Origin of the sequence: Nocardia sp. NPDC005825 (genome assembly GCF_040630175.1) — a bacterium.
Classification (GTDB): domain Bacteria; phylum Actinomycetota; class Actinomycetes; order Mycobacteriales; family Mycobacteriaceae; genus Nocardia.
Genome location: NZ_JBEXXC010000006.1, coordinates 1 through 56127 on the forward strand (window position 1 = coordinate 1; position 56127 = coordinate 56127).

A 56127-nucleotide genomic window follows, 5' to 3' on the forward strand; every position below is an offset into this window, starting at 1 on the left:
CACGGCCCCGGACCCCCGCTCTCGCTCGGGGAGTAGCCCGCGCGGGCTACTCGTCGCCCTCGACCACCGGCGGGGTCTCGAAGAGGTCGAGGATCCACTCCTCGGTGGCGGATTCGGCATCCTCCTCGTCGGGGCGGATGCGGTTGCTCAGGCGCACGCCCAGACCCAGCAGCTGGGCGGCCTTGACCATCTCGAGGGCCTCTTCGGGACCGGCGTAGTGGGTGGCGATCAGACGGGGCTCGTCTTCGAAGTCCTCTTCGGACAGCACGAGTTCCAGACCTTCATCGGTAGTCGACATGGGTCAGCACAGTACGCCCAGAGTTCGCCGAAGCGGTACCGAAACTCGCTCAGCGAGTGAACAACCAGGCGACGACTACGAGAACAAGCAGTGCGATCAGGGCGAGCTGGACACGGGAGCGCGGCATATCAGGCGGCTTCCTTCCGGATGCGGCGCGGCTGCGCGGTGGTCACGGTGGCCTCGCGGGCGGCGATCCGATCGCGGCCGAGCACGTGCAGCACCAGGCGCAGGATCCGGTCGAGCAGGTAGGCGATGCCCAGGCAGACCGGCACCATGGCGGCCAGCACCACCGCGAACTGGGGAACGAAGGGCAGCCCGGCCACCCACAGTTCCACGCCGTCCCACCATCCTGCGATCGCATGCACGACCCCAGCCTAGGCCGCGAACGTCATGGTGGACGATTCGGGCTGTTCGGAACGATCATTGATGCTATGGAGTCGTACGACGAACCCGAGTCGCTCGAAACCCCGCGAGACCCGCTGGCCACGACGGACCCCTCTCCGTCCGACGCCTACCTGCCGTCGGCGGTGGGCGCCATGCACCACTCCGTGTTCCCGCCCATCGACGACTACGCCTTCCTGTCCGACTGCGAGACCAACTGCCTCATCGCCCGCAACGGCGCGGTGGAGTGGATGTGCGTGCCGCGCCCGGACTCCCCCAGCGTCTTCGGGGCCATGCTGGACCGCAGCGCCGGGCATTTCCGGATCGGCCCCTACGGCCGCAATGTGCCCGCCGCGCGCCGCTATCTGCCCGGCGGCCTGATCGTCGAGACCACCTGGCAGACCGAGACCGGCTGGCTCATCGTGCGCGACGCGCTGGTGCTGGGGCCGTGGCACAACAATCGGTCCCGCAGCCGCAGCCACCGCCGCACCCCCATGGACTGGGACGCCGAGCACATGCTGCTGCGCACCGTGAAATGCGTGAACGGCGTGGTGGAGCTGGAGATGAGCTGCGAGCCCGCCTTCGACTACCATCGCGGCCCGGCCAATTGGGCCTACAGCGGCACGGTCTACGAGCAGGCGCAGGCCACCTGCGAGATCGAGGGCGCGCCCGGCCTCACCCTCACCACCGATCTGCGCCTGGGCCTGGAGGGCCGGGAGGCGCGCGCCCGCACCCGGATGAAGGAGGGCGACCAGGTCTACGTGGCGCTGTCCTGGTCGGATCTGCCGCCGCCGCAGAACTTCGCCGAGGCGGCGGAGAAGATGTGGCAGACCACCGAATGCTGGCGGCAGTGGATCACGTTGGGCCGCTTCCCCGATCACCCGTGGCGCGGCTACCTGCAGCGCAGCGCGCTGACCCTGAAGGGCCTCACCTACGCGCCCACCGGCGCGCTGCTGGCGGCGGCCACCACCTCGCTGCCGGAAACCCCGGGCGGGGAACGCAATTGGGACTACCGCTACACCTGGGTGCGCGACTCCACCTTCGCGCTGTGGGGCCTCTACACCATGGGCCTGGACCGCGAGGCCGACGACTTCTTCGCCTTCCTGCACGACGTCGCCACCGACGACAACGGGAAACCGGTGTCGCTGCAGGTGCTCTACGGCATCGGCGGGGAACGCCGGATCACCGAATCCGAACTCCCCCACCTGTCCGGCTACGACGGCGCGCGCCCGGTGCGCATCGGCAACGGCGCCTACAACCAGGAACAGCACGACATCTGGGGCACCATCCTGGATTCGGTGTACCTGCACGTGAAGTCACGCCAGCAGGTGCCGGAAACGTTGTGGCCCATGCTCGAACGGCAGGTGCAGGCCGCCATCGAGAGCTGGCGCGATCCGGACCGCGGCATCTGGGAGGTGCGGGGCGAACCGCAGCACTTCACCTCCTCCAAGATCATGTGCTGGGTGGCGCTGGACCGCGGCGCGAAACTGGCCGAGCTGCACGGGGAGATGGACTACGCCAAGAAGTGGCACGACATCGCCGAGGAGATCCGCGCCGACATCCTCGACAACGGCGTCAACGCCCAGGGCGTGTTCACCCAGAGCTACGGCAGCGACACCCTCGACGCCTCGCTGCTGCTGGTGGTGCTGGTCCGCTTCCTGCCGGCCGACGACCCCCGGGTGCGGGCCACCGTGCTCGCCATCGCCGACGACCTCACCGAGAACGGCCTGGTGCTGCGCTACCGCACCGAGACCACCGACGACGGGCTGGCCGGCGAGGAGGGCTCGTTCACCATCTGCTCGTTCTGGCTGGTATCGGCGCTGGTGGAAATCGGTGAGCTGCAACGGGCCCGGCAGCTGTGCGAGCGGCTGCTCGGCTACGCCAGCCCGCTCAAGCTGTACGCCGAGGAGATCGACTCGCGCACCGGGCGGCATCTGGGGAACTTCCCGCAGGCGTTCACCCACCTGGCGCTGATCAACGCCGTCATGCACGTGATCCGGGCCGAGGAGTCCCGGCACACCGGCCAGTTCCACCCGGCGCACCCGGGACGCTGAGAACGCTGCCACGACAACGAAATCGGCCGCTCTCGCGGCCGATTTCGCTCAGTACGAAGACCTTTCGCCGATCCCGTCGGCGGTCTCGCGAATGTCGCGCAGCCGCACCAGCGATCGCTCGATCTCGGTGAGCCGGGCCTCCCGGCCCGCGCCGGATCCCACCGTGGCGGCTTCCTCGGCGGCGCGCAGCGAGGCGTCCACCGAGCGCAGGGTCGAGGTGGCGATCTCGGTGAAATGGTCGCGCAGACTGCGCTGCACCGCGCGCAGCCGGTAACGGGACTCCTTGCTCACCTGGAAGATCACATCGTCCATGAGCCGGGCGACCGCCACCTTGGCCTCGGCCTGGCGGCGGGCGCGGCGGGCCTTGCGGTCGTCCCACAGGGCATTGATGCCCAGCAGGATGGCCGCGCCGCCGGAGTACCAGTTCACCAGCGACATGTGCAGCAGGCTGGTGATCAGACCGACCATGAGCAGGCCGCCGTAGGAGCCGCGCAACGCGGTCAGCACCTGGGCGGTGATGCCGAGTTTGGCGCTGTCCAGCTTGTCCAGCGCCGCAACGTGTTCCAGCACCGCGCCGACGTCGCCGGGGTTGTCCAGCTTGAGATCCGGGGTGGGGATGCCGCTCTCGGGGAACTTGGCGGCCACCTGCTCGGCCAGCTCCACCGAGCGGTAGTGGGCGATGACGAAGTTCTCCTCGACCGCCTCGCAGATCTTGGCGTCGAGATCCGCGCCGAAGTCGTTCCAGCCCCGGACCGGATCGCCCTTCATGATGTCGGCGTCGGCGTCGCGGATCAGGCTGCGCAGCCGGTGCCGCAGATCGTGTTCGGTGTCGGCCATCAGCTCGCCCGCGCCGTCGGCCAGGGTGACCTGCCAGTTGGCGGTGCGCTGGCGGAGCTGCTCGGCCTCCTCGCGGGTGCGGCGCAGCTGCTCGGTGATCACGGTCAGGCGGCGCGGGTCGCGCAGCGTCTCGGCCTCGCTGCGCAGCGCCAGCGACAGGTGGTCGGTGATGAGCCCGATATCGCGGACCGCGGCCGCCACGGCGACGGCGTCCGCGCGGCCCAGCACATGGGCGCGCAGATGGTCGAGCAGTTGCGGCACACCGGATTCCAGATCCAGCCGCTGGTCGCCGTTGGCGGTGGCGTGCGCGTGCAGCCGCGCCGAGGCGGGGGCGACCGCGAAGGCCAGCCCGGCGTCGTCGAGCAGCTGCCGGTCGTGCTGCTGCACCTGCGGCCACTGCGGATACTGGTCGATCTTGTTGAGCACGCAGACGACCGTCGGGCACACCTGCTGGATGCGCTCCAACTGCTCGATCTGCGCCGGAGTGAACGGGGCGCGCGCGTCGGCCACGTACAGCACCGCGTCGGCGGCCGCGATCAGCGACCAGGTGGCCGGGGAGTCCTCGGGCGAGCCGGGCGCGTCCAGCACCACGAAGCCCTCCGCGAGCAGCGGGCTCGGCTGGGTGAACTCGGCCCGGATGACCTCGCCCGACCCCAACTCGGCCAGCGCCGACTGCGGATCGACGGCGGTGCGCCGGGCGGCGCCGCCCGCACCCGCCGTCACCAGCGTGGCCGCGGCCTGCGGGCCGTACTCGGCGATCACCGGGACACTGGCCTGCCCGTCGGTGGCGCTCACCGCGGCCCCGACCAGACTGTTCACCAACGTGCTCATCCCGGACCGGGATTCGCCCACCACGACCAGCCGCACCCGCGGATCGGTCAGGCGGGCACGGGCGATGCCCAGCCGTCCGGTCAGATCGAGCCGGCCGGAGGCATGGGTGAGTTCGAGCAGCCGGTCGAGCAGCTCGACCAGCGGACCCAGCACATCGGGATTCTTCACCGCTACCTGATGACCCGGTGCGCTCACAGCAGCAGCATGTGATCGCCCGGACCCTGCGCCGAGAGGTCCGCGTACCCGGTGTCGCCGAGACCGGAGAACAGACCGGCGTCGTGCACCAGCAGACCCCCGTCGTGCACGGCCAGCACCGAATCATGCACGCCGAGCGGCGCGTCCTGAACCGGCAGGACCGAATCATGCACCGGGAGCACGGCGGAGACCGGCTGCGCGTGCACGACCGGCGTGTACTGGTCCGCGATCGGCTTCACCTGGGTCGGCGGGTCGATGTGCGGCGCGGTGGTGATCGGCGACGGCATCGTCGGCGCGGGCGCGACGGTCGGCACGGGGGCGACCGAAACACTGGGCTGCCCACCGTGATCCGGGACCGACGGCTGGGTCGGCACGGACGGCGCGGTCGGGCGCGGCGCGACGGTCACGGTCGGCTGATGCGGGGTCGGGTCGTCGGGCACGGTGACCGTCGGCACGGTGGGACGGGTCCCGGTGGTGTCGTCGGACGGCGAGTGCGGCTTGGTGGGGAGGTCGGTGTCGCCGGTGTTCACCGGCGGGGTCACCGGCTTGATGGTCGACGGCGTGTCCAGGCCCTTGGTCAGGTCGTCCAGGCCCGGGATCTTGGTCGGGATCGGCGGCACGGTGAGCGTGGGGCCGTGGTCGACCTTGGTCGGCGGGGTGGCGTGCGGCGCGGTCGGGGCCGGGGTGGCCGCGGGGACCGGCTTGGTCGCCAGGGTGGTCGGCTGGTGACCGGGCGCCGACGAGTCGCCACTGGCCAGAGTCGGCGTGCGGCCGTGGTCGAACAGGGCGGGCGCGACGGCCGCGGGCGCGGTCAGCGGCGACGGACCGCCGTGCGTGGACAGCAGATTCGCGATCGGCTGGTTGGCGACGTCGGGCTGGATGGTGGTCTGCAACGGCGTCACCGCGACCGGCTGCACCGTCACCGGCGCGACCGAGACGGGCGCGGCCGGCGAGGCGGCGACCGGCGGCACCGGGGCGGGCGCGGGCGGCATCGGCTGCACGGCCGGGGCGGGCGCGATCGTGGTGAGCGCGATCGGATTCGACGGCGCGGGGGCCACCGGCGCGGCGGGCGTCAGGCCCGGCGCGGGAGCCGTCGCGGCGGGCGCGGCCGGGGCCGCCAGCGGCGCACCGGCCGGCGAAGCCGAGCCCGGCACACCCGAGCCGGGGGCGCCGGCGGACGACGGCTCCGAGACACCGTGTGCCGGAACACCGTTCACGCCGGCGGCGGTCGTGGCGCCGGACTTGTCGGCGGGCTGCGCGGACTGCGGGGTGGACGCACCCGGGGTGGCGGGCGCGCCGTTGTTGGGCAAGGTGGTGTTCGCCGGAACGTGCGAAATCCCCTGTCCCAGTTGCTGGTTGTAGGCGTCGAGCTGGTTGCCGACCGCACCGACACCCAGGTCGGCCTTCAGGTTGGAGTGGAACCACACGCCGTCGAGGCCGATGTGGGCGTCGAAGGCCCAGTCGGTGCCCAGGAAGACGCCGCCGCCCTGACCGGCGCCCGCGCCGATGCCGTCGAACGCGCCGGAGTGGTCGGCCAGGCCGGGCTGGTGGTCGGGCACCATTCCGGTCGCGCCCATGCCGGGCAGGTGCATGCCGTCGGAGCCGGGCAGCCCGAATCCGGGCAGTCCGGACGGGAAGCCGGGCAGGCCCGGCAGGTGCGGCTGCTCGAGCGAAGGCAGTTGCGGATTCTCTTGCGCCGGTTGCGATTCCGTCGGCTGGTCGCTCTCCATGGGCAGACCCCAGCCCGGGCGCGGCCCGTAGGTCGGGAAAGCCGTCATGGACGCGCCGGTGTCGGTGTCGGGCAGACCCATGCCGTGGAAGCCGGCGTGCGAGGGCTCATTGGCCGGGATGGCGTCCAGCGAGGGGATCAGTCCGGCGTCGGTGCCGTGGAATTCACCGAGCGGCCCGAAGACGCCGTTGACGGGCGCGACCACGGGACCGTGGTGCTGCGGCATCGAGTCGGCGGTCAGGTCCGGGAAGGTGATGGTCGGGCTGGGCACGTTCGGCTGCGGGTCCTCGGCCTGCGACCAGCCGACGTTCTTGCTGTCGTGGTTGATCGCGGGCGATCCGCCCCGGCTGCCGCCGGCCGCGATGAGCGCGCCGCCGGTCACGTACGCACCGCCCCGAGCCACGCGCGCGACACCGTTGGCAATGCGGTAGGCGGCGTCACCGTCGTTCTCATCGGCGCCGGAAGCATCGTCGAAGGGCAGATCACGTGTCATGCTGGCTCCGCTCTCAGGGCTCCGGCGGCGCTGTACGCGGACCACCGGACCAAACTCGTTTCACACCCTATTTCCGGATAACCGGTCTGTCACATCCACCAGGTAGGGGATGGTGCGCTCAACGGTGTGCCACACAGCTTGTCACCCCGCTTATCCGGACGGAAGCCCCATTTTGGACCTGCATACCGAACCTTGCGCCTAACCGGCCGACCCCGTTTCACACCCTATCCCCCAACCCCCGCCAGTCGTGGCAATCCGCTCCACATAATGCTGTGCCCCGCCCGCGAAAGGCACGGGCCCGACCGTCAACCCACCCCATTCAGCACTGTGCCCCGCTCCCACAGGGAGCGGGGCACAGGAGCCCGGAGAGTCGCCTCTCCTACTTCTTCTTGTTGTCCGAGGCCGAGTCGGTCGACAGCGCCGCCACGAAGGCTTCCTGCGGCACCTCCACGCGACCGATGGTCTTCATGCGCTTCTTGCCTTCCTTCTGCTTCTCGAGCAGCTTGCGCTTACGGCTGATGTCACCGCCGTAGCACTTGGCGAGCACGTCCTTGCGGATCGCCCGGATGTTCTCGCGCGCAATGATCTTCGAGCCGATGGCCGCCTGGATCGGCACCTCGAACTGCTGACGCGGGATGAGCTCGCGCAGCTTGGTGGTCATCTTGTGCCCGTACGCCTGCGCGGCGTCGCGGTGCAGGATGGCCGAGAACGCGTCCACGGCCTCACCCTGCAGCAGGATGTCCACCTTGACCAGGTCGGACTGCTGTTCGCCGACCTCCTCGTAGTCGAGTGAGGCGTAGCCGCGGGTGCGCGACTTCAGCGAGTCGAAGAAGTCGAAGATGATCTCCGCCATGGGCAGCGTGTAGCGCAGTTCCACGCGGGTCTCGGACAGGTAGTCCATGCCGAGCAGTTCGCCGCGCCGCGCCTGGCACAGTTCCATGATGGTGCCGATGAACTCGCTGGGCGCGATCACGGTGCACTTGGTCATCGGCTCGTGGGTCTCGCGCAGCTTGCCCTCGGGCCAGACCGACGGGTTGGTGACGATCTGTTCGGAGCCGTCCTCCATGACCACGCGGTAGATGACGTTGGGCGCGGTGGAGATCAGGTCGAGCCCGAACTCGCGCTCGAGCCGCTCGCGGGTGATCTCCATGTGCAGCAGACCGAGGAAGCCGCAGCGGAAACCGAAGCCCAGCGCCACCGAGGTTTCCGGCGAGTAGGTGAGCGCGGCATCATTGAGCTGCAGTTTGTCGAGTGCGTCGCGCAGGACCGGGTAGTCGGAGCCGTCGACCGGGTACAGGCCGGAATACACCATCGGCCGCGGTTCCTGATATCCGGCCAGCGCCTCGGTCGCACCGTCGCGGGCGGTGGTGACGGTGTCACCGACCTTCGACTGCCGCACGTCCTTCACACCGGTGATCAGGTAGCCGACCTCGCCGACGCCCAGTCCCTGCGTGGGCTTGGGTTCCGGTGAGACGATGCCGATCTCGAGCAGTTCGTGCTGCGCGCCGGTGGACATCATCTTGATCTTCTGACGCGGGGTCAGCTTGCCATCGACCACACGCACATAGGTGACGACGCCACGGTAGGTGTCGTAGACCGAGTCGAAGATGAGAGCGCGGGCGGGCGCGTCCGGGTCGCCGACCGGTGCGGGGATCTCCGCGATCACCTTGTTCAGCAGTTCCGCCACGCCGACGCCGGTCTTGCCGGAGACCCGCAGCACGTCGTTGGGATCGCAACCCACGATGTGGGCGATCTCGGCGGCATAGCGGTCGGGGTCCGCGGCCGGAAGGTCGATCTTGTTCAGGACCGGAATGATGGTCAGGTCCTTCTCGAGCGCCAGGTACAGGTTGGCCAGCGTCTGCGCCTCGATGCCCTGTGCCGCGTCGACCAGCAGTACCGCGCCTTCACAGGCTTCCAGCGCACGTGACACCTCGTAGGTGAAGTCGACGTGGCCGGGGGTATCGATCAGGTGGATGACGTAGTCCTCGCCGTCGACCTTCCACGGCAGCCGCACGTTCTGCGCCTTGATCGTGATGCCGCGTTCGCGCTCGATATCCATGCGGTCCAGGTACTGGGCGCGCATGGCGCGCTCCTCGACCACACCGGTGAGTTGCAGCATCCGGTCGGCCAGGGTCGATTTCCCGTGGTCGATGTGCGCGATGATGCAGAAGTTCCTGATCCGGCTGGGATCGGTGAACGTCTTGTCGGCGAAGCTGCTAATCGGAGTCACTCCTCGGCATGGCGAAACAGCGGCATGTCAACCGGCAAGTCTACGGGGTTGGACCCGATGACCTCGCCCCGGTCTTCCCCGGACGTGAACGACCCGTCGCCGCAGGCGAATCCACTACGGATGAGAATCGGGGTGTCCGCCGTTAGGCTGCGGTGTCATGGCCGGCAGGTGGAACGCTCTGGGGAAGCAGTTGGGGATCGTGGCTAAGGAGCAGGGCACCCAGCTCGTCACGCAGCAGGCGCCGAAGTTGATCGGACGGGTGCGGCAGTCGACGGTCTGGGACCGTGCGTTGAAGGCGGTGGGGACGCCGCGCAAGGGTCCGGGGGTGAACGTGCGGCCGACCTCCTCGGCGGGGGTGCCGTCGCACGAACGCGCGCGGATGATCGTCTACAGCCCGCAACTGGACGGGCGCGCCGATCCGGGGGAGATCGTGTGGACCTGGGTGCCCTACGAGGAGGACCCGGACAACGGCAAGGACCGGCCGGTGCTGGTGGTGGGCCGCGAGGGCGGCACGCTGCTCGGGCTCATGCTGTCCTCCAATGCCGATCACGCGCACCACGACAACTGGGTCGGCATCGGCAACGGGCCATGGGATCACGAGGGCCGTGACAGCTGGGTGCGACTCGACCGGGTGCTCGATGTCCCCGAGATGGGCATTCGCCGGGAGGGCGCGATCGTGCCGCGCAAGACCTTCGACCAGGTCGCGCACCGGCTGTGCGCCGAATACCACTGGCACTAGCGCCTTCCCGGGAAACGACCGACCCCCGCTCCGGCACGGAACGGGGGTCGGGACACAGACTCCGCCGTGGTCGGCGGACCAGACTGCTCAGCTGGCCATATTGCGGGAGCGACCGAACATGAATCCGTACACCAGCGCGCCGAGCACACCGCCGACCAGCGGGAACACAATGAACACCCAGAGCTGGGCGGGCGCGCCATCCTGATAGAAGGCGACGGCCAGACTGCGAGCCGGGTTCACCGAGGTGTTGTCCACCGGAATCGAGATCAGGTGAATGACGGCCAGGGTGAAGCCGATCGACAGGCCCGCCAGCGGAACGTCGGACAGCTGATCGGTGGAGGCCAGCACCACGAAGACCAGCAGCGCGGTCAGCAGCACCTCGACCGTGATGGCCGCCGCCAGGCCGTAACCGTTGATGGTGACCTCACCGAGGGTCAACTTGGACGGGCTGTGCGCGCCCCAGCCGTTCGCTCCCAGGCCGTCCTTGGCGCGATCGTAGGCGGGCAGGTTCTTGGCGATGGCGTAGATGACCGCGCCCGCCACCAGACCGCCGATGATCTGCGCGACCCAGTAGGCCGCAGCGAACGCGATGTTCACCCGCCCCAGCAGCAGCTGGCCGACCGTGACCGCGGGATTCACATGACAGCCCGAGATCGGGCCGATCGAGTACACCAGGAACAGCAGGGTCAGGCCGAATGCCAGCGCCACCCCGAGCGGACCGACGCGGCTGCCCGCCAGCACCGCGGTGCCGACGCCACCCAGGACCAGCACGAATGTGCCGAAGGCTTCGGCGAATACCTTTTGTCCCAGGCCGTGTGGTGCCCGATCGGTGAGATCCTCGGCGACTTCCTGAGCTGTGGGGGACATCGGCTACCTTCCGCTTGCATGGACAACGCACCGGTGTAGAGCGCGCGGCGCGAGCCGGAACCCTCAGGCCAGGCGGGTTATTTCCACCACCACGTCGAGATCGGTCGAGCCGCTTCCGCTGAAGATACCTTTCAGGGGCGGCACATCCGCGTAATCACGACCGACGCCGACTGATACGTGTTGCTCCGTGACCGCGATGTTGTTGGTCGGGTCGTAGCCCCACCACTGCCCGGTCCAGGCCTCCACCCAGGCGTGCATCTGACCCGCCACGGTGTGCCCCACCTCGGCGGCGGGATCGGGGTGCAGATAGCCGGAGACGTACCGGCTGGGAATCCCCATGCCGCGCAACAGCAGCAGCGTGAGGTGCGCGTAATCCTGGCACACGCCTTGCCGTTCGGCGTACGCCTGCACCGCGGAGGTGTGCACCGAGGTGGTCCCGGCCAGGTAGTTCATCTCCCGGTTGACCCATTCGGCCGCGCGGACAACCGCTTTGGCGGGCGGCACGCCGCGGGCCAGCTGCCGCGACACCGAGGCCAGCCGCCGCGCCCGGGGCACGAACTCGGTCGGTTCGAGCAGTTCGTCGAAGCGGTCGCCGATGGCGTCGTCGCGCAGCTCCTCCCACGACAGCTCCTCCGGCGGGCCCGCGAACGGCTCCGTCTCGACCACCGACGCGCTCGTCACCTCCAGCTCGGTGTGCGGAGCGTGCAGATCGAAGGCGGTGACAGCGGTCCCCCAGTAGTCGGTGTACCGGTAGGACCGGGTGGAGGGCACGGTGTCGACGCGATTGAGGATCACGTTCTGCCGGCTGTCGGCGCGCGGCGTGAGCCGGGCCTCGTTGAACGACCGGGTGACCGGCGCGTCGTAGACGTATCCGGTGGTGTGCACCACCCGCATGCGCCAGCTCATGCTGTTTCCTCCTCGGCGCGAACGGGGCCCCGCGTGGTTACGCCGCGCTCCCGCCTCCGGGCCTGACCGTTCACGCCGGCTCCTCCATCCGCTCGGCATTGCGGCCGTGCAATCCCGTCCACGCCACCCAGGACTCGGCGTGGAAGTACTGCAGCGCCACGGCCTCCCCGACCTCGCGGCAGGTCTGCTGCAACCACAGCAGCCGGCTGGGCAGGTCCTCCAGCAGCACCGTCGAGGGCAGGAACTCCAGCTCGCTGCGCGCCCGCCCGAGCAGGCGGTGCGCTTCGTGGCGGGCCGCGAAGCGGCTGTTGGGCCGTTGGTCCAGTTCCTGCAGGCAGGCCTCGGCCACCCGCAGCGAATGGAACACCGACCGCGGGAACAGGCGGTCCAGCAGGATGAATTCCGCGATCTGATTGGCGTCGAGCACACCGCGGTGGGTGCGCAGGTACGGGTCGTGGGCCCCGGCCGAACGCAGCACCGTCACCCAGGCCGGGGACGAGGTGCGGTCCCCGGCGCGCGAATGCAGCAGGCGCACCGTCATGTCCACGCGTTCGATGGACCGGCCCAGCAGCAGGAAGCGGTAGCCGTCGTCGCGGCTGAGGGTGGAATCGGAGAGTCCGACGAACATGGCGGCGCGGTCGGTGATGTAGTGGCAGAACTCGTGCGGCCCCAGCGCCCGCGCCGCCCGTTCGGCCGCGGCCAGGCCGTTGAAGGTGGCATTGAGGCATTCCCACATTTCGGTGGAGGTGACTTCCCGTGCGCCCCGGGCATTCTCGCGGGCCCGGCTGATGGAATCGACGATCGAGCCGCCGTCGCGGCCGAAAGCCACCAACTCCGTCACCGACCAGACATCCAATTCCTGTTCCGCCTCGGGGGGCTCGATGCCGAGTACGCGCAGCAGGACTCGCGAAGTCCGATCCGGATCGACGGTCGCCTCTTCCAGCAATTGGTGGACCGCGACATCCAGAATGCGCGCCGTGTATTCGGCACGCTCGACATATCGGCCGATCCAGAACAAGGATTCGGCATTGCGCGCCAACATGATCCGACCACCTAACGCTGTAACCACCTGCCGAGCGCCATTGCCGCCGATGTTCTCGATTTCCTGCTGTTCTCTACTGTTGCTGCTGATTCGTGCGCACGGAAGGGACTTCCCGCGACTGGTCCCGATCGAGGGCGAGATCCAATTCGCCGACCAGTTGCGATCCCGCCAATTCCCGTTGCGCCACAGATGTTTTCGGGGACAGCACCCAGGTGTCCTTGCTACCGCCCCCTTGACTGGAATTCACCACCAGCGAGTTCGCGGGCAGCGCCACCCGGGTCAGCCCGCCCGGCAACACCCAGATGTCATCGCCGTCGTTGACCGCGAACGGGCGCAGGTCCACGTGCCGGGGCGCGAGACGGCCGTCGATCTTGCTTGGCACGGTGGACAGCTGCACCACCGGCTGGGCGATCCAGCCGCGCGGATTCGCCCGCACCTTGCGCCGGGTGGCCTCCAGCTCGCGCGGGCCCGCGGCCGGGCCGATGACGATGCCGTACCCGCCGGAGCCCTCCACCGGCTTGATCACCAGTTCCGCCACCCGGTCGAGGACCTCGTCGCGTTCGGCCGGTTCCCAGCAGCGGTAGGAGTCGACATTCGGCAGGATCGGCTTCTCGCCCAGGTAGTACTCGATGAAGGCGGGCACGTAGGTGTAGACCAGCTTGTCGTCGCCGACACCGTTGCCCACCGCGTTGGCCAGCACCACGGTGCCCGCGCGAGCCGCGTTCAGGATGCCCGCCACGCCCAGCATGGAATCGGGCCGGAACTGCATGGGATCGAGGAAGGTGTCGTCGATGCGGCGGTAGATGACGTCCACCTGCCGCTCCCCCGCGGTGGTCCGCATGTAGACGACATTGTCACGGCAGAACAGGTCCCGGCCCTCGACCAGTTCCACGCCCATCTGCCGGGCCAGCAGCGAATGCTCGAAGTAGGCGGAGTTGTGGACGCCCGGGGTCAGCACCACCACGGTCGGGTCGGCCTCGTTGGGGGCGGCCGCGGCCCGCAGCGCCCGCAACAGGTGGGCCGGATAGTCGCCGACCGCGCGCACCCGGTGCGAGGCGAACAGGTCCGGGAACACCCGGGCCATGGTGCGGCGGTTCTCCATTACATAGGAGACCCCCGACGGGGAGCGCAGATTGTCTTCCAGCACACGGAAATCGCCGTGCTCGTCGCGCACCAGGTCGATTCCGGCCACGTGGATGCGGACGCCGTTGGGCGGCACGAGGCCCGCGGCTTCCCGGTGGAAGTGGGCGCAGGAGGTGACCAGGCGCTTGGGGATGACGCCGTCGCGCAGGATGGTCTGCTCGCCGTAGACGTCGGCGAGGAAGGCCTCCAGGGCGCGCACCCGCTGCTTGATGCCGCGCTCGAGTTTGGTCCACTCGGTGGCAGCGATCACCCGCGGCACCAGGTCGAGCGGGAAGGGCCGCTCCTGGCCCGAGAGCGAGAAGGTGATGCCCTGATCGACGAAGGCGCGGTCCAGCGCCTCGGCGCGCGCGGCCAGGTCCTCGGCGTCGATGGCGGCCAGGGCATTGAATATGCCCCGGTAGGGGGCGCGCGGGCGGCCCGCGGAATCGAACATCTCGTCGTAGGCGCGGTGATAGCGTCCGGGCTGATAGCCAGCGAATACCCCGGCGGGAGCAAGTGCGGCGGGAGTGAGCGCGGCCATGCAAAAATGGTCCATCACGCAGGGGCAACGCGCAGTTGGACGAGGATAAATTTCTGGTTTCGTCCATGTCGCGGACCGGGCCGATTTCGTGCCCCGACACCTTGCCTGGTAGCCTCGACGGTCGGTGCTGCGACTACCCATCTCGTAGTGCGCACGAAGACTTTGCATCCCGCATACACACCAAACGAAGGAACACGAGGAAACCGGCGTGGCCAACATCAAGTCCCAGATGAAGCGGATCCGCACCAACGAGCTTGCGCGCCAGCGCAACCAGTCGGTGAAGTCCGCGCTGCGCACCTCGATCCGCAAGTTCCGCGAGGCCGCGGCTGCGGGCGAGAAGGACAAGGCGCTCGAGCTGATGCAGTCGGCGAGCAAGAGCCTGGACAAGGCCGCCTCGAAGGGCGTCATCCACGCCAACCAGGCCGCCAACAAGAAGTCGGCGATCTCGCTGGCCTTCAACAAGCTCGGCTGATCCGACTCCGGTAGTTCTTACCGGATCAAAGCTTTAGAACAGCCGCCGTGGCCACGAAGACCACGGCGGCCTTTGTCGTTCCCGGTCGACCGTTGTGACCGCGGTAACGGAAATTGTGACCGCCGTAACGGATTCGGTCTCCGTGTCGACTGTGTCGGAGAGACTTGCTGACTTCGGCGGCACGCAGCAGGATGGCTGCGACACCGTCGGGGTGACATCGACACCTGTACTGGAGAGTTCTCTTGGCATCGCTGCGTGACAACCGTTCCTACTGGACCCGCGGCTCGCTGGCCGCCGGCGTGGCCGCGGTCGCGCTGACCACCGGAATGGGTGTCGCGACCGCGCGGCCCATCGGCCCGTTCGAGGTGGGCGGGGCCATCGAGGCCGAATACGACCGGGCGGGCGGGCCGGAGTTCTTCGGCGACCCGACCACCCCGGAGACCGACGCGGCCGGTGGCGGCAAGAAGCAGGACTTCGTCAACAACGCCTCCATCTACTGGACCCCGGCCACCGACGCGCACGCCATCGGCGGCGCCATCCGCGACAAGTGGCGCGGTACCGGCTCGGAGTCGGGCTCGCTGAAGTACGCCGTCACCGACGAGGGCCAGACCGCCAAGCCCGGTCGCTTCCAGCACTTCCAGGGCGGGTCCATCTACTGGTCTGTCGGTTCGGGCACCCACGTGCTCAGCGGCGTGATCCGCGACAAGTTCGCCTCCGTCGGCTGGGAGAACAGCCCGCTCGGCTTCCCCATCGCCGACGAGAACAAGACCAACAGCTCCTCGACCCACATCCAGCTGTTCGAGGGCGGCGCGATCTACTCCACCCAGAAGACGGGCACGCACATCGTGTGGGGCGCGATCCGCGACACCTGGGTGCGCAATGGCGCCGAGAACGGCCGCTACGGCTTCCCGAGCGGCGACGAGTACGACTACGAGGGCGGCAAGGCCCAGGACTTCCAGGGCGGCAAGATCATCTGGAAGCCGGACGCCTAGTCCCCGCGGGCGCGGCGCTCCCCGCCGCGCCTACGAGGCGCTCTCGCGCAGGTCCAGAATTCGCGAGAGCGCGTGCTCCAGCGCGTAATCCGCGTCGGCGGCCTGACCCTTCACATCGGCGTTGAGCCCGGCCACCACCTGCAGGGCCGCGCCGATGGTCGCGCCGGTCCAGCCGCGCGCCTGCCCCTGGGCCTTCTTCACCTTCCACGGCGGCATGCCCAGGTCACCCGCCATCTTGAACGGGTCTCCGCGCCCGGCCGATCCGACGCGGGCGATGGTGTGCACCGAATCCGCGAGAGCGTCGGCGAGCAGCACCGCGGGCACGCCCCGGTCGATGGCCCAGCGCAGCGCCTCCATGGCGGCGGGGCGGTCCCCCGACACGGCCAGGTCCGCGACCTCGAATCCGGTCACCTCGGCCTTGCCGGAGTAGTACTGCCGGACCGCGGCGATGTCCACCTTGCCGCCGGTGTCGGCGGCCAACTGTGAACTGGCGGCGGCCAGTTCCCGCAGATCCGAGCCGACCGCCTCGAGCAGCGCCTGCACCACGTCCGCGGACACCTTCACATTGGCGGCCCGGAACTCGTTGCGCACGAACTCGACCCGCTCCCCCGCCTTGGTCAGCTTCGCGCAGTTGTGCACGACCGCGCCCAGCTTCTGCAGGGCCGGTGCGAGCGCCTTGGCCCGCCCGCCGCCGCTGTGCAGCACGACCAGCACCACGCCCTCGGGCGGTGACGACGCGGCGTCCTGGATGACCGCGACCGCGTCCTTACCCGCCTCGGCCGCCGACTCCAGCACGATCACCCGGTCCTCCGCGAAGAGCGAGGGACTCAGCAGCTCCGCCAATTCCGGGGTGCTGGCATCGCCGGCCCGCCGCCGATCCACCGGCAGTGCCGACGGATCCGCGGTGGTGGCCCGAGCCTGTGCGGTGATGGCCGCCACCGCCCGTTCGATCAGCAGTTCCTCTTCACCGAGCACGAGATGCAGGGGCGCGGGTCGCTGGTTCACGCAACGATCCTACGAGTCCGGCCCGACAACCCCGCGAGCACCAGCCCGCACACCACCGCCGCGACCAGACCCGACCGTAATCCGGTGGGCACGGTGACCGACGCGCCCAGCGCCGCCGCCCGGTCCGACACGGTCAGCAGCCACCACAGCGGCGGAGCGGTGCAGTGGATGACCACCGCGGCGGGTGGCGACCAGACCACCGCGAACATCGCACCCAGCGCCCCCAGGATGGTGACGGGCGCGATCACCGGCTCCACCAGCATGTTCACCACGATGGCCACCAGGCTGAGGTGGCCGGTCATGGCGATCACCAGCGGGGTGGTGACCACGAAGGCCGCGGCGGCCACCGCGAACGAGTCCGCCGGAATCCGCCACCAGCCATGCGCCCGAAGCCATTCCGACCAGCCGGGCGCGATCACGATCAGTCCCGCCGTGGCCAGCACCGACAGCGCGAACCCGGCATCCACCGCCAAGCCCGGCGACCACGCCAGCAGCCCGATCACCGCGGCGCACAGCGCGGGCAGTGCTTGCTTCCGGCGGCCGGTGCACACCGCCAGCAGCGCGATCGCCCCCATGACGGCGGCCCGCAGCACGCTCGGCGACGGCCGGGCCAGGATCACGAACATGACCAGCGCGGCGCCCGCCGCCACCGCCCCGATCCGCGGATCCACCGTGAGCGCGCGCATCGAAATCAGCACGGCCCCTAGCAAGATCGTGATGTTCGCACCGCTGACAGCGGTCAAATGCGCCAGATCCACCTCGCGGAAGTTCTCGGCGACGTGCTCGGTCAGACCAGACGTATCGCCGATGACCAACCCGGGCAGCAGTCCCGCCGCGTCATCCGACAGCGCCCGATGCGCGGAGCTACCGAAATCCGCACGCACCCGCCCGGCGGCACGCTGCCACCACGGCGCCTCACCCGCCGCGACCGGAGCACCGTCGGCCCGCAGCACGGCCACCGTCAGGTCGGCCCGCCACGGACGCCCCACCCGCGCCCCGAATTCCACCCGCTGCCCCGGCAGCAACGTCCGCCACCCGCCCGCCGGAGCCAGCACGGTGACCGCACCGCCCGCCCGCACGATCCGTCCACCCACCCGGTACTCGACCAGTTCACCCCGCACCATCACCTTCGGACCGCCGAATGCCTTGCCCGACAACCGTTTCGGATCCTCGCCCAGTTCCACCACCGCGACGACCCGCTGCCCGGCCCGCACCGCCCCCAGCGGATGCTCCCGCACCCGATGCGCGTGCCACGCCCCCGCCAACCCGAACCCCGCCCCGATCAGCAAGGCCCCCAACACGACCCAGACCACCCCGCTGACCCGGCCCACCCGGGCCCGCCGAACAGCCAGGGCGGCCATGCCCATTCCGGCCACCACACACCCGGCCGCGACCCCGACACCCGCCTGCCACCCCGCCACCACGGCGACAACCGTTGCGCCCCAGCCGCAAACCGCCGCGGGCACCAGCCGAGCATCCAGCATCTCCGGCGCGTCGGCCGGTCCGCGGTCCGCGCCCACCGCCACGTCGTCAGCCGTCATCGCCGCCACCCCGATTCGCGACTCCATCGCCCACCGGTCCGCCGACCGGTCCCGCCCGCGGCGCGGACACCCCCTGCGGATCCAGTGCGCAGCGGTCGCGTCCACCGGAGCACCGGCTCGGCCCGCCGCCGCTCCCGCGGCGCGACAGCGCATCGCACGGCGCTCATGTGGTGACCCGGTCGCGCAGGCGGTTGAGCCGGGAGTGGCCGATACCGTCGATTTCGGCGAGCTGGTCGACCGAGGTGAACCGGCCGTGGCGGGCCCGCCAGGTGAGGATCGCTTTCGCGGTGACCGGTCCGACGCCGGGAAGGGTGTCGAGTTCGGATTCGGTGGCGGTGTTGAGATTCACCTTCGCGGCCGCGGCGGTCGAGCGGGGAGGTCCGGTGGCGGCGGGCGAATCGCCGGTGGCGTGCGCGGAATTCACGATCGTGCTCCCGGCCCTGGTGGGCGTTGTGCGAGGGGTCGCACGAGCGACGACGATCTGGTCGCCGTCGGTGAGCTGCTGGGCGAGGTTGAGGGTCGACAGGTCCGCCTCGGGTCGCGGGACGGCGGCGCGCAGGGCATCGGCCACGCGAGCTCCGGTCTGCAATCGACGGAGGCCGCTGTGCTCGACCAATCCGATGACGCTGACAACCAGTTCCGACGACGCGGCGGTCCCGCCCGCCGCCGGAACGGCGGTGGGGACGATCGGATTCCGACCCGATTGCGGGACGGCGGGACCTGGCGCGGCCGGTGCGGGAACGGCCGTCCGCGGCGCAGCGCCCCCCGACGCGACGGGTTCGGTCGCGGCGATCGCCGGCGAATCCTGGCCGGCCGGCGCCGTGTCACTGAGGGGCGCGACGGGCGGGACCGGTTGGGAGACCGGGGTTTCCCGCAGGGAGACGTAGGCGGCGAGGAGGATGGCGAACCCGGCCAGGGCGGCGAGCACGAGCACGCCGCGCGGGCCGGGGTCCCAGCGGGTGCCGCGGAAGCGTTCGGGGACCAGGCGTTCGTGCCAGAGGGAGACGGGGCCGCACGGCTCGGAGAGCCAGGCGGGAGGGGCGGAGTCGGGGTCTCGAAGGTCGTCGAGCGATTCCTCGTCCCAGCGGGACGGGTGCGGGCGGCCGGGGGTGAATTCCGTTGGGCTCGGCCGGGGTTCGCGGTCCGGGCGGTCGGTGAGGCGCTGCAGTGGAGTGCGTTCGTCGAGTTGCGGCATGGGGCTCACGGTAGGAGCCGGGGCCGTGCGAGCCGGGACCGCGACCTGGGGTTCTCGTCGGGCTGTGGATACAGAAACTCGTTGTGGACAAGCAGATTTCCAGCACCGGACGCGTCATCCCACCCCGGCTGGTGACACCGGCCGACCGGCAGTCGGCCCCCGCGGTGAGCGGGGACCCCGCTAGCCGCAGCCGCCCGGGACGACCAGTGCGCCGACCGCTCCAACGCCCAGGTGGACGCCGAGGGTCGGTCCGAACTCGGAGATGATCACCTCGCGGATACCGGGGATGAGGGATTGGAGTTGCGTCGCGATGGTGGAGGCGGCGTCTTCCGCGCCGAGGTGCTGGACGGCGACCGCCGCGCCGTCCTCACCGGCCGCGTCGACCGCGGCGGCGACGAGCTTGGTGAACGCCTTCGACCGGGTGCGGGCCTTCTCACGGAGTTCCAGGCGGCCGTCGACCATCTGCAGGATCGGCTTGGTCACCAGTTCGGAGCCGAAGAAGGCGGCGGCGGAGGTCAATCGGCCGCCGCGGCGCAACTGCTCGGTCCGGTTGACCACGATGAACGCCCGCCCGCGGCTGGCGGCCGCGACCGCCGAGTCGTAGACCACGTCGAGGGTTTCGCCCGAGCGGGCGCGGCGGGCGGCCGCGAGCACGGGCAGGCCGGTGCCGAGCCCGGCGCTGAGCGAATCCACCAGCCGGATGCGGTGGGCGGCGTCCATATCGCGCACCGCCTGCCGTCCGGCCTCCCAGGTGCCCGACAGCTGCCGCGAGATGTGCACGGCCACCACGCCGTCGCCGTCGCTGAGTTCCAGCGCGCGCTCGTAGACCGCGCGCAGCTCACCCGGCGAGGCGGCGGAGGTGGTGACCTGCGAGGACCCGTAGTCGATCTCGCACTCGTCGACGCCCTCGCGCATCTCGCGGTCGTCGACCAGCACGTGCAACGGCACCGCCAGCACCCCCAGGTCGGCGGCGAGTTCGGCCGGGAGACTGGCCGACGAGTCGGTCACCACCACCACGGTCATGCAGGTTGTACCTCGTCGGTCGTCACCTCGGTCAGCACCTTGACCATGGCCCGCGCGACCGCGGTGTGGCCCTCCCAGCCCCAATGGATACCGTCGGGGTTGGCCGGACCGTTGAACACGTTGTCGCGCACGGCTTCCCCGAGGTCGACCAGCGGCACGTCGTGTTCGGCGGCCCAGGCGGTCACGGCCCGCACCATGGGCTCGCGGCCGGTGTGCACCTCGGCGTAGGCCTCGCACTTGTGCACCGACGGCAGCACCGCCACGAACGGCAGCTCGGGCCGCAACTGCGCCAGCGAGTCCCGCGACTGCTCCAGGTAGTCCACGCTGACCTTGGGCGGCAGCGCCACCGGCCAGCCCAGTGGGGACAGCCGCGGCTGCAGCCAGTTGTAGGCCTCGCGCACCCGGCGGCGCAGGGCGGCCGGACGCGTGTAGCGGATCAGCTCGCGCAGCGCGGTGGGCAGCGGCGAAGGCAGCGAATCCATACCGCCGGTGGCGAATACGACCGCCCCGGCGTTGGGCACGGCGGCCCACACGCGCGGATCGCCGATCAGCGCCCAGTAGGCGTCCCGGCAGGTCCACCCGATGCGCGCGACCAGTTCGACGTCCCAGTCGAGTTCGGCGGCAACGAGATTGGGCCAGATGCGCGGATGGTTCGCGGGCAGACCGCCTTTGGGGCCGAAGTAGGACAGCGAGTCCGCGACCACGACCAGCACCTTGCGCTGCGGCGCGGTCTCGATCACCGAATCGTCGGCTGCCGCTTCGTTCTTCGGCCGGTCGGCACCATTGTCAGAGGCCATCGGGAGCCGCCTTGGCGACGGCGTTCCACACGTCCAGTCGCCAGCCGGGCCGGTCGATGCCGGGGCCGTGGCTGGTCAGCTGCACCCAGCTGGTGTTGGCGAGGCCGCCCAGGGCGGGCCAGCTGGACTCGGGCAGTTCCAGCAGGGCCGCGGTGAGGGCCGCGATGAGCCCGCCGTGCGCGACCAGCATGATGCTGCGGCCGGGCCAGTCCTCGCGGGTGGCGAAGAGCTCCTGCACCACGGGCAGCGAACGCGCGCCGACCTCGAGCTTGGATTCGCCGCCGGGCGGGGTGAAGCGGGCGTCGAGCCGCCACGCCTTGCGCGCGCCGGGGAACTGGGCGTCGACCTGGCGGTGGTCCATGCCCTCCCAGTCGCCGAGGTTGGTCTCGCGCAGGCGCGGGTCGGTGACGACCGGCATGGCGGCGCATTCGGCGACGGCCAGCGCGGTGTCGTGGGCGCGCTTGAGATCGGAGGAGACGATGGCGATCAGGTCGTTGGTCGCCATATCGGGGGCACAGTCCTTGGCCTGGCGCCGGCCGATGTCACTGAGTTCGGTATCGGTCTGGCCCTGCATGCGGTCGGTGGCATTCCATTCGGTCTGTCCGTGCCGCAGCAGAATCAACCGGCGGACGCCGGCCATCTTGCTCACTCGTCGTCCCCAGCCTTGTCTTCATCTGTCGTGGCGTCCCGGTCCGCTGCCGCGGTCCGCGGGTCGCCGATCCCCTCGACCGCCACCTGCGGGCAGTCCTTCCACAGTCGTTCCAGGCCGTAGAAGTCGCGCTCGTCCTCGTGCTGCACGTGCACCACGATCTCGACGTAGTCGAGCAGCGCCCAGCGGCCCTCGCGGGTGCCCTCGCGGCGCACCGGCTTGTATCCGGCGTCGCGCAGCTTGTCCTCGATATTGTCGACGATCGCGTTGACCTGGCGCTCGTTGGGCGCGGACGCGATGACGAAGCAGTCGGTGATGACCAGCTGCTCGGAGACATCCAGCACGACCACGTCGACGGCCAGCTTCTCGTCGGCGGCCAGTGCGGCCACCGTCGCCATCTTGACCGCTTCTGCCGATGCTGTCACCCTGCTACCTCTTCCCTGCGCACTTTCACAATGCACGCTCTTGCGACACGTACAGGTGCCGTTTCGATATGTATTGGACGACCCCGTCCGGGACGAGGTACCACACCGGCCGACCCTCCCCCGCCCGTCGCCGACATTCGCTCGACGAGATGGCCAGGGCCGGGATCTCGATCATCGTGACCGTGCCCTCCGGGAAATCGCGGAGGTGATCGGCGAGATGGTCGATATTCAATTCGTACCCCGGACGGGTCACGCCGACGAATTTCGCCAGCTCGAACAGTTCCGACCAATCCTGCCATGTGAGGATGCTGGCCAGCGCGTCCGCTCCGGTGATGAAGTACAGATCCGCGTCGGGGTGCTGTTCGGCCAGGTCACGCAGGGTGTCGACGGTGTAGGTCTCCTTGCCGCGGTCCACGTCCACGCGGCTGACCGAGAACCGCGGGTTGGAGGCGGTGGCGATGACCGTCATCAGATAGCGGTCCTCGGCCGGACTGACCGGCCGGTCCCCCTTCTGCCAGGGCTGCCCGGTCGGGACGAAGATCACTTCGTCCAGGTCGAACCGGTTGGCGACCTCGCTGGCCGCGACCAGGTGCCCGTGGTGGATGGGGTCGAAGGTGCCACCCATCACGCCCAGCTTGCGGCGGCCGTTCGTATGCACGAAACGCGAGCTTACCGGGGGCTGAGCCGTCGCCCGCGCAGCGGCCGCCTGCCTGGCCGGCCGAACTCCTAGACGGGGAGGAGGCGGCCGACCAGGGCGGTGAGCTGGCGAGCGGAGCGGCATTCGTGCATGTCGATGATGTCGGCGTAGCGGTTGGCGGCGGAATCGCCGGTGCCCCACATCTTTTCGGCCTCGGGGTTGAGCCAGTGGGCGTGTTTGGCGGTCTCGACGAGCTGCCGGAGGGTGTCGAGGGCGGGGTCGCGGTAGTTGGTGCGGGCGTCGCCGAGGATGAGCAGCGAGGTGCGGCTGGTGACGGCGTCGGGGAAGCGTTCGGCGAAACCCTCCAGGGCCGAGCCGTAGTCGGAGTGGCCCTCGATGCCGACGACCTCGGCCTCGGTGAAGATGCGGCGGGTCAGTTGGTCGAGCGGGGTGGCGGCGTCGAACAGGCCGGTCACCTCGTCCACGCGGTCCACGAAGGCGAAGATGCGGACCCGGGAGAACTGTTCGCGCAGGGCGTTCACCAGCAGCATGGTGAAGCTGGAGAATCCGGCGACCGAGCCCGAGATGTCGCACAGCAGGACCAGATCCGGGCGGCCGGGACGCGGCTTGCGGGTGACCAGGTTGACGGGGACGCCGCCGGTGGACATGGATTTGCGCATGGTCTTGCGCAGATCGATCTCGCCGCGCCGGGAGCGGCGGCGGCGAGCCGCCAAGCGGGAGGCCAGGACTCGGGCCAGGCGCTGGCTGCCGCGGCGCAGTTCGTCGAGTTCGTTCTGGGAGATGCGCAGGAAGTCGGCGTCCTCGGCCTGACGGGCCACGCCGTAGGTGGCGACGCGTTCGCGGCCGATGCGTTCGGCGACGCGGCGGCGGGTCTCGGCCTCCACGGTGCCGCGGAAGTCCTTGATGCGCTGCCGCGCCGCGCGACGGGCGACCTCGGTGTCGAAGTCGGAGTTGTCCATGCCCTGGGCCAGACCGGCGAGGATCTTGCTCACCAGCAGTTCGGGCTGGAGATCCTTGAGGGTCTGATAGGCGGAGAACGACGGCCCGCCCGCGGCCTGGTACTGGCCCATCTGGTCGACCATCTGCGCGGCCAGCGCCTGCAACTGCTGCGCCTGCTCGCCGGAGGGGTCCTGAACCAGCAACTCCGCCAGCATCTTCCGCAGTTCGAGGATGTCGACCGAGCCGTCGGGCCTGACCGGCAGCTCGATCTCCTCGGCCCCGATCCGCTCCCCGAGCGCGGCCGGGAACCACAGGTCGAACATGCCGTCGAAGGTGGCGCGCTGGGTGGTGCGGCGCAGCAGCGCGCACGCCAGGCCTTCGCGCAGCGCCTCGCGGTCCATCAGGTCCAGGACGGTGAGAACCTGTCCGGCGTCCACGGTTTCGGACGGCCCGACCGGAATTCCCCGGCCCCGCAACGCTTCCACGAAGCCGACCAGATGCCCCGGCAGGCCGTGCTCGGCCGTCGGCCCCGGGACCGTGGTCACCGGCTTGGCGGGAGTGGCATTGCTGGTGAAGGCCCGCATGGCCGCCGACACCAACCCACGCGACGTGTTCTCCCGGCCCGTGCCCACCATGACGTCAGGCCAGCTTCAGCTCGGCCTGGGCGCGCACGTGGTCGGCCTGGTGCTTGAGCACCACGCCGAGGGTCGCGCGCACGGTCTTGTCGTCGAGATCCTTGGCGCCCAGGGCGAGCAGGGTGCGCGCCCAGTCGATGGATTCCGCGACCGAGGGCAGCTTCTTGAGCTGCATGCCGCGCAGCACGTGCACGATCCGCACCAGCTGCGCCGCGACGGCGGGCTTCAGCTCCGGCACCCGGCTGGCCAGGATGCGGCGTTCGAGCTCCTCGTCGGGGAAGTCGATGTGCAGGTACAGGCAGCGCCGCTTGAGCGCCTCGGACAGCTCGCGGGTGGCGTTGGAGGTGAGCACCACGAACGGCTTGCGGGTGGCGGCGATGGTGCCCAGTTCCGGCACCGTGACGGTGAAGTCACTGAGCACCTCGAGCAGCAGGCCCTCGATCTCGACGTCCGCCTTGTCGGTCTCGTCGATGAGCAGCACCGTCGGCTCGTCGCGCCGGATGGCGGTGAGCAGCGGGCGTTCCAGCAGGAACTCCTCGGTGAAGACGTCGGCCTTGGTCTCGGCCCAGTCGTTCTCCGAGGACGCCTGGATGCGCAGGATCTGCTTGGCGTGGTTCCACTCGTAGAGCGCCCGCGCCTCGTCCACGCCCTCGTAGCACTGCAGCCGCACCAGTTCGGCGCCCGCGACCTGGGCGACGGCCTTGGACAGCTCGGTCTTGCCGACACCCGCGGGGCCCTCGATGAGCAGTGGCTTGCCGAGCCGGTCGGCGAGGAAAACCGAGGTGGCGGTGGCCTTGTCGGCCAGGTAGCCGGTGCGGGCCAGCCGCTCGATCACATCGTCGACCGACGAGAAGATCGGCTCCTGGGTGGGCACGGTGGTCGGAGCCACGGGCGGTCCTCCTACTTTCGGGGGTCCCGGGGCAAGCCCCGGACCCCAATTCAACCGGCGGAAGCCGGGTTTCCTACACGGGGCGAATCTGCCCGTCGCCCCACACGATCCACTTGGTGGAAGTCAGTTCGGGCAGGCCCATGGGTCCGCGGGCGTGCAGCTTCTGGGTCGAGATGCCGATCTCCGCGCCGAAGCCGAACTGCTCGCCGTCGGTGAACGCGGTGGAGGCGTTGACCATGACGGCGGCGGCGTCCACGCGGGCGCTGAACTCGCGCGCGGCCTTCAGGTCGGCGGTCACGATGGCCTCGGTGTGGCCGGTGCCCCACTCGTTGATGTGGTCGACCGCGGCGTCGAGATCGTCGACGACCTTCAAAGCGATGTCCAGGGACAGGTATTCGTCGGCCCAGTCGGTGTCGGTGGCGGGCACCAGGCCCGGCAGGTCACCGTGGATGGTGACGCCCTTGTCCTCGAGCGCCCGGATCATGCGCGGCACCGCGACCTCGGCGATGGCCCGGTCGATGAGGACCGTCTCGGCGGTGTTGCACACCGAGGGCCGCCGGGTCTTGGCATTGATCAGGATGGACTCGGCCATATCCAGATCCGCGTCCTTGTGGACGAAGACGTGGCAGTTGCCGGTGCCGGTCTCGATGGTCGGCACCAGCGCGTCGCGGACCACGGCGTTGATCAGGCCCGCGCCGCCGCGCGGGATCACCACATCGACCAGGCCGCGGGCCTGGATCAGGTGGGTCACGCTGGAGCGGTCCTCGGAGGGCAGCAGCTGCACGGCGTCGGCCGGAAGACCCTGCGCTTCAAGAGCTTCCCGCAGCACCTTCACCAGGGCGGCATTGGAGTTCGCGGCCGAGGACGATCCGCGCAGCAGCGCGGCGTTGCCCGACTTGAGCGCCAGCCCGAAGGCGTCGACCGTGACGTTCGGCCGCGCCTCGTACACCATGCCGACCACGCCGAGCGGTACCCGCACCTGGCGGATCTCGAGCCCATTGGGCAGCGTCTTGCCGCGCACCACGTCGCCGATCGGGTCCGGCAGCGCGGCCACCTGCCGCAGCCCGGCCGCGATCCCGTCGACCCGGGCCTCGGTCAGCCGCAGCCGGTCCAGCTGGGATTCGGCGGTGCCGCCGGCCTTGGCGATCTCGATGTCCTCGGCATTGGCCGCGAGGACGGCGGCCGCGGCCGCGAGCAGGGCGTCGGCCGCGGCGTGCAGCGCGGCGTCCTTCTGCGCGGTGGTGAGCTGAGCCAGCGTCCGCGACGCGACCCGAGCCCGGCGCGCCGCGTCGTGCACCGCCTCGCGAACGGTGTCCCGGTCGGCGGTCGTGGAAGCAGTCATACCGACAGATTACTGATCAGTTCGGATGCCGGTCGCGGGCAGGTTGTTACCTTGGACCCATGACCGCGAGCATCCGGTTGTCCTCGGGGACCGGTCGATGGGTTCTGCTGGCCACCGTCCTGGGTTCGGGGATGGCCATGCTCGACGCCACCGTCGTCAATGTGGCCCTGCCGCGGATCGGGGACGAGTTCGGCGCGTCCATGGCGGGCCTGCAGTGGACCGTCAACGCGTACACGCTGACCCTGGCCGGATTGATCCTGCTCGGCGGGTCGCTGGGCGACCGGTACGGGCGGCGGCGCGTGTTCCTGATCGGGGTGGTGTGGTTCGCCGTCGCCTCCGCATTGTGCGGTGCGGCGCAGGACATTTCGATGCTGATCGCGGCGCGCGCGTTGCAGGGCGTGGGCGGTGCGCTGCTGACACCCGGATCGCTGGCCATCATCCAGGCCTCGTTCGCGCCCGGGGAACGGGCACGGGCGGTCGGGGCCTGGTCCGGGCTGGGCGGCGTGGCCGGGGCCATCGGGCCGTTCCTGGGCGGCTGGCTGGTGGAGGCGGCCGGATGGCGGTGGGTGTTCCTGCTCAATATTCCGTTGGCCGCCTTGGTGATCGCGGTGACCGTCAAGCATGTGCCCGAGACGCGGGACGCCTCCGCGCACGGGCGGTTCGACGTCCTGGGCGCGGTGCTGGCCGCGCTGTGCCTGGCCGGGCTGACCTATGCGCTGACCATGGCCCCCGAACACGACGCGAGCCGAATACTGGTGTGGGGCAGCGCGATCGCGGGTATCGCGGCCGGTGCGGCGTTCGTGATCGTGGAGCGGCGGCGCTCGCGCCCGGACCAGGATCCCGCGGCCATGCTGCCGGTGACCATCTTCTCCTCCAAGCAGTTCACCGCGATCAATGTGGTCACCTTCGTCATGTACGGGGCGATGAGCGTGGTGTTCTTCCTGCTCGTGCTGACCTTGCAGGTGGTGTCCGGGTTCAATCCGATCGCCGCGGGTACGGCCATGCTGCCGGTGACCGTGCTGATGCTGCTGTTCTCGGCCCGTGCCGGTGCGCTGGCCCAGCGCATCGGCCCGCGCCGGCCCATCACCCTCGGCGTATTGCTGGCGGCGGCGGGCATGCTGCTCATGACCCGGGTCGGCCTGCACACCTCGTACCTGCGCGATGTCCTGCCCGCCGCACTGGTTTTCGGCCTCGGCCTGACCCTGGCGGTGGCACCCCTGACCGCGACCGTGCTGGCCACGGCCGACGAACGGCACGCGGGCGTCGCCAGCGGCGTCAACAATGCGGTCGCCCGCGCGGCGGGGCTGCTCGGCGTCGCCGCCATCCCGCCGCTCGCGGGTCTCACGGGCGCCGCCTACACCAATCCGCCCGATTTCGCGCACGGCTTCCACCTGGCCATCGTGACCTGCGCCGTCCTCATGCTCGCGGCCGCCGCCCTGGCCTTCCTCACCGTTCGCGACGACGCCCTGCGCACCGCCCCGCCCGAGTGCGAGCCCGAATGCCGCACCTTCTCCGCCGTGGCGAGCCCACCCCTGGAACCCGATCACCACGTCCCGACCACCGGAAGCGAGCGCGCATGACCACCACCGAACCGACGGTCACCCAGTCCACCGACACCGTCCCCCAGTTCTTCGGCATCAAGGTCGGCGAGACCCGCGCGGGCCTCACCGCCTATGTCGACCACGGCCGTCAGCGCATCTTCTTCCACACCGAGATCGACGACGCCTACGCCGGCCAGGGCCTGGCCTCCAAGCTGATCTCGGCCGCCCTCACCGCCACCCGCGCGGCGGGCCGCCGCATCGTCCCCATCTGCCCGTTCGTGAAGGCGTACGTGGAGAAACACCACGACTTCGACGACATCCTCGACCCGGTCACCCCCGAGGCCGTCGCCACCGTCGAATCCGCCCTCGGCTGATCCGGCTGCACTAGGGTCCCGGCCATGGCGCGAATCGCGGTGGTGGGCAGCATCAATATGGATCTGGTGACGACCGTGGGGCGGCGGCCGGAGGCCGGGGAGACGGTATCCGGGGACGGGTTCGCGCTGGTGCCGGGCGGGAAGGGCTCGAATCAGGCGATCGCGGCGCGCCGGGCCGGCGCGGAGGTCGAGTTCGTCGGCTCGGTCGGGTCCGATGTGTTCGCGGACGCGCTGCGAAAGGCGTTGCGGGAGGACGGGGTCGGGGTCGCGCGGCTGCGGGAGGTGGACGGGCCGTGCGGGATCGCCACCATCGTGGTGGACGCGGGCGGCGAGAACACCATCATCGTGGTGGCGGGGGCCAACGGTCGGATGACGGAATTGAGCGCGGCGGATCTGGAGACTGTCGGGGCCGCGGATGTGCTGCTGTGCCAGTTGGAGATTCCGGTGCCGACGGTGCTCGCGGCCGCCCGGCACGCGCGGGCCAACGGCACCGTGGTGCTGTTGAATCCCTCTCCGGTGCGGGACCTTCCGGACGAGGTCTGGGCCGAGGTCGATATCGCCGTGGTCAACGAGGGGGAGGCCGCGCGCCTGGAGTCCGCGTTGCGCGACGTCCCGCACGTCGTCACCACCCTCGGCGGTGCGGGCGCGTCCTATCGCGGTCCCGGTGGGCTCGCGCTCTCCCACCCGGGTTTTCCGGTGCGGGTGGTGGACACCACCGGTGCGGGCGACACGTTCACCGGAGCGCTCGCCGCGCACTGGCACGAGGGTCCGGCGGCCGCGCTCGCCTGGGCCTGCGCGGCCGGGGCCCTGGCCACCACGAAATTGGGCGCCAGCGCATCGGTTCCGGCGGCGGACGAGGTCGAGGCGGTACTCGCGGCGGCCGGCGCGCGATAGCCGAATGTGATGATGGGCTGAGGCTCGACGAAAGGGTGTGGCATGTCGCTGCGGCATGGGTTGCTGGGGTTGCTGGCGGAGGGCCCGGCCAGCGGGTACGACCTGGCCCAGCGGTTCCAGGAGGCGCTGGGCCCGGTGTGGCCCGCCCGGCATCCCAAGATCTACGCCGAACTGGGCAAGCTGGCCCAGGCCGGGATGATCGAGATCGACAGCGAGGGCGCCCGGGGCCGCAAGGCGTACCGGATCACCGAGTCGGGCCTGACCGAGGTGCGCCGCTGGCTGGTCGAGGAGGAGGTCGACCACACGCTGCGGGTGGAACCCCTGCTGCGGTCGTTCTTCTCCTGGCTGATGGAACCCGCCGATCTGGACGAGCATCTGGAGCGCGAGGCCAGGTTCTTCGGCGACACCGCGGCCATGTACCGGGAGCTCGCGCTGGCCAAGGACCGCGGCGATTTCGGCGACGACCCGCACGCCAAGTCCAAGCGCATCACGGTCGAGGCGGGGATCCGGCTGTACGAGGCGCTGGCCGAATGGGCGGAGTGGGCGCGCGACGAGATCGCCGAGGATCGGTAAACACCGGCACCACACCGGAATTCGCATCGACAGGGGCACTCGCATCCATTGACATGTCCCTTGGGACATGTACCCTTGTTCATGTACCCGGGTACATGCGAATCAACCGCGACTCGATCCGAGGCTTCCCATGACAGCACCCACCAACGTGCGCGCCATCCTGCTGACCGGCGCGAACGGCGGCATCGGCCGCGCCTGCGCACAGGCCCTGGCCGCCAAGGGATTTCACGTCTACGCCGGTGTCCGCACACCGGCGCCCGAGCTCGATGCCCCCGGCATCACCCAGATCACCCTCGATGTCACCGACCCCGGCAGCGTCGCCGCGGCCGCCGAGTACATCGACAAATCCCAGGACGGGCACGGCCTGCACGCCGTGATCAACAATGCGGGCGTGCTCGTGCAGGGCCCCGTCGAACTGGTGCCCATCGAGGAATGGCGCCGCCAGTTCGAGGTCAATGTGCACGGCCCCGTGCGCGTCATCCAGGCGTTCCTGCCGCTGCTGCGCGCGGGCGGGGGCCGCATCGTCAATGTCAGCGCGGCCAGCGCCCGGGCCGCCTTCCCGTTCCTGGGCCCGATCGGCGCGAGCAAGTCCGCGCTGGAGTCGTATTCGGAATCACTGCGGGTCGAGCTGGCCCCGTGGCGTATCCCGGTGTCGATCGTGCAGCCCGGGGCCATGCGCACCGAGATCTTCGCCAAGTCCACCGCCGCCGCCGAATCCGCACGGGCACAGTCCGATCCGCGGACGGTGCAACTCTACGAACGCCAGCTCGTCGCCTTCGAGGCGGCAGCCGCCGGACAGCGGTACGCCCCGCCGGAGGTCGCGGCCGCCGCCATCGTCCGCGCCGCCGCGGCCCGGCGACCGAAAGCCGTCTATGTCGCGGGAACCGATGCGCGGCTGGCGGTGTGGCTGTCCCGCATCCCGGCCCGGCTGCGGGACAGTGTCTTCCAGCACGCGCTCGGCCTGTCCGACATCGAACCCGCCCCCGCCCACTGAATCAGGAATCGAACACATGGATCTGGGACTCACCGGGCGAACCGCCCTCATCACCGGCGCGTCCGCCGGTATCGGCGCGGAGATCGCGCGCGTGCTGGCCGCCGAGGGCTGCCACCTGCATCTCGCCGCCCGCGGCAAGGAACGCCTCGACGACCTCGCCGAGCGGCTGCGCGCCGTACACGGCGTCGAGGTCCACACCCACCCCGCCGACCTGCGCGAGGCCGCCGATATCGAGCGGCTCGCGGCGCTCGCCGGCGCACCGGACATCCTGGTGAACAATGCCGGCGACATGCCCGGCGGTTCCCTCGCCGCGGTCGACGAGCAGGCCTGGCGGCACGGGTGGGAGCTGAAGGTGTTCGGCTACATCAACCTGAGCCGCCTCGTCTACGACCGCATGAAGGAACAGGGCCGGGGCGTGGTCGTGAATGTGATCGGCGCGGCGGGCGAACGTCCTGACGCCGAGTACATCGCGGGCAGCACCGGCAATGCCGCGCTCATGGCCTTCACCCGCGCGCTGGGCAGTCGCAGCTGGCGCGACGGCATCCGGGTGGTCGGCATCAATCCGGGTCCGGTGGCCACGGCGCGCATCGCCGCGCTCATCGAGCACAATGCCCGCTTCGCCGAGATGGCCGCCGACTTCCCCTTCGGCCGCCCGGCCCATCCGCGCGAGATCGCCGACATGGCAGCGTTTCTCGCTTCGGACCGGTCGGGCTACACCACCGGCACTGTCGTCACCATCGACGGTGGTCTGAGCCTGATCTGACGCTCAGACGGCCGTCTTCGTCGCGGTGTGCAGGGCGACGAGGTCGGCCATCTGCCGGCCCACGCGTTCCAGGGGTGCGGTCGATCGGGTCGCCAACGACATGACGACCGCGCCCTCGACCGCGGCGATGATGGTGGTCGCCAGAGCCAGGGCGGTGGCCGGTTCCACCTGCTCGGCTTCCAGGCGGGTGGCGAGGATGGTCTCCCATTCCTGGAAGGTCTCCCCCGCCACGTCGGCGGCCTCCGGGGATTCCGAGCGGCCCAGGGCGGCGGCGGTGATCGGGCAGCCGGCGGCGAAATCGCTCGAGACCAGCACGTCTCGCCACAGGGCCGGGAAGGCCGCGATGGCGTTGGCGAGGTCGGTGCTCGTGGTGACGGTGCGCATGAGGGCGCTGGTGGCCTTCCCGGCGGCGCGGGTGGCCTCGGCGATCAGTTCGGATTTGCCCCCGGGGAAGTTCAGGTAGATCGACCGCCGTGAGATGCCGCTGTGCTCGAGCAGCTGGGCGATGCCTGTTCCGGCGATGCCGTTGCAGCGCATCAGAGCGATGGCGCTGTCGATGAGGCGGTCGCGGGCACCCATGGTCGATTCCTCCTTGTTGTATACCGATCGGTGTACTACCGTCAGTGATACACCGATTGGTCTACCGAGTGTAGTCCGCCGATCAGCACTTCGACGAGGAATCGGAGCACCCATGCCCCCGGCAGCCCCACAGCCGACCCTGTCCGATCCCCTGCCCCTGGCCAGCGGGCAGGTGCTACCCAATCGCATTATGAAGTCGGCCCTGAGCGAGGGATTGGCGAATGGCGACAATGCCCCCGACGAGCGCCTGGAACGCCTCTACGGGCAGTGGAGTCGCGGCGGCTACGGCCTGATCGTCACCGGCAATGTCATGGTCGACCGACGGCACTGCGGCGAACCCGGCAATGTGGCCATGGAGGACGAACGCCACCTGGGCGCGCTCACCCGCTGGGCAAAGATCGCCAAGGAGGGCGGCGCGAAGGTCTGGGTGCAGCTGAATCATCCCGGACGGCAGGCCAATCCGATCGTCACCCGCACCCGCGCGGTCGCCCCCTCCGCCGTCGCGGTGGGCATTCCGGGCATCCCCGCCCCGCGCGCGCTGACCGAGGACGAGATCCTCGACATCATCGCCCGCTTCGGCGCCGCCGCCCGGGTCGCCGAGGCCGCCGGGTTCGACGGCGTGCAGATCCACGGCGCGCACGGCTATCTCGTCTCCCAGTTCCTGTCCCCGCTGTCCAATCAGCGCACCGACGCCTGGGGTGGTGACGCGGAACGGCGGCGGCGCTTCGTGCTCGGGGTGGCGCGGAGCATCCGCGCGGCGGTGAGCCCCGGGTTCGGCGTGGGCATCAAGCTCAACTCCGCGGACTTCCAGCGCGGCGGATTCACCGAGGAGGAGTCGCGCGCGGTCATCGAGCAGCTGTCCACCGAGCAGCTGGATCTGATCGAGATCAGCGGCGGCAGTTACGAATCCCCCGCCATGCTGAACCGTCCCAGCACCGTGTCGGCCAGCACCCGCGCCCGCGAGGCGTACTTCCTGGACTACGCGGGCACCGCCCGGCGGGCCGCGGGCTCGGTACCGATCGCGGTGACCGGCGGCTTCCGGTCCCGCTCGGCCATGTCCGAGGCGCTGTCCGAGGGGGCCTGCGACGTGATCGGCCTGGGCCGCCCGACCGCGGTGGTCCCGACCGCCGCGGCCGACCTGATCACCGAGCGCACCGACACCTTGCGGTCCCCGCACATCACTTTGAGCCTGCCGCCGCGCCTGGCCGCCAACCGCGGGCTCAAGGCCATGGACGGCGCGGTCGACCTGCAGTGGCACACCGATCAGCTGCACCTGCTCGGCGCGGGCAGCGCCCCGGATCCGGACCGTTCGCCGTGGCGGACCGCGGTCATCATGCTGCGCCGCAATGGTTTCGACGCCTTCCGCAGCAAGCGGCCCGCCGCGCCCCGCAGCGCCGCCGCGCGGGCCGCCCGCAAGTTCCGGATCGAGCGGGCCGTCGGCCGCGCGGTCATGAACCCGACCGTGCGCGCGCTCGACAAGGTCGGCATCCGCACCAGCTTCGCCAGCGAGATCGAGACCGTGGGCCGGAAATCCGGGCAACCGCGCCGGGTTCCGGTGTCCCTGCTGTTCGACGACGAGGGCGCGTGGGCCATCTGCCAGCACGGGCTGCGCTCGGGCTGGGGCCTGAACATCTCCGCCGACCCGAATGTCCGGGTCCGGCAGGGTGATCGCTGGCGCACCGGCACCGCGGTCCTGCTCCCCGACGACGATGTGGTGGCCCGCACCCGCAGCTTCGCCCCGCATCCGGTGTTGGCTCCGTTCGCCCGCGCCGCCTTCGCGGCCCTGGAGAGCGATCCGGTGACGGTGCGAATCACTTTCACCGACAATTGATTCGAATCCGGGTGGCCGTTCCGGTGCGGCCACCCGGCTTTCGTTATCGGGAATTTATTTTCCTGTGATATGATGTCAACGGAGACGAATTCTTCTGTCTACCATCGTTTCTCATGGACGATAAAAGCCCGAGCAGGACCGCGATGATAGCGGCCGCCGGTCGCGCCGCACATTTGATCGTGGACAGCGCACCGCATCTCTTCCATGACACCGTGGCCGAGAGACTGCTGGGCGAGCGCGCCCCCGAACTGCTCTCCTATCACCGGAATTCCGGTGATCACCCGGTGCTCAGCGGCACCCGGTCCCAGGTCAGCGCGCGCAGTCACTACACCGAGGCGCGGGTCGCGGCGGGCGGGTTCGCGCAGTACGTGATCCTGGGCGCGGGCCTGGACACCTTCGCCTACCGGTCACCGCTGGCCGGGGCGGTCGCCGTCTACGAGGTGGATCATCCCGCGACCCAGACGTGGAAGCGGGAGCTGCTCGCCGAGGCCGGAATCGGCACGGAGACCGTCGAATTCGTGGGCGTCGACTTCGAGAGCGACGACCTGTACACGGAACTGACCGCCTGCGGCTTCGACCCGTCGCGCCCCGCCCTGGTGAGCTGGCTGGGCGTCACCATGTACCTCACCGAGCCCGCCATCGCGGCCACCCTGGCCACCCTCGCGCGTCTCGCGCCCGGCACCGAACTGGTCCTGGAGTACGCGCTGCCGCCGGAGCTGCGCGACGAGTCCGGGCAGGTCTACGGCAAATTCGCGCAGGCGGCCACCGCCCAGCAGGGCGAGCCGATGCGCAGCATGTTCTCCCCGGAATCGGTGACGGCCCTGCTCGCACGGCACGGATTCACCGTGGCGGACCATGTCTCGCAGCGTGAGGCCGTCGATGCCGCCCTGTGGCAGCGCACCGACGGTCTGCGCCCGATCGACTTCTGCCGCCTGGTGCGCGCTCAGAGGTGAGGCCGGACCAGGATCTGGATGTGGTCGTCGGGATTGCGCAGTGCTTCGATCGCGTCGGCGACCCCGTCCAGTCCCACCTGATCGGTGATGAGCGAGGCGGCGTCCACGGTGCCGTCGGCGATGCGGCGCAAGGTCTTCGCGTACTCCTCCTGCGGGTAGACCATGCACATCTGCAACGAGATGTCCTTGTAGAGGCCGACGACGGGCCGGATGACGTCGTCGGTCATGACCGCGCCGATCTGCAGGATCGCGGTCTCGCGCGGCACCTTGTACATGAGGTCGTTGAGCAGGCCGGGCACCGCGGCGCACACCCACACGTGCAGCTTCTGACCGGGCGCGGCCAGCTCCTGCCAGACCTCCACCGGATCCTCGACGGCCGGGTCCACCACCCGGTGCGCGCCCATCCGCAACGCGGCTTCGCGGCGCAGCTTCGAGGGGTCCGAGGCGACGATCGGGGCGACGCCGCGTTCGGCCAGCGCGGCCACCGCGCCCAGACCGACGGGGCCGCAACCGATCACGATGCCGGTGCCGTCCGGCCCGATCCCGGTGCGGGCGACATTGCCGAAGCCGACGGCGAGGGGTTCGGTGAGGGCGGCGACGTGCGGGGGCACGTGGTCGGGAATCGGTTCGAGCGCCATGGCCTGCAACACCATGCGCTCGCCGAACCCGCCGGGGAACTCGTTGGAGTAGCCGATGCCGTGGATGCCGCCCGCGCGGTCCAGCGCCCAGGGCAGCGCGACCACGGCCTGCCCCTCGACGAACGGCGTGTCCGGTCCGGCGCCGATGACCCGGGCCGACAGCTCGTGGCCCAGCACCAGGTCCCGGCACGGATCGAACAGGAAGGTCGGCACCCCGCTGTCCCGGGAGGCCTGGAGGAACTCGTCGGTGTAGTCGAGGGCCTGCTTGTCGGACCCGCAGATCCCGCAGGCGATGGTCTCGACCAGCACCTGTCCCGGACCGGGCACCGGTTCCGGAATCTCGTCCACGACGAGCTTCCGGTTCCGCATGACTACCGCGCGCATGTTTCTTCCTACCTCGGGCCAGGGTGCCGACCGCGAATCCACTGTCCTAGCCGCGGGCCCATTCGTGGCCCCAGTAGCTGTCGGCGGTCATCTCCTCGGCCACGTAGTCGTCGCCGACGAGCATGCCCTCACAACCGAATTCGAGGTCCCAGTTGCCGGGGGTGCGCACGTAGAAGGAGATCATCTTGTCGTTGGTGTGGCGGCCCAGCGTCGAGGACAGGTGGTAGCCCGCCTTGTTGACGCGGTCCAGCGCGCGGCCGACATCGTCGAGCGAGTCGACCTCGACCATGACGTGCACGATGCCGGGGCCGTCCGGGCGCGAGCCGGGGATCAGCGCCAGGCTGTGGTGGCGCGGGTTGACGCCCATGAAGCGGATCCAGATCGGGTGCTCGGGCGGGCCGACGCGGAACGAGCCGCGCGAGGCGAAACCGAGGACCTCGGTGTAGAACTCGCGGGCTTCCTCGATGTCGCGCACCGGCAGCACCACGTGGCCCAGGCCCAGATCGCCGGTGACGAAGCGGTTGCCGAACTTGGAGACCACCGGGCTGTGGTCCAGCAGCGGGCCGTGGAAGACCTCGATGGTGAAGCCGGACGGGTCGACGAAGGAGATGGCCTCCTCGACGTGCCGGTTCACGGCCTCGGCGACCGAGAGGGTGGTGACCTCGATCTTGGCCTGCTCCAGGATCTCCCGCACCAGGTTCAGCGAGCGCCGGTCCGCGACCTGCCAGCCGACGGCGATGACCGCGTCGCGGTCGCCGGGCACCAGTTCCAGGCGGTAGGTGTGCTCGTCGACGCGCAGGTAGATCGAGTCCGGGTTGGGGCCGGTGCCCTCGGCGAAACCGATGGTGTCGAAGGCGAACGCGCGCCAGGCGTCCACATCGGCGATGTGGGCGCGCACGTAGCCGAGCGAGGCGAAGGCAGCCATGGTGATACTCCTCGGGAGATTCGGGATATCAGGAATAGGTGACGGTGACGTCGTCGGTGACCGGAACGGCCTGGCAGGCGAGCACATAGCCGTCGGCGATGTCCTCTTCTTCCAGAATCTCGTTGCGGCGCATGGTGACCTCGCCGGTCAGGACGCGGCACACGCAGGCGCTGCACGCGCCTTCCTTGCACGAGTACGGGGCGTCCAGTCCCTTGGCGAGCATGGTGTCGAGCAGGGTCTGCTGACGCGGCCAGGGCATTTCGTGGTTCTCGCCGTCGAGTTCGACCTGCACGGTCGCGGCGTCGCCGTCGTCGATCACGACCTCGCTCGCGGCGGGGTCGACCTCGAACGGGTTGCCGGACAGCGACACGAACTTCTCGGCGTGCACGCGCTTGCGGTCGGCGCCCAGCTCGGTCATGGCGGCGGCGACCGCGTCCATGAACGGGCCGGGACCACAGACGAAGACCTCCCGGCCCGCCCACGGCCGTGCCAGCGCGGCCAGGGTGGCCACGCTCGGCAGGCCTTGCACGGACTGCAGCCAGTGCAGCACCAGCAGCCGATCCGGGTGCGCGGCAGCCACTTCCGCGAGTTCCTCGGCGAAGATGACCGAGTTCTCGTGCTGGTTGGCGTAGATCAGCGTGCAGTGGCCGGTGCCCTGCGCCAGCACGGATTTCAGGATGGACAGCACCGGGGTGATGCCGCTGCCGCCGGCGAACAGCAGCAGGTCGGTGTCCAGTGAGTCGGGGGTGAAGATGCCGGCGGGCGGCAGCACGTCCAGGGCCAGGCCCTCGGCGGCGTTGTCGCACAGCCAGTTCGAGCCGTAGCCGTCGACGGTCCGCTTGACGGTGACCTTCAGCGGGCCGCCCTCGTGCGGGGCGCTCGACAGCGAGTAGCAGCGGCTGACCGAGCCGGTCAGGTCGCTGGGGATGCGCAGGGTGAGGAACTGGCCCGGACGGTAGGAGAACCGTTCGGTGTGCGCGGCGTCGGGAACGAGTTCGAGCGACACCGCGTCGGCGGTCTCGCGCACCACGCGCACGATCGTCGCCGATGTGATCCCGCTCACCTGAGCGGTCGCCAGGGCCTCGTCTACCTCGAAGTCTGTGACCGTCATCCGTTCCACCAGTTCCATTCCTGTGCTGTTCGTTTCGAACCCGCCCAGGCGGGTATCAGTAAACCGGGGCCGACCGCCGACGATGTCGGAAGGCCCACCCGGAGGAGGCCGGCCCGCGGCGGGCCGGCACTCACTCAGGCCTGAGTTCGCCCGCGGGTCTGTACGTCCGCATCCCGCGTGCTGACCGTCAGCGCACCCGAGGCGACCGCCTCGTCGATGCTGGCCCGCAGCTCACGGCAGGTGTGCGAACGCAACCCGGTCTGCTCGAGTTCCGTGCACGCGGCCTGCGCGTCCTTGTTCCACTGCACGCTGGTGTGCTGGTCGCTGAACTTCTCCACCAGCACGCAGGTCCCGCAGGACCGGCACGAAACCTCGTCCATGGCAATGCCTCTCAGGCGTTCGCGGCAGCGTCGCGCTTGGCCAGGTTGTCGGCGACCTCGGCCTCCCACGCGGTGACCGCGCGGGTGGTGTCCACCTCGAACTCGAAGCGGTCGGTCATCTCGTCCGCGACCTCGGCCGCGTCCACGTAGAACTGCTCGTACCAGCGACGCAGCTGGTAGACCGGGCCGTCCTCCTCGCACAGCAGCGGGTTGTTGATCCGCGACTTGCGCTTCCAGATGGCCGCGTCCTGCTCGAAGCCCTTGCCCAGGCCGCCGACGAACTTGGCGGCGATCTCCGCGGCCTGCTCGGCCGGGACGCCCTCGGGCTTCTTGGCGATCGCGCCGTACTGCAGCACGAACTGGTTCTCGTTGATCGGGTAGTGGCAGTTGATCAGGTAGCCCTCGACCACGAGACCGTTCGGGCTCTCGCTCTTGAGGTAGTCGATCATGTAGGACGGCCCGTAGTAGGAGGCCTCCGACTGCAGCACGTTCTTGCCGCCCAGCGCCTTGGCGGTCTCGCCCATCATGTCCTCGCGCGACACGGAGGTCATGTACTGGCTGGCGGTGTGGCCCTCGAAGACGTTCTTGAAGAAGGTCGGGAAGCCGTAGTGCACGTAGAAGAAGTGCGCCATGTCCACGACGTTGTCGACGACCTCGCGGCAGTTGGCGTCGACGATCATGGAGTTCCAGGTCCAGTCGGTCCACTCGTCGCTGAAGGCGGCGTCGATGCGCGGGATGGCCAGCTCGGCGGGCGGCTGCTTGTTCTCCGGGTCGTGCCAGACGAACAGCATCTGGTTCTCGACCATGGTCGGCCACGCCTTGGTGCGGGCCAGCGGGGGCACGCGGCGCGCGTAGGGGATGCCGGTGCACTTGCCCTTGCCGTTCCAGCGCCAGTCGTGGAACGGGCACGCGATGGAGTCGCCCTTGACGGTGCCGTCGGCCAGGTTGCCGCCCATGTGGGGGCAGTAGGCGTTGAGCACGTTCAGCTCGCCGTTCTCGGTCGCGAACACCACGATCTCGGTGCCGAAAGCCGTGACGGTGTGCGGCTTTCCGTCGCGGAAGGAGTCGGCCAGGCCCAGGCAGTGCCAGCCGCGCGCGAATCGAGCCGGGGGCTTCCCCGCATCGATGACTCGCACCTCACTGTCCGTGGTGGTCATGTGAATTCCTCTCCCTTGCCTTGCTTCGATGGTTGCGGCCGGTGTGACGGTGACGACAGCGCAGTCTCACTGGCCGGGCGGTGACTACTGATAGTCGAGACGGGCCCGTTTACGGATGCTCGAGACGACCGAACGCGGCGCGGTAGAACAGCAGCGGCTTGGCTTCGGAATGTTCATTCAAGCAGGTCACGCGTCCGATGACGATGGTGTGGTCGCCGCCGTCGGCCTCGTCGTAGAGCTCGCAGTCGATCGACGCCATGGCGCCCGCGAGCAACGGCGAACCGTTCTCCGAGGGGGCCCACCCGACGCCCGCGAACTTGTCCGGGCCGGGGCGGCCCAGCTGCCGGCAGAGCTCGGCCTGGTCGTCGGCCAGAATGTTGACACAGAACCGCCCGATCTCGCGGATGCGCGGCCACGTGCTCGAGCTGCGTGCCGGGAAGAAGCTCACCAGCGGCGGGTCGATGGACAGCGATGCGAACGACTGGCAGGCGAAACCGAGCGGCTCGTCCTCGTCGAGGGCGGTGATCACGGTGACCCCCGAGCAGAAACGCCCGAGGACGGTCTTGAAGGCCGTCGCGTCGATGGCCGGGGTCTGATCGAGCACCGGCTCCTCCTTATTTCGATCCGAAATATAGCTAGCAGTCATGACAGCAGGTCGTGAGCAGGAGGCGTCAACACGGTGGTTCGGTGATCGGGACACGGATCCGTAGGTTTTACGTAGTTCTCCCGATTCCGCAGGTTGTGGCGTGCGGCACTGTGATGGGTAGCACAAGGTCCGAGCTAGGTACATGCCTAATCGGAATAGCCCCATCCGATACACCCAGCCCGGATATGAACCAACGGAGGTACATATGACCATCGCCATGCTGCCGCCCGCGGATACTCGACACCCCCACAACCCCATGCGCGCCAAGGAATCTCGCGCGAGTGCCGAGGTCCCCGTCTCGATGATCGAGCGCATGACGCTGATCCTGGACGCCTTCGACGCCTCCACTCCGACCCTCACGCTGCTCGGTCTGGTCGAGCGCACCGGGCTGCCGCGGTCCACCGTGCACCGGATCCTCGACCAGATGATCAAGCTGCGCTGGCTGGCCCACACCTCGGGCGGCTACCGGCTGGGCATGCGCGCCCTCGAGCTGGGCGGCCTGACCGCCGACCACAACGAGATCCGCGACGCCGTCTCCCCGCTGCTGCACGAGCTGAGCCAGCGCACCGGCATGGTCGGCCACCTGGCCGTGCTCGACGGCCGCGACGTGGTCTACCTGGACAAGGCCGGCGGCCGCTTCGCCGCGAGCCTGCCCACCCGCCTGGGTGGCCGGATGCCCGCGCACGCGACCGCTCTCGGCAAGGCCATGCTGGCCTGTCTCGAGCCCAATATCGCCGAGGCCGCGCTGCGCACCCGCCTGCCGCGCCTGACCCCGCGCACCATCTGCGAGCCCGAGGCGCTGACCCGCGAGCTGCAGCAGATCCGACTGCGCCAGGGCGTGGCCATCGACCGCGAGGAGGCCATCGCCGGCATCGCCTGCGTCGCCGCGCCGCTGCGGGGCCGGGGCACCGCGCCCGCCGCGCTGTCGCTGTCGGGTCGCGCCGAGGGCATGAGCTACGACCGGCTGGCCCGCGTCGTGCTCGAGGTCGCGCACGAGGCCGGCCGCACCCTGTTCCCGCGTCGCGCGCACTGGCGTTGATCGGAGCGGGCACATGCCGGGGCGATACAGTTCGATGATGATCGATGGCGTGCCGTCCGCGGAGGCGCGGGCGATTCCGGACCTGCCCACGACCGCGTGGGCGGTACTCGGAATGCTCTCGCATGCCGAGGAACTCTCCGGATACGACCTCAAGAAGTGGGCCGACTGGAGTCTGCAGTTCTTCTACTGGAGTCCCTCGTTCTCCCAGATCTACGCCGAGCTCAAGCGTTTGGAGAAGCACGGGTACGCGGTGTCGCGCACCGTGGTCTCCGAGGACGGCATGCGTGGCAAGCGCATGTACGCCATCACCGAGGCCGGGCGTGAGGCCGCCTCGGAGTGGGTGAACCACTCCCCCGTCGAGGCCCCGGTGCTCAAACACAGTGTGATGCTGCGGGCTTGGCTCGGTCATCTGGCCGAGCCGGACCGGATGCGCGAAATCCTGCAGCAGCACATCGAATACACCGAGACCATGCGCCGCCGGGCACAGGCCGACGCCGAGGGCGCGGACGTGAATCCGGATTGGGCCTACCCCAGCGCGGTCTTGCGGTGGTGCGTCAAGCATTACGAGGCGGAGAAGGAATTCGCAGAAGACCTGCTGTCAGATTTGGACAAATTGGCGAGACAGCGTAGCCGCCGGAAGGCCGCCAAGAAATAGATTTCGGTTGATTCCCACTGACCGGGCTTTGTGATGGGCGACACCCTCCAGTCGTGACACGGTTCACAGGATCGTAGTTACTACCCACCCTGGAGGACGCACTATGTCCACCTCCGTCGACACCGCGGTGCCGCCCGGAACTGCGCCTGACGACTCGGGTCGTCTCGATGGCGCGTCAAATCTGAGGATCTGGTCGGTCCTCGCCATCATCGTGCTGTTCACCGAGGTCGCCCCGATGCAGTACGTCATGGTCGCCTCCGCCTTGCGGCAGATCGCGCCCACCTTCCCCGACCAGGGCGCGAACATCAACTGGTCGATCATCGTCTTCGGTATCTGCGGCGCCGCCGTGTCCCCGCTGATCGGCAAGCTCAGCGACATCTGGGGCAAGAAGAAGATGTTCCTGCTCTGCGGCGTGCTGTTCCTGATCGGCACCGTGATGTGCGCCGTCACCAGCAACTGGGCGGTCTTCCTGACCGGACGCGCGCTCGAGGCCACCGCCATCGCGACGACCGTGGTGTCCTACGGCCTGATCCGCGACCTGATGCCGCGCCGCATGGTGCCCATCGGCCTCGGCATCGCCTCCACCGGCCTGGGCGTCTCCGCGCTCGCCGGACCGCTGATCGGCGGCTACATCACCGATCACACCAGCTGGCGCGGACTGTTCTGGTTCCTGGCCATCTTCACCCTGGTCATGATCCCGCTGCTGATCGTGGTCGTCCCGGAGTCGAAGCTGCGCACCCCGCAGCGCCTGGACATCATCGGCGCGGTGCTGCTCGGCGCGGGCGCCACCCTCACCCTGATCTACCTGGACAAGGGCCAGGACTGGGGCTGGACCAAGCCCTCCACCCTGGTGTGGCTGATCGGCGGCGTGGTGCTGCTCGCCCTGTTCCCCATCGTGGAGATGCGGGCCAAGAACCCGATCATGGACATGAAGCTGCTGTTCAACCCGCGCGTCAGCGTGGTGCTGTTCATCGGTCTGCTGGCCTCGTTCATGATCGGATACCAGTCCTACGCAACGGGTTACATGACCCAGTCGCCGCCGTCGTCGGAGGTCGTCGAGCAGGTCAAGGCCGGCACCTGGGAGCAGGTGAAGTCCGGTGCGCTGGCCCAGGCACAGGCGCAGGCGCTGACCCAGGCGCGGGCCCAGGGCCTGGCCCAGGCCGAGGCGCAGGCCAAGGCCGCCATGCCCCCGGGCATGGAGCTGCCGCCGGAGCTGGTCAAGCAGCTCACCGACAAGGTCAATGCCGCGGTGACTCCGGAGGTCGTGAACGCCCAGGTGCCGCCGGAGGCGGTGTACCAGCACCTGCCGCCGGACATGGTCAAGGTCGATCTGGAGCCGGGTTACACCTACGGTGACAACTTCTCGCTGCTGAAGTTCGCCACCCACCTGACGCTCGCACAGTCCTTGCTGGCCATGCTCTTCGGCTTCCTCGGCGGTCTGTGGATCCGGCGCTCCGGTGCCCGGATGCCGCTGGTGACGGCGTTGACCATCTTCGTCGGAGCGGGTCTGGCCTACGCGGCGCTGTCGCACGGCTGGCAGACCCAGGCGCTGATCGGCGCGGTGTTCGGCATCGCCTTCGGCCTGTACTACGCGTCCACGCCGAACCTGATCGTGGAAGGTGTTCCGGCGCAACAGCAGGGCATCAGCGCGGGCATGCTGGGCGTCATGCAGGCCATGGGCGCGGCGGTCGGCCTGGCCGTGGCGACCGCGTTCCTCAGCGCGAATCCGGTGAAGGCCGTGGTGTCGGTAACCGGCGCGCCGCCGGTCACCAAGGAGATCCCGATGCTGTACGCCGACAAGGGGTACGAGATCAGCTTCTACTTCGTGGCCATCTCGGCCGCGGTGGCGCTGGTCGGGGCGTTCATCATGAAGCACGGACGCACCCCGGCGACGGGCGGTACCGCGCACTGACCGCACGGTACTGATTGAAGGGAAAACGGCCCGGAGGCGATTGCCTCCGGGCCGTTTCCGTGCCCGCTCAGCGAGACCTGACCTCGATGTTCTCCGCCAGTCATATTTCTATTGGTAATAGGCCGCAAGCCCACAGTTCTGCAAGCCATCGTTCGTGCGGCCGGAGAGGTTGGTCGACGATGACCGGTGCACTGGACTCCATCGAGAGCGCGGTGGCGGCGGTGGCCCGCGGCGGCCTGGTGCTGGTCGTGGACGACGAGAACCGCGAGAACGAGGGCGATCTGATCCTGGCCGCCGAGCACGCGACCGCGGCGAACATCGCGTTCCTGGTGCGGCACACCAGCGGCGTCATCTGCGTGCCCATGACCGGCGAGGACTGCGACCGGCTCGGGCTGCCGCCCATGACCGCGGTCAACGAGGATCCCAAGGGCACCGCGTACACCGTCTCGGTGGACGCCGTCACCGGTGTCAGCACCGGCATCTCCGCGGCCGACCGGGCGCACACCATGCGCCTGCTGGCCGACCCGCGCACCACCGCCGAACAGCTCTCCCGCCCGGGTCACGTGTTCCCGTTGCGCGCCAACGACCGTGGCGTGCTGGGCCGTCCGGGCCACACCGAGGCCGCGGTGGACCTCATGCGCCTGGCCGGGCTGCGGCCCGCCGGCGTCATCGCCGAGGTGGTCACCGACGACGGCGGCATGGCCCGGCTCCCCGATCTGCTGATCCTGGCCAAGGAGTGGGACATCCCGCTGGTCTCCATCGCCGACCTGATCGAGTACCGGAAGCGGTTGGAGCACGGCATCTCCCGCGAGGTCGAGACCCGGATGCCCACCCGCTTCGGCGATTTCCGGGTCTACGGCTACGCCGACGCCCACACCGGCGCCGAGCACCTGGCCCTGGTCCTGGGCGATCCGTCGGGCGAGAACGCCCTGGCCCGAGTGCATTCCGAATGCCTGACCGGCGACGCCTTCGGGTCGCTGCGCTGCGACTGCGGCGAACAACTCGACGCCGCACTGGAGGCGGTGGCCGCCGCGGGCCGCGGGGTCGTGGTGTACCTGCGCGGTCAGGAGGGCCGGGGCATCGGGCTGCTCAACAAGCTGCGCGCCTACGAACTGCAGGACGGCGGGGCCGACACCGTGGACGCCAATGTCCGGCTCGGCCTGCCCATCGACGCCCGCGACTACCGGGCGGCCGCCCACATCCTGCGCGATCTGGGCGTGAATTCGGTTCGGCTGCTGAGCAACAACCCGGCCAAGCAGTCCGGGTTGCAGGCCCACGGCATCGCGGTGCCCGCCCGGATCCCGCTGCAGACCCAGCCGACCGAGCACAATGTGCACTATCTGACCACCAAGCGGGATCGGATGAGCCACCTGCTGACCGACATTCCCGCGGTCGGCTAGCGACCGGGCCGGTCGTCGTCGGGGCGGTGCTCGTCCCAGCGCAGCCCGAGCCGGAACGCCTGCAAGGCCGGTTTCGCCGGGGCGACCCAGGCTTGAAAACGCAAGTCCGACGGGTACTTCACGCCCGAACGGCGGATCGCGGCCTTGGTCTCGGCCGCCATCTGGCGGGCCGCGCCGATGCCGTGGTTGTACATCCGGCCGCGCGCGTGGTCGTCCTCGCGGACCTCGAGCCGGGACTGGGCGTTGGCGGCGAAGAAGCCCTGCGCGATCCAGTGCGGGCCATCGGCGAGGGTGATCACCCAGATCACGTGCGGGACAAGGGGATGCAGGACCGGCAGGTCCACCGTCAGCGACAGGAACAGGCGGTCGATGTGGTCCTCGAGCTCCTCGAGGGTGGCCGCGTCGGGCTCCTTGTCACCCAGCGCCCCGATGTCCCAGGCGCGCGACTCGTCCGGCCACGCCAGCCAGCACTCCCCCGGCCAGTGGTCCTCGTGGTATTCCCAGTCGAACTCGCGCTCGGTCTCGCGCGGGCCGCGCGGTTCGATCCGCAGGCTCACCTCGATCGGCCGGATCGACCGGCCCAGCGTCACGATCTCCCCGCCGCGCCACCACATCGCCTGTGCGCCAGGGCCGCCGACCAGGTCCGGTTCGCCCAGGACGCCGACGCAGTCGGCCAGCGCGGTGGTGAACACGTGATCGACCACGGCCGACCCGAGGGGATACGACAGCACGAGCTGTGTGAAGTCCCCGTACCCGAACCCCGGCGCGGTGGCCGAGCGCCGGGTCTCGACGGCGACGAGTTCGGCGCCGTCGACGGCCGCGAAGATCAGCCCGGCCGCGTCGTCGCGGGTCGAGTCCCAGGCCAATTTCGTGTAGATCCCGTCGATCTCGGCCCATGACCAGTCCGTGAGCTCGGTGGCCAGCAGCGCCGAGAGCGCTTCACCGAAGCCGCCCAGCGCCACTCGGCGACCGTAGTTGCGCGCCCACCACTCGTTCGCCTCCGCATCGCGTTGCCGCCGTTGCTCTTCCGTCGGGTGCCGGAAGTCTTCCCCAAGGTCTTCGCTCACCGGCGCAGCGTATGCGACGCCGGGGCGGGTTCGGGCAGGCTCACGGCAGCCAGCGCACCGCGGTCACCTCGCGCAGGTGGATCAGCACGTCGAAGGCCTCCGGCAGATCACGAATCGCCAAGTGCTCGTCGGCATCCCGGACCGGGTCGTAGACGCCGCTGATCACGCGCAACTTGGCCGGACCGGGGAGCGGTTCGGCGCGCAGATCCCGCCACAGTCGCGCCGGACCCGCCGCGCCCAGCCGCGCGTCCAGGAAATCCGGTGCCGGAGCGGGGATCTGGGCCACGCCCAGATCGCCGTGGTGGAATCCGATCGCCACCGCGGCGTAGCCGCGGCCGAAGTGGGCGCGCAGCACGCTGCCGACGCTCGCGGTCGCCTCCTGCCCCGCGGCGAGCCCGATCGCAGCGGCCCCGGCGGAGACGTGGGCGATGCCGTCCCAGTACACGGTGCGCGATCCGGTGCGCCGGATGTGATCGATGATCGTGGCCGCCCACCGCTCGCCGTCGCCGGCGAAGCTGCCCCGGCCCGCGACGCTGTTCCGATGGAACTCCTCGATCGAAGCCATTCGGGCGTGGACGGTCTCGCCGAGTTCGGGGATCGATGCCACCAGCGCCGAGGCGTCGTGGGCGTGGTCGCGGAAGCGGCGGCCCGGGTGGACGCCGCGGGCGCGCTGGACGTGTTCGTCGACGGTGTGCGCGGTGCGGATGGGGTCCAGGTGCGCGGCCAGCTCGGCGGCTCGATGCGGCGCGCGGGCGCGGACCGCGTCCAGGACGGTGTCGTAGTCCGCGGGTGTGGCCTGCGCCGGTTTGACACCGATGACGGCGACCTGATCGTCGGGGTGGGCCTGATTGAATTCCCGGATCCAGGTCAGGGCCTCCGCCATTTCCGCTGTGCGCCACGGCCGCCAGGACAGGTCCAGCGCGGAGACGGCGGTACCCGCGCCGGTGCGGACGTACGCGTCCAGGGTCGCGCCGACGTCGGCGCTGTCCTGCACGGCCAGGGTGCGGAAGCCGTGGCGCTCGACCAGGTTTCGGAAGATCGCGTCGCGCACGGCGAAGGTCTGCTGGGCGAACCGGGTGGACTCGCCGATGCCGACGACGACCGCGTGCGACAGCGAGCGCGCGAGGGTCTCGGCGGTCGTGTCATCGAAGGGCGTGACGGCGAGGGTGGTTTCGGTCGACATGACCCCACCCTCCAACCTCAACCAATGTTGATGTCAAGCAACTGGCTCACGCGGGCTCCCATCGCCTGTCCGGCCGCCAGCAACGGCTCGGTCGAGCGCAGGGTCCGGCTGAGCACGAACGCGCCTTCCAGGGCGCACAATACGGCGACCATCAGCTCCCGGGCATCGGCTTCGCCGAGGCCGCGCCGCACGAAATAGCCTGTCCCCTCGTCGATCCAGGACCGCATGACGTCCGCGGCCACGTCGCGGATCCCGGGTTCGCTGTCGGCCACCTCCCCGGCCACGGTCCCGACCGGGCACATGTTCATCCACCCGCTCTGCTCGATGGTCTCGGCGGCGGCGGTGAATGCGGCGGGCACGGCCTCGCGCAGATCCTCGTGCGCGTCCATGAGCAGCGGCAGCAACTGGATGTAGGCCGCGCCCGAGGTGCGCAGCGCCTCCGCCGCGATGCCCGCCTTCCCGGCCGGGAAGTGGTGGTAGAGCGAGCCCATCGGGGCGCCCGAGGCCGCGGTGATCTGTTTGACGGTGATCGCGCTGTAGCCCTGGACGCGCATGAGCTCGGCGACGGCGGTGACCAGGCGATCCCGGGTGGTGGTTGACAGCTTCTCGCTCACCCGTCCAGACTAGAGCAAACGCACTAGAGCGTGTGCTCTAGAGGGGAGAAGGCGATGCCGACAGTCGAGCTGAGCGTGGGACGGGTGCACTACGCCGAGCGGGGCGAGGGACCGGCGGTGGTGCTGCTGCACGGACTGCTCATGAATCACACGGTGTGGGACGAGGTGATCGGCAAGCTGCCCCCGGGCTTCCGATACGTCCTGCCGGATCTGCCGCTGGGCGCGCATCCCGAGCCGCTGCGCGCCGACGCCGACCTGAGCATGCGGGGTCTGAATCGACTGCTCGCCGAATTCCTCACCGCGCTGGATCTGCGCGATGTCACCCTGGTGCACAGCGATTGGGGCGGCGGACTGTTCCTCACCGCGTACGGCCTCGACGAGCGGGTCGGGCGACTGATCGTGCTGCCCTGCGAGGCGTTCGACAACTTCCCGCCCGGACTGCCCGGCAAGACCGCCATCGTGGCGTGCGCGCTGCCCGGCGGAGTCACGCTGGCGCTCAGGCAGTTACGGGTGTCGTGGCTGCGCGCCACCCCGGTCATGTTCGGCTGGATGGCCCGCCGCCCGATCGACGACGACCTGGTCCGCGGCTGGACCGAACCGGGCTTGCGGGACAAGCGGATTCGACGGGACCTGCTCGGCTACGCGCGCTCCCCGCGGTCGAAGGCCGAGTACATCGCGAACACCGAAGCGCTGCGCGACTTCCCCGGCGACGCGCTGATCCTGTGGTCGTCGGCGGGCAAGGTGATGCCGCGTGAGCACGGCCGCCGCCTGGCCGAGCTGCTCCCCAAGGCCCGGCTGGTCGAACTCGACGACGCCTACGTCCTGTCGATGCTGGATCGCCCCGACGCCGTGGCCGAGGCCATGTCCGCCTTCCTGACCGGCGCTGTCGTCGAGAACGAATAGACCGGGCCGGGGTTTCGGTATCGTCGGCGGGAGCGGCCACACGACGCGGTGTGGGCACCCGAGAAACCCCCGGAGGCGCGAATGCCCAGCCTGCTCAGCCGGATAGTGCCCTGGTATCTGCGGGTCACGCGCGCCAACCGCCCGTTCATCACCGCGGCGGGCGCGCGCGAACGCATCCGGGAGCGCACCCTGCGGCCGCTGCCCTACGGCCCGCCGCGCCGCCTGCGCTCGGACGTCGAGGTCTCGGTGCTCCAGGATTCGGTCCGGCCCGTCTACACGCTGACGCCGCGGTCCGGTCGCGCCCGCGGCAATGTCGTCTACGCGCACGGCGGGGGCTGGGTCAACGAGATCGCGCCGCAGCACTGGCGGCTGGCCGCGGAGATCGCGGCCCGCGCGGAAACCACTGTCACGCTTCCCATCTACCCGCTCATCCCCTTCGGCACGGCCGATCGGGTGATTCCGGCTTTCGCGGAACTGGTGCTGGCCAACCGGGCCCGATACGGCGAGGTGTGCCTGGCCGGTGATTCGGCGGGCGGGCAGATCTCGCTGTCCACCGCCCTGCTGCTGCGTGACGAGCACGACGTGACGCTGCCGCGCACGGTGCTGATCTCCCCCGCCCTGGACCTGTCGATGAGCAATCCTGAGATCCTCGAGGTGCAGCCGAGCGACCCGTGGCTGGGCCGCCCCGGCGGCCTGGTGCTCGGCGAGCGCTGGAGCGGATCGCTGCCCATCACCGACCCGCGGGTCAGCCCGCTGTTCGCGGACTTCACCGGGCTCGGTCCGCTGACCGTGTTCTGCGGCACGCGCGACATCCTGATGCCGGATGTGCGGCTGCTGGTCGGCAAGGCCCGGGCCGCCGGCGTGGCGGTCGACTATCACGAGGCCGCGGAGCTGGTGCACGTCTACCCGCTGACGCCGACGCCGGAAGGCCGTGCGGCACAGGCCGTCCTGATCGACAGCCTGCGCGGGGCGCTCCGGCCGAACGGCTCGGAGCCGTCCGCTCACCCCTGAGCCGCGGGCCCGTTCTCGGCCAGCCACGTGCGGGCGCGCGTGGCCGAGGCGCGCGAAAGCCAGGCGTCCTGCACGACTTCGGTGAGTTCACCCAGGGTCAGTTCGGGAATTCGGCTGCCGCGCACCAGAACCGACAGGTGTCCCCGGAAGTGCGGCGTGGTGAAGAACGGTGAGTCCGGGTCCTGGGTCAGGGCCATTTTGTCGTCCTCGGACGGCACCCAGATGATGATGACGTCGTCATAGCGCTCCCCCGTCCGCGGATCGGCGGCGTCGGGGCGCGGGGTGCGGAAGTAGACGAAGGACTTGCGGCCCACCTGATAGACCGGATTGCCCGCGGGCCCGTGCTCGACGGTGACGTGCGGCATGGCCCCGGCCAGGTCGTGGACGTCGGCGAGGCGGGCGCGGCGGCTTCTGCTCGGCACCCGGTCGAGTGTATCGCCGCGCACACCGGCAATGCCCGCGAGCTGGGTTTATGCGCGCCTGCTGGCCTTGAATGCGGCAAATCACATAGGTTGGACCCCATGGCGCGGCGTGTCAATGGAAACCTCCCTGAAGAGGTCACTTCATTCGTCGGCCGTCGCGAAGAACTGGCTACCGCGAAACGCCTGCTGCCGACCACCCGGGTGCTGACCCTGCTGGGTCCCGGTGGCATGGGCAAGACTCGCCTGTCGCGGCAGATCGGGCACCTGGTGGCCCGGGCCTTCCCGGATGGTGTGTGGCTGGTGGAGCTGGCCGACGTCCAGGATCCGGCCCTGGTCACGCTGAGCGTCGCCGAGGCCCTGAATCTGCGCGACGAGTCCACCGCGCCGCTGCCCCGGCTCACCGAATTCCTGGCCGACAAGCGGCTGCTGCTGATTCTGGACAACTGTGAGCATCTGATCGAGGCGTGCGCCGCGCTGGTCGGCCGGATCATCGCCACCACCCCCGATGTGCGGGTGCTGGCCACCAGCCGCGAGGTGCTCGGCATCCCCGGCGAACAGGTGATGCCGGTGCCGCCGCTGACCGTGCCCGACACCCCGGGCGCGGACAGCGACGCGCTGCAGCTGTTCATCGAGCGGGCCACCGCCGCCAACCCGGGGTTCGAGGCCACCGCCGCCAACCAGGACGTGCTGGCCGAGATCTGCCGCCGCCTCGAGGGCATGCCGCTCGCGCTGGAGCTGGCGGCGCTGCGGCTGCGCATGTTCACCCCCGAACAGATCCGCGACCGCCTCGACGACACCATCGGGCTGCTCAGCGCCGGGCCGCGCACCGCACCGCAGCGGCAGCAGACCATCGAGGGCGCGATCCGCTGGAGCTACGACCTGTGCACCACCGCCGAACAGACACTGTGGGAACAGCTTTCGGTGTTCGCGGGCGGCTTCGACATCGACGCCGCGGAGGCGGTGTGCGAGCTGACGCCGGGCGCGCTCATCGAGGCGCTCACCGGGCTGGTCGACAAGTCGGTGGTGATGCTGCGCTTCGACGGCGATGTGGCCCGGTACTCGATGCTCGAGCCGATCCGCCAGTTCGCCGCCGACCGGCTCGCCGAACGCGGGACGGCGCAGCAGGTTCGGGCCCGGCACCGCGAGCACTACCGACGACTGGCCATGCAGGGGCAGACCGCGTACTGGACCTCCGCGGACGTGGCCTGGTTCCGGGAGCTGAGCCGCGAACACGCCAATCTGCGTGCGGCGCTGCGCTCGGGCCTGGAGGACGATCCGCTGCACACCATGGCGACGGTGACCGTGCTGCGGCCCTTCTGGGAGCACAACCGGTTCCTGTCCGAGGGCTACCGGTGGCTCACCGATTCCCTCGCCCGCAACCCCGAGCGCACCGCCGAACGCGCCAAGGCGCTGTCCTCGGCGGCGTCACTGGCCGCCCTGCTCGGCGATCAGGAGTCGGCGACGCGGCTGGTGGCCGAATGCATGGAACTGGCCGCCACCCTCGACGACGCCGACATCGTCGCGGAAGTAGCGCTGGACCGCTCGCTGCTGGCCTTCGCCAACGACCGTGAGCGCTCCCTCGAGCTGGGACGCTCCGCCATCGAACTGGCGGCCGAAACCGGGCAGCACGCCATCGAGATGGATTCGCACGCCTTCTCTTTCATGGCCGCCATGGTGCTGGAGGCACCCGGCCGTACCGAGCTGGCCGAGCGGTTCCTGGAACTCACCACCGATTCCGGCTCGCACCTGCTGGGCGGGCTGGCGCTGTGGACCGTCGGCATCGACCATTGGCGGCGCGGCGACCTCGAGGCGGCCGCCGAGTTCCACGGCCGCGCCATCGAACAGCTGGCCCTGTTCGAGCGGTGCATCTGGCTGTCGTCGGCCTTCGAGGGCCTGGCCTGGACGGTCTCGGCGGACGGCGACCACGAGCGGGCCGCCCGCTTGCTCGGTGCGGCGGAATCGCTGCAGCGCAGCACCATCCGATTGGCCGACTCCATCACCGTGGCCGTCGGCGAGAAGGAACGACTCAAGGTCCGCGAGGCCCTGGGCGAGGAGGCCTTCCGCGCCGCGTTCGGCGCGGGCGCGAGCCTGCCGCTGAGCGAGGCCATCGACTACGCGCTCGGCCATACCGCCGCGCCGGAGCCGGCACCGGTCGCCGCGCCGCCCGCGCTCAAGCGCCCCGTCCGCGCCGCGACGGCGACGCTGTCGGAGACCAATGTGCTGACCCGCCGGCAGAAGGACGTGGCCCGGCTGGTGGCGGCCGGGCACAGCAACAAGAAGATCGCCGCCGACCTGGTCATCTCGGTGCGCACCGCCGAGACCCACGTCGAGCACATCCTCACCAAACTGGGCCTGACCTCGCGCACCCAGCTCGCCGCCTGGGCCCACGAACACGACCTGTAGGTCCCGATCAGCATCCCGGAGGACTGGCTCGCATGACTTCCATCGATGACTACGGCCGGACCCGCGAAAGCCTGCACGCGGTGGCCGAACAACTACTGGCCGGACCGGAATACCAGCACAGCAAGACGATTCGGCTGACCCCGGTGCCCGGCGGATTCGCGACGGTGAAGGAGCCGCGACTCGCGGTGCGCGCGGATGTCGTCCTGCTCGACGACAAGCCGATCGGGAAGCTGGACGGCGCGACCATCACGGAGCTGGCCGACGCGGCCGGCGTCGAACCCGGGATGCCGGAGGGCGTGTACGCCAGCCGCACCACATTCGACCCGAACGCGCCGCTGTTCGTCGACGCCCGGCAGTCCCGGATCCTCACCAGCGCTTACGGACTCGGCGACGCCGCCCTGCGCGCCCTGGCCCCCGACCACACGCCGGTGCTGTGGCCCGAACATTTCGATCTCGGAATCGACGTGAACGAGGTCAATTACGGTGTCTCACCCGGCGACGCCCTGATCGGCGAGCCCTATGCCTATGTCGGCCCGTGGCGGCCGCGCACCGGCGACTTCTGGAACCAGCCCTTCGGCGCGGCCCGCACCATCGCCGAACTCGGCGAGCTGGACGCGCTCACCGAGTTCTTCCGGGAGGGCCGCCGCCGGGCCGCGGAATGAGCTCGAACGCCGCGGCAGGTCGTCGGCGGTGATCGCGCCTCAGTAGCCGGTGGAGCCGTCGATGCGCTCGCGCAGCAGGTCGGCGTGGCCGTCGTGACGGCCGTACTCCTCGATCAGGTGGAGGTAGATCCAGCGCAGGCTCAGGTCCTTGCCGGTGCGGGGATGCCGGGTGGCGTGGTCGAGCGGGAGGTCCGCGACCGCCTTGTCGCACAGCGTGATCTCCTCGAGGAAGCGACCGTAGTCGGCCTCGGCCCGCGCGGGGTCGATGTCGTCGAAGTCGCCGTCGCGGTTCACCTCGTCGGAGTAGAGGTACCCCGGCTCCTCGCCGGCCGCGCGCATGCGGAACCAGCCCCGTTCCACCTCGGTCATGTGCCGGATCAGGCCCAGCAGGGACATGCTGGACGGCTCCACGCTGCGGGTCGCGAGCTGAGCGCCGGTGAGGCCCTGGCATTTCCACAGCAGGATCTCGCGGCCGCGGGTGAGCAGGGAGTGCAGCACGGCGCGCTCCGCGCCGACCAGCAGCTGCTGGGAACGGGTGACCTCGGGGGCAATCCACGTCATGATCGGACTCTAACGCCGAGCCGGAATCCGGGAAAACGAATTCGGGGGGTGGGAAATCCCACCCCCCGAATCACGGGAAACCGCTTGCTACAGACCGTTTTTCAGGAAGTCGATCACCGAACGCTCGAACGCGTCCTTGCGCTCCACCATGACCCAGTGGCCGCAGCGGGCGAAGGTGCGCAGGTCCGCGTTGGGGATCTGCCGCGCGGCGAACAGCGAGCCCTCCACCGGGGTGACCCGGTCGTCACGGCCCCACAGGATCAGCACTTCCTGCTTGATGCCCTTGAGCCGCGCCCACAGCGGAACCGGCTCGGCCAGCTTCGGGTTGTAGAAGGTGGCGTAGGCGTCGCGCAGGGCGGCCTGGCCCTTCGGGTCGGCGGCGGCCTTCAGTCGCTTGGCGACGAGTTCCTCGGTGAGGGTGGCCGGGTTGGAGACCATGGCCCGCAGAAAGCCCATGGCCTTCTCGTCGCTGGGGTTCATGTTGAACTCCATGAGCCGGTTGATGCCCTCGGACGGTTCGGGTCCCAGAATGTTCACCCCGACCCCGCCGGGGGCCATCAGCACCACGCGGTCCACGCGGCCCGGGTGCTCGAGCGCGAGCAGGGTCGCGACCGTGCCGCCCATGGAATTGCCCAGCACGTGCGCCTTCTCGAGGCCCAGCTCGTCGAGCAGGCCGATCACCGCGTCGGCGGCGATGCGCAGGTAGTTGCGCTCGTACACCTCGGGGCGGCCGCTCTCGCCGAAGCCCGGCTGATCCAGGATCAGGCAGCGGAAGTGCTGGGCCAGCACCGGCAGGTTCTCACCGAAGTTGGCCCAGCCGGAGACGCCCGCGCCGGAGCCGTGCAACAGCACCAGCGCCGGGCCCTCGCCGGCCTCGTGATAGCGGAGCTTGTGACCGTCGACGGTCACCCACTTGGTGGTGCTCTCCGCGGTGAGGGTCATCAGAGCATCCGATCCGCGACCTCGAGGCCCATGGCGCCCTTGCCGTACATGGCCAGCGCGCGCTCCACGTCGTTGATCACGTGCACGCTGCCCGCGTGGGCGTCGCGCCAGTTGCGCTCGATGATGTTCGGCTGGCGGATGGCGTGGCCGCCGGAGTTCTTGAACAGCAGGTCGATCGCCTCGAGCGCGCGCTCGGTGCCGCGCACCTGATCGCGGCGGGTGGCCAGCCGCAGCTCGAACGGGATCTCCTCACCGGCCTGCGCGTAGCGCAGCTGCTCGGACATGTTGCGTTCCATCTGGAGCACGGCGGCGTCGATTTCCGAAGCGGCGCGGGCGATCCGGACGTGGGCGAAGGGATCCTCGGAGACCTTCTGGCCGCCGTAGGACAGCCGCACCCGCTCACGCTGACGCTCGATGTGCGCGTCGTAGGCGCCCTGCGCCGCGCCGATGATCGGGGCGGTGATGGTGTTGGAGAACAGCGCGCCGAACGAGATCTTGTACAGCGGGTTGGTGTTCACCGCCTGGCCGGGGCCGATCAGGTTGGCCTGGTCCGCGGCCGAGTAGGCGCGGTAGGCCGGGACGAAGGCCTTCTCGATGACGATGTCGTTGGAGCCGGTGCCGGCCAGGCCCGACACGTTCCAGGTGTCCTCGATGCGGTAGTCGGTGCGCGGCACCAGGACCGTGTAGTAGTCCATGCCGGTCGCGGTCGGCACCAGCGCGCCCAGGAACACCCACTGGCCGTGGTCGCAGCCGGAGGAGAACTGCCAGCGGCCCGACAGCTCG

At 69.9% G+C, this 56127-nt stretch carries 54 protein-coding genes (1 of these 54 only partly in view); 20 read left to right on the top strand and 34 right to left on the bottom strand.

Annotation, left to right across the window (positions count from 1 at the left end; all coding sequences use genetic code 11):
• Positions 1–46: 46 nt before the first annotated feature.
• Together ABZ382_RS17825 and ABZ382_RS17830 are read right to left on the bottom strand one after the other, a co-directional pair.
• Positions 47–298 (bottom strand): hypothetical protein, encoded by a 252-nt coding sequence (locus ABZ382_RS17825; RefSeq protein ID WP_357089981.1) that lies wholly within the window; start codon positions 296–298, stop codon positions 47–49.
• Between the two features lie 128 nt (positions 299–426).
• Complete coding sequence (locus ABZ382_RS17830) at positions 427–663, bottom strand: hypothetical protein (protein ID WP_357089983.1); 237 nt, start codon at positions 661–663, stop codon at positions 427–429.
• 171 nt (positions 664–834) lie between these two features.
• Between ABZ382_RS17830 and ABZ382_RS17835 the strand changes: the two genes are divergently transcribed.
• Entirely contained in the window at positions 835–2733 is a 1899-nt protein-coding gene (locus tag ABZ382_RS17835; RefSeq protein ID WP_357090715.1) for a glycoside hydrolase family 15 protein, read from the top strand.
• 48 nt (positions 2734–2781) lie between these two features.
• On the opposite strand, the gene ABZ382_RS17840 is transcribed toward ABZ382_RS17835, so the two are convergent.
• The 3 genes from ABZ382_RS17840 to lepA form a co-directional block, all read right to left on the bottom strand.
• Positions 2782–4596, bottom strand: a complete 1815-nt coding sequence (locus tag ABZ382_RS17840; protein ID WP_357089986.1) for a hypothetical protein — start codon at positions 4594–4596, stop codon at positions 2782–2784.
• Positions 4593–6818: a hypothetical protein gene (locus tag ABZ382_RS17845; RefSeq protein WP_357089989.1), complete on the bottom strand. Its 2226-nt coding sequence runs from the start codon at positions 6816–6818 to the stop codon at positions 4593–4595. Before ABZ382_RS17845 ends, ABZ382_RS17840 begins: the two co-directional genes overlap by 4 nt.
• Positions 6819–7197: 379 nt before the next feature.
• Positions 7198–9048 carry a translation elongation factor 4 gene (gene lepA / locus ABZ382_RS17850; RefSeq protein WP_357089992.1) on the bottom strand — a complete coding sequence of 617 codons (1851 nt, stop codon included), beginning with the start codon at positions 9046–9048 and terminating at the stop codon, positions 7198–7200.
• A gap of 157 nt (positions 9049–9205) precedes the next feature.
• Between lepA and ABZ382_RS17855 the strand changes: the two genes are divergently transcribed.
• Positions 9206–9787, top strand: a complete 582-nt coding sequence (locus ABZ382_RS17855; protein ID WP_357089995.1) for a type II toxin-antitoxin system PemK/MazF family toxin — start codon at positions 9206–9208, stop codon at positions 9785–9787.
• An 87-nt stretch (positions 9788–9874) separates the two neighbouring features.
• On the opposite strand, the gene ABZ382_RS17860 is transcribed toward ABZ382_RS17855, so the two are convergent.
• From ABZ382_RS17860 to ABZ382_RS17875, 4 genes are all read right to left on the bottom strand, one after another.
• On the bottom strand, positions 9875–10654 hold the full coding sequence (locus ABZ382_RS17860) for an aquaporin (protein WP_357089998.1): 780 nt from the start codon (positions 10652–10654) through the stop codon (positions 9875–9877).
• 63 nt (positions 10655–10717) lie between these two features.
• Positions 10718–11560 carry a transglutaminase family protein gene (locus ABZ382_RS17865; protein WP_357090001.1) on the bottom strand — a complete coding sequence of 281 codons (843 nt, stop codon included), beginning with the start codon at positions 11558–11560 and terminating at the stop codon, positions 10718–10720.
• Positions 11561–11630: 70 nt separating this feature from the next.
• Positions 11631–12602 carry an alpha-E domain-containing protein gene (locus ABZ382_RS17870; RefSeq protein WP_357090004.1) on the bottom strand — a complete coding sequence of 324 codons (972 nt, stop codon included), beginning with the start codon at positions 12600–12602 and terminating at the stop codon, positions 11631–11633.
• Between the two features lie 73 nt (positions 12603–12675).
• Positions 12676–14265 (bottom strand): circularly permuted type 2 ATP-grasp protein, encoded by a 1590-nt coding sequence (locus ABZ382_RS17875; protein ID WP_357090007.1) that lies wholly within the window; start codon positions 14263–14265, stop codon positions 12676–12678.
• A 208-nt stretch (positions 14266–14473) separates the two neighbouring features.
• Here ABZ382_RS17875 and rpsT point away from each other — a divergent pair, with 208 nt between their 5' ends.
• Positions 14474–14737: a 30S ribosomal protein S20 gene (rpsT, locus tag ABZ382_RS17880; RefSeq protein ID WP_357090009.1), complete on the top strand. Its 264-nt coding sequence runs from the start codon at positions 14474–14476 to the stop codon at positions 14735–14737.
• Between the two features lie 242 nt (positions 14738–14979).
• The gene (locus ABZ382_RS17885; protein ID WP_357090012.1) at positions 14980–15729 is read left to right on the top strand and encodes a hypothetical protein; all 750 of its coding nucleotides are present in this window, start codon (positions 14980–14982) and stop codon (positions 15727–15729) included.
• A 30-nt stretch (positions 15730–15759) separates the two neighbouring features.
• Here the strand turns inward: ABZ382_RS17885 and holA are convergent, their stop codons facing one another.
• From holA to ABZ382_RS17940, 11 genes are all read right to left on the bottom strand, one after another.
• Positions 15760–16734 (bottom strand): DNA polymerase III subunit delta, encoded by a 975-nt coding sequence (gene holA / locus ABZ382_RS17890; RefSeq protein ID WP_357090014.1) that lies wholly within the window; start codon positions 16732–16734, stop codon positions 15760–15762.
• Positions 16731–18275, bottom strand: coding sequence for a ComEC/Rec2 family competence protein (locus tag ABZ382_RS17895; protein WP_357090016.1), 1545 nt, complete (start codon positions 18273–18275; stop codon positions 16731–16733). The genes holA and ABZ382_RS17895 overlap by 4 nt, the downstream gene beginning before the upstream one ends.
• A gap of 163 nt (positions 18276–18438) precedes the next feature.
• Positions 18439–19470, bottom strand: coding sequence for a helix-hairpin-helix domain-containing protein (locus ABZ382_RS17900; protein ID WP_357090018.1), 1032 nt, complete (start codon positions 19468–19470; stop codon positions 18439–18441).
• A gap of 180 nt (positions 19471–19650) precedes the next feature.
• A complete protein-coding gene (locus ABZ382_RS17905; RefSeq protein WP_357090022.1) occupies positions 19651–20493 on the bottom strand; it encodes a DegV family protein in 843 nt (280 codons plus the stop codon).
• Positions 20490–21290 carry a diglucosylglycerate octanoyltransferase gene (gene octT / locus ABZ382_RS17910; RefSeq protein ID WP_357090025.1) on the bottom strand — a complete coding sequence of 267 codons (801 nt, stop codon included), beginning with the start codon at positions 21288–21290 and terminating at the stop codon, positions 20490–20492. Before octT ends, ABZ382_RS17905 begins: the two co-directional genes overlap by 4 nt.
• Complete coding sequence (locus ABZ382_RS17915) at positions 21280–21930, bottom strand: histidine phosphatase family protein (protein ID WP_357090717.1); 651 nt, start codon at positions 21928–21930, stop codon at positions 21280–21282. The genes octT and ABZ382_RS17915 overlap by 11 nt, the downstream gene beginning before the upstream one ends.
• Before the next feature lie 5 nt (positions 21931–21935).
• Positions 21936–22364 carry a ribosome silencing factor gene (gene rsfS, locus ABZ382_RS17920; RefSeq protein ID WP_357090028.1) on the bottom strand — a complete coding sequence of 143 codons (429 nt, stop codon included), beginning with the start codon at positions 22362–22364 and terminating at the stop codon, positions 21936–21938.
• 25 nt (positions 22365–22389) lie between these two features.
• A complete protein-coding gene (nadD, locus tag ABZ382_RS17925) occupies positions 22390–23022 on the bottom strand; it encodes a nicotinate-nucleotide adenylyltransferase (RefSeq protein ID WP_357090029.1) in 633 nt (210 codons plus the stop codon).
• Between the two features lie 68 nt (positions 23023–23090).
• Complete coding sequence (locus ABZ382_RS17930; RefSeq protein ID WP_357090719.1) at positions 23091–24545, bottom strand: VWA domain-containing protein; 1455 nt, start codon at positions 24543–24545, stop codon at positions 23091–23093.
• A 55-nt stretch (positions 24546–24600) separates the two neighbouring features.
• Positions 24601–25485 carry a MoxR family ATPase gene (locus tag ABZ382_RS17935; protein WP_357090032.1) on the bottom strand — a complete coding sequence of 295 codons (885 nt, stop codon included), beginning with the start codon at positions 25483–25485 and terminating at the stop codon, positions 24601–24603.
• A gap of 73 nt (positions 25486–25558) precedes the next feature.
• Positions 25559–26827 carry a glutamate-5-semialdehyde dehydrogenase gene (locus ABZ382_RS17940; RefSeq protein WP_357090035.1) on the bottom strand — a complete coding sequence of 423 codons (1269 nt, stop codon included), beginning with the start codon at positions 26825–26827 and terminating at the stop codon, positions 25559–25561.
• Between the two features lie 59 nt (positions 26828–26886).
• Between ABZ382_RS17940 and ABZ382_RS17945 the strand changes: the two genes are divergently transcribed.
• The 6 genes from ABZ382_RS17945 (at position 26887) to ABZ382_RS17970 (ending at position 31966) form a co-directional block, all read left to right on the top strand.
• Positions 26887–28407: an MFS transporter gene (locus ABZ382_RS17945; protein WP_357090038.1), complete on the top strand. Its 1521-nt coding sequence runs from the start codon at positions 26887–26889 to the stop codon at positions 28405–28407.
• Positions 28404–28742 (top strand): GNAT family N-acetyltransferase, encoded by a 339-nt coding sequence (locus ABZ382_RS17950; protein WP_357090040.1) that lies wholly within the window; start codon positions 28404–28406, stop codon positions 28740–28742. Before ABZ382_RS17945 ends, ABZ382_RS17950 begins: the two co-directional genes overlap by 4 nt.
• Positions 28743–28766: 24 nt before the next feature.
• Positions 28767–29636, top strand: a complete 870-nt coding sequence (locus ABZ382_RS17955; protein ID WP_357090043.1) for a ribokinase — start codon at positions 28767–28769, stop codon at positions 29634–29636.
• Between the two features lie 42 nt (positions 29637–29678).
• Positions 29679–30209, top strand: a complete 531-nt coding sequence (locus tag ABZ382_RS17960) for a PadR family transcriptional regulator (RefSeq protein ID WP_357090046.1) — start codon at positions 29679–29681, stop codon at positions 30207–30209.
• A 130-nt stretch (positions 30210–30339) separates the two neighbouring features.
• Entirely contained in the window at positions 30340–31203 is an 864-nt protein-coding gene (locus ABZ382_RS17965; protein WP_357090048.1) for an SDR family NAD(P)-dependent oxidoreductase, read from the top strand.
• Between the two features lie 16 nt (positions 31204–31219).
• A complete protein-coding gene (locus ABZ382_RS17970) occupies positions 31220–31966 on the top strand; it encodes a short-chain dehydrogenase/reductase (protein ID WP_357090050.1) in 747 nt (248 codons plus the stop codon).
• A 3-nt stretch (positions 31967–31969) separates the two neighbouring features.
• On the opposite strand, the gene ABZ382_RS17975 is transcribed toward ABZ382_RS17970, so the two are convergent.
• Entirely contained in the window at positions 31970–32545 is a 576-nt protein-coding gene (locus tag ABZ382_RS17975) for a TetR/AcrR family transcriptional regulator (RefSeq protein ID WP_357090053.1), read from the bottom strand.
• A 112-nt stretch (positions 32546–32657) separates the two neighbouring features.
• Between ABZ382_RS17975 and ABZ382_RS17980 the strand changes: the two genes are divergently transcribed.
• Both ABZ382_RS17980 and ABZ382_RS17985 read left to right on the top strand, forming a co-directional pair.
• Positions 32658–34376: a nitroreductase family deazaflavin-dependent oxidoreductase gene (locus ABZ382_RS17980; RefSeq protein ID WP_357090055.1), complete on the top strand. Its 1719-nt coding sequence runs from the start codon at positions 32658–32660 to the stop codon at positions 34374–34376.
• Between the two features lie 143 nt (positions 34377–34519).
• Entirely contained in the window at positions 34520–35329 is an 810-nt protein-coding gene (locus tag ABZ382_RS17985; protein ID WP_357090721.1) for an SAM-dependent methyltransferase, read from the top strand.
• Here the strand turns inward: ABZ382_RS17985 and ABZ382_RS17990 are convergent.
• The 6 genes from ABZ382_RS17990 to ABZ382_RS18015 all read right to left on the bottom strand — a co-directional run bounded on the left by ABZ382_RS17990 (position 35320) and on the right by ABZ382_RS18015 (position 40528).
• Positions 35320–36351: a zinc-binding dehydrogenase gene (locus ABZ382_RS17990; protein WP_357090058.1), complete on the bottom strand. Its 1032-nt coding sequence runs from the start codon at positions 36349–36351 to the stop codon at positions 35320–35322. The genes ABZ382_RS17985 and ABZ382_RS17990 overlap by 10 nt on opposite strands.
• A gap of 46 nt (positions 36352–36397) precedes the next feature.
• The gene (locus ABZ382_RS17995) at positions 36398–37276 is read right to left on the bottom strand and encodes a VOC family protein (protein WP_357090061.1); all 879 of its coding nucleotides are present in this window, start codon (positions 37274–37276) and stop codon (positions 36398–36400) included.
• 28 nt (positions 37277–37304) lie between these two features.
• Positions 37305–38387 (bottom strand): ferredoxin--NADP reductase, encoded by a 1083-nt coding sequence (locus ABZ382_RS18000; protein ID WP_357090064.1) that lies wholly within the window; start codon positions 38385–38387, stop codon positions 37305–37307.
• Positions 38388–38521: 134 nt separating this feature from the next.
• On the bottom strand, positions 38522–38767 hold the full coding sequence (locus ABZ382_RS18005; protein ID WP_357090067.1) for a hypothetical protein: 246 nt from the start codon (positions 38765–38767) through the stop codon (positions 38522–38524).
• Between the two features lie 11 nt (positions 38768–38778).
• The gene (locus ABZ382_RS18010; protein ID WP_357090069.1) at positions 38779–39924 is read right to left on the bottom strand and encodes a Rieske 2Fe-2S domain-containing protein; all 1146 of its coding nucleotides are present in this window, start codon (positions 39922–39924) and stop codon (positions 38779–38781) included.
• 109 nt (positions 39925–40033) lie between these two features.
• Positions 40034–40528, bottom strand: coding sequence for a flavin reductase family protein (locus ABZ382_RS18015; RefSeq protein ID WP_357090072.1), 495 nt, complete (start codon positions 40526–40528; stop codon positions 40034–40036).
• A gap of 247 nt (positions 40529–40775) precedes the next feature.
• Here ABZ382_RS18015 and ABZ382_RS18020 point away from each other — a divergent pair, with 247 nt between their 5' ends.
• From ABZ382_RS18020 to ABZ382_RS18035, 4 genes are all read left to right on the top strand, one after another.
• Positions 40776–41609, top strand: coding sequence for an IclR family transcriptional regulator (locus ABZ382_RS18020; RefSeq protein WP_357090075.1), 834 nt, complete (start codon positions 40776–40778; stop codon positions 41607–41609).
• 37 nt (positions 41610–41646) lie between these two features.
• Positions 41647–42264: a PadR family transcriptional regulator gene (locus ABZ382_RS18025; RefSeq protein ID WP_357090078.1), complete on the top strand. Its 618-nt coding sequence runs from the start codon at positions 41647–41649 to the stop codon at positions 42262–42264.
• Between the two features lie 103 nt (positions 42265–42367).
• Positions 42368–44176: an MFS transporter gene (locus ABZ382_RS18030; protein ID WP_357090081.1), complete on the top strand. Its 1809-nt coding sequence runs from the start codon at positions 42368–42370 to the stop codon at positions 44174–44176.
• A gap of 179 nt (positions 44177–44355) precedes the next feature.
• A complete protein-coding gene (locus ABZ382_RS18035) occupies positions 44356–45576 on the top strand; it encodes a bifunctional 3,4-dihydroxy-2-butanone-4-phosphate synthase/GTP cyclohydrolase II (protein WP_357090083.1) in 1221 nt (406 codons plus the stop codon).
• Here ABZ382_RS18035 and ABZ382_RS18040 read toward each other — a convergent pair.
• From ABZ382_RS18040 to ABZ382_RS18050, 3 genes are read right to left on the bottom strand one after another with little or no spacing between them, the layout of a single operon-like run.
• A complete protein-coding gene (locus ABZ382_RS18040; protein WP_357090084.1) occupies positions 45573–46643 on the bottom strand; it encodes a hypothetical protein in 1071 nt (356 codons plus the stop codon). The two genes, ABZ382_RS18035 and ABZ382_RS18040, sit on opposite strands and share 4 nt — an antisense overlap.
• 40 nt (positions 46644–46683) lie before the next feature.
• Positions 46684–47826: an erythromycin esterase family protein gene (locus tag ABZ382_RS18045; RefSeq protein WP_357090087.1), complete on the bottom strand. Its 1143-nt coding sequence runs from the start codon at positions 47824–47826 to the stop codon at positions 46684–46686.
• 17 nt (positions 47827–47843) lie between these two features.
• Positions 47844–48440, bottom strand: coding sequence for a TetR/AcrR family transcriptional regulator (locus tag ABZ382_RS18050; protein ID WP_357090089.1), 597 nt, complete (start codon positions 48438–48440; stop codon positions 47844–47846).
• A gap of 54 nt (positions 48441–48494) precedes the next feature.
• Here ABZ382_RS18050 and ABZ382_RS18055 point away from each other — a divergent pair, with 54 nt between their 5' ends.
• Together ABZ382_RS18055 and ABZ382_RS18060 are read left to right on the top strand one after the other, a co-directional pair.
• On the top strand, positions 48495–49343 hold the full coding sequence (locus ABZ382_RS18055; protein ID WP_357090092.1) for an alpha/beta hydrolase: 849 nt from the start codon (positions 48495–48497) through the stop codon (positions 49341–49343).
• Between the two features lie 81 nt (positions 49344–49424).
• Positions 49425–50354: an alpha/beta hydrolase gene (locus ABZ382_RS18060; RefSeq protein WP_357090094.1), complete on the top strand. Its 930-nt coding sequence runs from the start codon at positions 49425–49427 to the stop codon at positions 50352–50354.
• Here ABZ382_RS18060 and ABZ382_RS18065 read toward each other — a convergent pair.
• Complete coding sequence (locus tag ABZ382_RS18065) at positions 50345–50776, bottom strand: hypothetical protein (RefSeq protein ID WP_357090095.1); 432 nt, start codon at positions 50774–50776, stop codon at positions 50345–50347. The genes ABZ382_RS18060 and ABZ382_RS18065 overlap by 10 nt on opposite strands.
• A 99-nt stretch (positions 50777–50875) precedes the next feature.
• On the opposite strand from ABZ382_RS18065, the gene ABZ382_RS18070 reads away from it, so the two are divergent.
• Both ABZ382_RS18070 and ABZ382_RS18075 read left to right on the top strand, forming a co-directional pair.
• Positions 50876–53179 carry a LuxR C-terminal-related transcriptional regulator gene (locus tag ABZ382_RS18070; protein WP_357090098.1) on the top strand — a complete coding sequence of 768 codons (2304 nt, stop codon included), beginning with the start codon at positions 50876–50878 and terminating at the stop codon, positions 53177–53179.
• Between the two features lie 32 nt (positions 53180–53211).
• Complete coding sequence (locus ABZ382_RS18075) at positions 53212–53841, top strand: hypothetical protein (RefSeq protein ID WP_357090101.1); 630 nt, start codon at positions 53212–53214, stop codon at positions 53839–53841.
• A 39-nt stretch (positions 53842–53880) separates the two neighbouring features.
• On the opposite strand, the gene ABZ382_RS18080 is transcribed toward ABZ382_RS18075, so the two are convergent.
• The 3 genes from ABZ382_RS18080 to hsaA all read right to left on the bottom strand — a co-directional run.
• A complete protein-coding gene (locus ABZ382_RS18080) occupies positions 53881–54402 on the bottom strand; it encodes a DinB family protein (protein ID WP_357090104.1) in 522 nt (173 codons plus the stop codon).
• Positions 54403–54489: 87 nt separating this feature from the next.
• Positions 54490–55344 (bottom strand): alpha/beta fold hydrolase, encoded by an 855-nt coding sequence (locus ABZ382_RS18085; protein WP_357090107.1) that lies wholly within the window; start codon positions 55342–55344, stop codon positions 54490–54492.
• Positions 55344–56127, bottom strand: partial view of a 3-hydroxy-9,10-secoandrosta-1,3,5(10)-triene-9,17-dione monooxygenase oxygenase subunit gene (gene hsaA / locus ABZ382_RS18090; RefSeq protein WP_357090110.1) — the 3' portion only. 377 nt of this gene lie beyond the right edge of the window; the window shows 784 of its 1161 coding nt (coding positions 378–1161); its start codon lies beyond the right edge, outside the window — the gene reads right to left on this strand; the stop codon is at positions 55344–55346. The genes ABZ382_RS18085 and hsaA overlap by 1 nt, the downstream gene beginning before the upstream one ends.

Excerpts from the sequence above, each read along its gene's own strand:
- ABZ382_RS18035 (WP_357090083.1), top strand. The coding sequence starts at position 44,356 with ATGACCGGTGCACTGGACTCCATCGAGAGCGCGGTGGCGGCGGTGGCC.
- ABZ382_RS17930 (WP_357090719.1), bottom strand. The coding sequence starts at position 24,545 with ATGCGGGCCTTCACCAGCAATGCCACTCCCGCCAAGCCGGTGACCACG.
- ABZ382_RS17855 (WP_357089995.1), top strand. The coding sequence starts at position 9,206 with ATGGCCGGCAGGTGGAACGCTCTGGGGAAGCAGTTGGGGATCGTGGCT.
- ABZ382_RS17845 (WP_357089989.1), bottom strand. The coding sequence starts at position 6,818 with ATGACACGTGATCTGCCCTTCGACGATGCTTCCGGCGCCGATGAGAAC.
- ABZ382_RS18070 (WP_357090098.1), top strand. The coding sequence starts at position 50,876 with ATGGCGCGGCGTGTCAATGGAAACCTCCCTGAAGAGGTCACTTCATTC.
- ABZ382_RS17965 (WP_357090048.1), top strand. The coding sequence starts at position 30,340 with ATGACAGCACCCACCAACGTGCGCGCCATCCTGCTGACCGGCGCGAAC.
- ABZ382_RS17950 (WP_357090040.1), top strand. The coding sequence starts at position 28,404 with ATGACCACCACCGAACCGACGGTCACCCAGTCCACCGACACCGTCCCC.
- ABZ382_RS17870 (WP_357090004.1), bottom strand. The coding sequence starts at position 12,602 with ATGTTGGCGCGCAATGCCGAATCCTTGTTCTGGATCGGCCGATATGTC.
- ABZ382_RS17865 (WP_357090001.1), bottom strand. The coding sequence starts at position 11,560 with ATGAGCTGGCGCATGCGGGTGGTGCACACCACCGGATACGTCTACGAC.
- ABZ382_RS17995 (WP_357090061.1), bottom strand. The coding sequence starts at position 37,276 with ATGGCTGCCTTCGCCTCGCTCGGCTACGTGCGCGCCCACATCGCCGAT.
- ABZ382_RS17955 (WP_357090043.1), top strand. The coding sequence starts at position 28,767 with ATGGCGCGAATCGCGGTGGTGGGCAGCATCAATATGGATCTGGTGACG.
- ABZ382_RS17980 (WP_357090055.1), top strand. The coding sequence starts at position 32,658 with ATGCCCCCGGCAGCCCCACAGCCGACCCTGTCCGATCCCCTGCCCCTG.
- ABZ382_RS17960 (WP_357090046.1), top strand. The coding sequence starts at position 29,679 with ATGTCGCTGCGGCATGGGTTGCTGGGGTTGCTGGCGGAGGGCCCGGCC.
- ABZ382_RS18025 (WP_357090078.1), top strand. The coding sequence starts at position 41,647 with ATGATCGATGGCGTGCCGTCCGCGGAGGCGCGGGCGATTCCGGACCTG.
- ABZ382_RS17825 (WP_357089981.1), bottom strand. The coding sequence starts at position 298 with ATGTCGACTACCGATGAAGGTCTGGAACTCGTGCTGTCCGAAGAGGAC.
- ABZ382_RS18000 (WP_357090064.1), bottom strand. The coding sequence starts at position 38,387 with ATGACGGTCACAGACTTCGAGGTAGACGAGGCCCTGGCGACCGCTCAG.
- ABZ382_RS18055 (WP_357090092.1), top strand. The coding sequence starts at position 48,495 with ATGCCGACAGTCGAGCTGAGCGTGGGACGGGTGCACTACGCCGAGCGG.
- ABZ382_RS18005 (WP_357090067.1), bottom strand. The coding sequence starts at position 38,767 with ATGGACGAGGTTTCGTGCCGGTCCTGCGGGACCTGCGTGCTGGTGGAG.
- ABZ382_RS17990 (WP_357090058.1), bottom strand. The coding sequence starts at position 36,351 with ATGCGCGCGGTAGTCATGCGGAACCGGAAGCTCGTCGTGGACGAGATT.
- ABZ382_RS17945 (WP_357090038.1), top strand. The coding sequence starts at position 26,887 with ATGACCGCGAGCATCCGGTTGTCCTCGGGGACCGGTCGATGGGTTCTG.
- ABZ382_RS17940 (WP_357090035.1), bottom strand. The coding sequence starts at position 26,827 with ATGACTGCTTCCACGACCGCCGACCGGGACACCGTTCGCGAGGCGGTG.
- ABZ382_RS17895 (WP_357090016.1), bottom strand. The coding sequence starts at position 18,275 with ATGACGGCTGACGACGTGGCGGTGGGCGCGGACCGCGGACCGGCCGAC.
- ABZ382_RS17875 (WP_357090007.1), bottom strand. The coding sequence starts at position 14,265 with ATGGCCGCGCTCACTCCCGCCGCACTTGCTCCCGCCGGGGTATTCGCT.
- ABZ382_RS18080 (WP_357090104.1), bottom strand. The coding sequence starts at position 54,402 with ATGACGTGGATTGCCCCCGAGGTCACCCGTTCCCAGCAGCTGCTGGTC.
- ABZ382_RS17975 (WP_357090053.1), bottom strand. The coding sequence starts at position 32,545 with ATGGGTGCCCGCGACCGCCTCATCGACAGCGCCATCGCTCTGATGCGC.
- ABZ382_RS18020 (WP_357090075.1), top strand. The coding sequence starts at position 40,776 with ATGACCATCGCCATGCTGCCGCCCGCGGATACTCGACACCCCCACAAC.
- octT (WP_357090025.1), bottom strand. The coding sequence starts at position 21,290 with ATGGCCTCTGACAATGGTGCCGACCGGCCGAAGAACGAAGCGGCAGCC.
- ABZ382_RS18060 (WP_357090094.1), top strand. The coding sequence starts at position 49,425 with ATGCCCAGCCTGCTCAGCCGGATAGTGCCCTGGTATCTGCGGGTCACG.
- ABZ382_RS18075 (WP_357090101.1), top strand. The coding sequence starts at position 53,212 with ATGACTTCCATCGATGACTACGGCCGGACCCGCGAAAGCCTGCACGCG.
- ABZ382_RS18010 (WP_357090069.1), bottom strand. The coding sequence starts at position 39,924 with ATGACCACCACGGACAGTGAGGTGCGAGTCATCGATGCGGGGAAGCCC.
- ABZ382_RS17915 (WP_357090717.1), bottom strand. The coding sequence starts at position 21,930 with ATGGCCGGCGTCCGCCGGTTGATTCTGCTGCGGCACGGACAGACCGAA.
- ABZ382_RS17905 (WP_357090022.1), bottom strand. The coding sequence starts at position 20,493 with ATGACCGTGGTGGTGGTGACCGACTCGTCGGCCAGTCTCCCGGCCGAA.
- ABZ382_RS17970 (WP_357090050.1), top strand. The coding sequence starts at position 31,220 with ATGGATCTGGGACTCACCGGGCGAACCGCCCTCATCACCGGCGCGTCC.
- ABZ382_RS18085 (WP_357090107.1), bottom strand. The coding sequence starts at position 55,344 with ATGACCCTCACCGCGGAGAGCACCACCAAGTGGGTGACCGTCGACGGT.
- ABZ382_RS18030 (WP_357090081.1), top strand. The coding sequence starts at position 42,368 with ATGTCCACCTCCGTCGACACCGCGGTGCCGCCCGGAACTGCGCCTGAC.
- ABZ382_RS17860 (WP_357089998.1), bottom strand. The coding sequence starts at position 10,654 with ATGTCCCCCACAGCTCAGGAAGTCGCCGAGGATCTCACCGATCGGGCA.
- ABZ382_RS17900 (WP_357090018.1), bottom strand. The coding sequence starts at position 19,470 with ATGCCGCAACTCGACGAACGCACTCCACTGCAGCGCCTCACCGACCGC.
- ABZ382_RS17985 (WP_357090721.1), top strand. The coding sequence starts at position 34,520 with ATGATAGCGGCCGCCGGTCGCGCCGCACATTTGATCGTGGACAGCGCA.
- ABZ382_RS17835 (WP_357090715.1), top strand. The coding sequence starts at position 835 with ATGCACCACTCCGTGTTCCCGCCCATCGACGACTACGCCTTCCTGTCC.
- ABZ382_RS18045 (WP_357090087.1), bottom strand. The coding sequence starts at position 47,826 with ATGTCGACCGAAACCACCCTCGCCGTCACGCCCTTCGATGACACGACC.